The sequence below is a fragment of the Pseudomonas allii genome (assembly GCF_055380095.1).
Genome location: NZ_AP039450.1, coordinates 2,978,585 through 3,035,927, shown reverse-complemented (window position 1 = coordinate 3,035,927; position 57,343 = coordinate 2,978,585). Strand labels below are relative to the sequence as shown.

Below are 57,343 nucleotides of genomic sequence, written 5' to 3'. Positions count from 1 at the left end.
CCGGACGCCTCGTCAGAAAAACCCTGCCCGATGGCAATACCGTCGATTACACCTACGACCGCCAGGGCAACCTCCTCAGCGTCGAAGACGGCCACTGGGCCCTGGCCTACGAGTACGACAGCCAAAACCGCCTCACCGCCGAACACCAAGGCTGGGGCACCCTGCGCTACGGCTACGACGCCTGTGGTCACCTGCAAAACCTGCGCCTGCCGGACAACAACCGCCTCACCTTCACTCACGACAAAGGCGGCCAACTCGCCACCGTCGACCTGAACGGCGCTGTTCTTACCTCACACCTGTTCAAGGCTGGCCGCGAACAGCAACGCGCCCAAGGAAACCTGCTCAGCCACTACCAGCACGACCACCAGGGCCGCCTGTTCAACCAGAGCATCAACGATGCCGAAGGCCCGCTATACCGCCGTCATTACGACTACGACAACACCGGCAACCTCACCCGCCTGCTCGACACCCGCAAGGGCGAACACCGCTACCACTACGACCCACTCAACCGCCTCACCCGCGCCGACCACTCCCAAGACGCACAAGAACGCTTCGGCCACGACCCGGCTGGCAACCTGCTCATGCAAAACCGCCCCGGCCCCGACATCGTCGCTGGCAACCGCCTGATGATCCAGGGCGACCGCCATTACGACTATGACGCCTTCGGCAACCTTATCCGTGAACGGCGTGGCAAGGGCCACGCCCTCGTTACCGAATACCGCTACGACTGTCAGCATCGTCTGATCGGCGTTAAGACGCCCAACGGCCAGACCGCCAGCTACCGCTACGACCCGTTTGGGCGGCGTATCAGCAAAACCGTCGACGGTGTGACCACCGAGTTCTTCTGGCAAGGCGACAAGCTCATCGCCGAACACCACGCGGATCGGCACCGCAGCTACCTCTACGAACCGGACAGCTTCCGCCCGCTGGCGCTGCTGGAAGGCTTCGGCCCCAAGGGAGCCAAGGCCTACCACTACCAACTCGACCACCTCGGCACGCCGCAGGAACTCACCGCCCCGGATGGAGAAATCGTCTGGTCGACGCATTACCGTGCCTACGGCGAAATCAGCCGACTCGACATCGGAAAAGTCGACAATCCGCTGCGCTTCCAGGGTCAGTATTTCGATCAGGAAAGCGGGCTGCACTACAACCGCCATCGCTACTACAATCCGGATGTTGGTCGGTACCTGACGCCGGATCCGGTGAAGCTGGCGGGTGGGATTAACACGTTCCAGTACGTGCCGAACCCTACCGGGTGGGTAGATCCGCTAGGACTGAGTTGTAAAGTTGTAAATTGCCCTGGCGGCGTACTAGATGCACATGAAAATGCCGGCGGGCACTTGATTCAAAAGCATGTTGCGCAGACGAAAGCACAACTGATTACAAGGCTAAATCTGGAACCGCATATACCTGCAGCATCAACGTTCAAAAACCTAGATGAAGCAGAAGCCCTAGTATCCAGGAGCTTAAAAAAACATCGGAGCGAAATTTTAGAATTTTTAGAAGGAGAAAATAACAAACATCTAATCAAAGACAGCTCTAACCGGCCTGTAGGCGTGAGTATTATTAGAGGCACTGAAACGCCCGTACCCGTTTACAATTTCATTCTAGTTCTGAAGAGAAGAGCTAATATGCCGGATGGCTATCTATTACTGACAGGATACCCAGAAAAATGAATACTACACTGACAGCGTTGCAGCAATTTTTCGGCGCTTACTTCAATCAAGACTGGATACTAGAACACTCATCAGCTGACGAAGTCATTGACTCTTTTTTACTTGACTCATCAAGAAGCACAATAATAACGGTAAAAAATGACATCCTAGAACTAATAAGCAACTACACAGACGAGTCCACCCTTCAAAATAACTTACTACACGAGCAGCACTGTTATTACTACTATCCCAGTCAATGGGCTTCAGGACGATCATGGTTGAATCACATTATTGTAAAATTTAATGAGTACTTGGTGAAACAAGAAAATCCTGATTGAAAAGCACCCTGAGGCGAGCAGGCTTGCCCTGCGCTGGGCCGCACAGCGGCCCCAATCCAGGCGATGAGTATTTTCAGGTAAACCAGCATTGTCTGTTTTGAGGCTGCTGCGCAGCCCAACGCAGGGCAAGCCTGCTCACTACAGAAGAGCGTCAGTCAGCGCTTGCTCAGCTCCATAATCATCCGACTCAACAGATACACCCGCGGCACCACACTCTCCACCTCCGCATACTCTTCGAGCGTATGAATATTCCCGCCAACAATCCCAAACCCATCCAACGTCGGCGTCCCTACCCCGGCTGACAAGCTGGCATCCGCCGCGCCGCCACTGCCTTCGATCGTCAACGTCTTGCCCAATTCCCCATAAATCCCCTGGGCAATCGCCACCAACTTGTCCGACTCCGGCGTCTGCGGCATCGGTGGCAGCCCACGCTGCAAGGTGGTCTTCACTTCGGTCTCCGGGATCAGTTTGTTCGCCGACACCCGCGCCAGATCCTTCTCGATGCGATCAAACTCTTCCGGCAGTGCCGCGCGCACATCCGCCTTGGCAATGGCCTGGTCGGGAATGACGTTGGTGCGGTCGCCGGCCTTGATCACGGTGAAGTTGATGGTGGTTTTCTTCTCAGCATCCCCCAGCTTGCCCAGTTGCAGGATCTGGTGCGCCGCTTCCATCGCGGCGTTGCGCCCGAGTTCCGGGGCGACGCCGGCGTGGGCCGCTTTGCCTTTGACTTCGACCACCGCAGTGGCGCTGCCTTTGCGCCACACCACCAGGCCGTCGGCCGGGCGCCCAGGTTCGAGGTTGAGGGTGACGTCGTGGGCCTTGGCGGTTTGGCGGATCAGCTCGGAGGCTGCGTCGGAGCCGGTTTCTTCGCTGGCATCGAGCAGGAAGGTGATTTGCGCGTAGTCCTTGAAGCCCTGGTCCTTGAGGACTTTGAGCGCGTAGATGCCGGCGACGATGCCGCCTTTGTCATCCATCACGCCGGGCCCATAGGCGCGGCCGTCCTTGATGTGGAACGGGCGCTCGGCGGCCGAGCCTTCCTTGAACACGGTGTCCATGTGGGCCATCAGCAGGATTTTGGCTTTGCCAGTGCCCTTGAGGGTGGCGACCACGTGGCTGTTGTTGGCGGCCTTGTCCGGCACCAGTTGGATGGAAAAGCCCAACTGCTTCAGCTCATCCACGGCGATATCGCGCACTTGGGTCAGGCCCGGTTCATAACCTGAACCCGAGTCGATATTGACCAGGCGCTCCAGCAGTTTCAGGGCGTCAGCCTTGTAGTGTTCGGATTGGGCCTGGATCTGTTTATGGGGCTCGGCGCTGTAGGCCGGCACGGCGAAGGACATGGCCAGGGTGGCGGCCAGGAGGGTACGGGAGAAGGTGAAGAGCATGAACCGATCCTTGTTTTTTGTTGGAAGGTGCCGCCACACCCTACCCCACTAGACCGATCGCAACCAACCCCCCTGCACGGCACTGACACGGTTACGCCCGCTGCTTTTGGCGTCGTACAAGGCCTGGTCGGCGTCATTGAGCCAACGGGTCGAATCCGCGTGGGTCGGTTGGTAAGGCGCCAGGCCGATGCTCAGGCTGGCGCGCAGGGTCGGGTCCTGTGCGTAGGCCAAGGCGTTGAAGCGATCGCGCAAGGCGTCCATCACTTCGGTGGCGCGGTTGAGCGCCATGCCCGGCAGGATCACGCAGAACTCGTCGCCACCGTAACGCCCGGCCAGGTCGGTGGCGCGCAGGTTCTGGCGCAGCACTTTGCTGAGCTGGCGCAGGACGATATCGCCGGTGACATGGCCGTAGGTGTCATTGATGGTCTTGAAATGGTCGATGTCGATCAGCGCGATGGCGGCGCCCATGGAATCCCGGCGACAGCGTTGGAACTCGATCTCAAGGTGGTCCTGCCACGCGCCGTGGTTGAGCAGGCCGGACAGGCTGTCGGTGCGGCTCAGGGCCAACAGCTCACGCTTGTGGCGCGCCAGGGTCACCGCCTGGCGATAGCAGATCCAGCCCAGGGCCAACGGGTACAGCATCAGGATCGGCAGGCAGGCGTAGAGCTGCGCCTGGCTGGTCACGGCAATGAATGCGGGCGCGAAGATCAGCAACGCAGTGCCGATACCCAGCGTCTGCGCCACCCATCCCGCCAGCATGAAACGCGGACCGCCGATGGCCACGTTATTCATGGTCATCATCGACAGCGTGGTCACGCTGGGCAGTGGGTTGAAGTGCATGGCGCCGACCCAGAACCCACCGCAAAAGGAATCGAACAGCAGGTTGCGTCGTTCGCTGCGCAATGCGTTGGTGGTGCGCAAGGTCAGTTGGAACGCCAGGTGCGGCCAGACGAACGCGTTGATCACCATCCAGGCCCACACCCACCAGGCGGGGTCCAGGGGATACATCCCGAATACCACTGACACGAAGCCGAGCGTCAGCCCCAGGGTGCGGGATTTGTACAGCCGTGAAGCGAGCGGAAGTCCGTTTCCTTCTGCAGCAGACATGGTGGGGTGAAATCCTGAGTGAATGCCAGGAGTCTATCAGGGCACCGGCAATTCGCCACTACCACTCATAAGCTCATTGGGCAAAGCCCCGCGCCAACATCAACGCCACGCCCAGCAGCAAAACAGCCGTGATGCGTTGCAGCAGCACACGACGCCTGGGGTTTTCCAATACATGCTTGATGCGCTGCCCGAAGTAGCAATACAGGCAGCCGCTGGCGAATTGCAGCAACAGGAACGTCAGCCCGAGAATGCCAATGTCCAACGCCGAACTGTGCCCCTCCACGCCGGCGAACTGCGGGAACACCGCGCTGAACATAATGATGGCCTTGGGGTTGGAAAACCCGGTCAGCAAACCCTTGCCGAACAGGCTGCGCGCGCCCTCCACTGCACCGGCACGGTCCAGCGCCAGGCCGCTGCTGGTCCACTGTTTGTAGGCCAGGTAGAGGATGTAGGCGACGCCGACCAGCTGGATGCCCTGGGTGATCGCCAGGTTGCCCTTGATCAACGCCGAGAAGCCCACGGCAAAGATCAGGATCGAAATCAGGTACGACACACTGGCGCCGATCTGCGCCGGGATCGAGCGGCGCAGGCCGTCGCGCAGGCCCAGGCTCAAGAGCAGCAGGGTCATGGGCCCGGGGCTGAAGGTGATAGTGGCGCAAAACAGCAGGAAGTACAGAAACGAAGAAAGGCTCAACACGCTTGTCATGGTCACAGACCTGAGGAATAGAGCGCGCAGTCTAGGCAGTCGGCGTTGCGCAAGGCAGGTAAAGTGAGGCCTAATCCGCCCGAACTTCACCGGTAAAATCACCGGCAAAGATAAGGAACCTCCATGTTCGTATCGGCCATCGCCTTTGTAGAGGGCACCCCCAAAGTGCAACAGATCGTCGAGGCGTTCAGCCAGGCCATCGAAAACGGTGAATGGGCACCCGGCAGCAAGTTGCCTTCTGTGCGCGAACTGACCCAGACCCTGGGCGTGAGCAAGTTTACCCTCAACGAAGCCCTCGACCGCCTGCGCGGGCGCAACCTGCTCACCTCCAGCCAGGGCCGCGGCTATTTCGTCGCCGCAGACAGCGTCCGCCCGGCCCTAGCCGCCTGGGTCGAGTTGCTGCCCCAGGATCTATTGAGCGTCTTGCGCCGCCCCCTTGCCACGGTCTACGGCGACCTGCGCCCCGGCGGCGGCCACTTGCCCGAGCCCTGGCTGGACAGCGAAGCGATTCGCCAGGCCATGCGCAGCGTGGTGCGTGCGCCTTCGCTACGTATCGCCGGGATGGGCACGCCGGCCGGGCTGCTGCCGTTGCGCCAGGCGCTGCAACAGAAACTGCACGGCGAAGGTTTGTCGGTCTCGGTGGAACAGATCATCACCACCCCCAACACCGTGCAAGGCCTGGACATGCTCATGCGCCTGCTCGCACGCCCCGGCGACACCGTACTGCTGGACACGCCGTGCTACTTCAACTTCCACGCCAACCTGGCGCTGCACGGGGTCAAGGTGGTGACAATCCAACGCCGTCCCGACGGCTTTGACTTCACGGCCCTCGAACAACTGCTGGCCGAACATCGTCCCAGCCTGTACCTGACCACCAGCGTGCTGCAAAACCCGACCGGTCATACCTTCAGTCCCGGCCAGGCGTTTCGCCTGCTGCAACTGACCCAGCAATACGCTTGCCATATCGTCGAGGACGACCTCTACGGCGACCTGCACCCCAACCCGCCGCCGCGCCTGGCAGCCCTCGCTGGCCTGGACCAGGTCACTTACCTGTCGGGCTTCTCCAAGAGCCTGAGCGCCAACGCCCGCGTCAGCTTCGTGGTGGCGGCGCCACAATTGGCGGCGAACCTGACCAACATGAAACTGATGAGCGGCGGTGTGACCTCCGAACTGTTCGAGCAGCTCCTGTACCGCATGCTCAGCGAAGGCAGCTACGCCAGGCACCGCAAGCGCATGGTGCAGCGCTTGATGGAAGCCGGCGGAAGGGTCGAGCAATGGCTCAGGCGTTGCGGCTGCGAATTGCCGATGGGCTACGAAGGCGGGATGTTCATCTGGGCGCTCCTGCCGCCAGGGGTGAACGGCGAGCGGCTAGCGCAGGAAGGCTTGAAACAGGGCATGGTGCTGGCGCCCAGCACGCTGTTTGGCTATGACGCGACGCACCGTGACGCCATGCGTTTCAATGTGGCCCACAGCGATGACCCCCAGGTACAGCAAGTGTTTGAAGCCCTGTTGCCGGGGGCTTCACACACCCTGTAGGCGTTCACGCCGGTATTTTTGCCTCGTCATGTATCTCCTTATCGCCAGATACACTGCAATACAAAGGGCACAAGGCAAGGCCGCCGCCAGTGGCTAGACTGCGCCCCAATGAGTATTTAACGAGGAAAGCAGCATGGATCATGTCGATCACATCCTGATCGTGGATGACGACCGGGAAATCCGCGAACTGGTGGGCAACTACCTGAAAAAGAATGGCATGCGCACCACCGTGGTGGCCGACGGCCGTCAGATGCGCAGCTTCCTCGACACCACACCGGTGGACCTGATCGTGCTGGACATCATGATGCCCGGCGACGACGGTTTGCAGCTGTGCCGCGAGCTACGGGTGGGCAAGCACAAAGCCACGCCGGTGTTGATGCTGACCGCACGCAACGATGAAACCGACCGCATCATCGGCCTGGAAATGGGCGCGGACGATTACCTGGTCAAACCGTTCGCCGCCCGTGAACTGTTGGCACGCATCAACGCGGTGCTGCGCCGCACGCGGATGCTGCCGCCGAACCTGGTGGTCAGCGAGACCGGGCGGCTGATCCGCTTCGGCCGCTGGCGCCTGGACACCACCGCCCGCCACCTGCTCGACGAAGACGACACCCTGGTCGCCCTGAGCGGCGCCGAATACCGCCTGCTGCGGGTGTTCCTCGATCACCCCCAACGCGTGCTCAACCGCGACCAGTTGCTCAACCTGACCCAGGGCCGCGACGCCGATCTGTTCGATCGCTCCATCGACCTGCTGGTGAGCCGCCTGCGCCAACGCCTGCTGGACGACGCCCGCGAACCGGCCTATATCAAGACCGTGCGCAGCGAGGGCTACGTGTTCTCGCTGCCGGTGGAAATCCTCGGGGCCGAGCAATGAGCTTAAGGTTCGGCTGGCCGCGTACCCTGGCGTCACAGTTGTCGCTGATCTTCCTGATCAGCCTGGTGTGCGCCCATGGCTTGTCCTTCAGTGCGCAGTTCTATGAGCGCTACATCAGCGCGCGCACCGCCATGCTGGGCAACCTGGAAAACGACGTGGCCACCTCGGTGGCGATCCTCGACCGGCTGCCCGCCAACGAGCGCGCCAGCTGGCTGCCGCGCCTGGATCGGCAAAACTACCGCTACCTGCTCAACGCCGGCGAAACCGGCGAGCCGATGCGCAGCGACGACGTGCCCATGGCCGCCACCTCGATTGCCGATGCATTGGGCGAACACTACGCGCTGACCTTCCGCGACATCCCCGGGATGCAGAAGCACTTTCAGGCGCACCTGACCCTGGCCGATGGCAACCCGATCACCCTTGACGTGCGTCCCTCCATGCTGCCCGTCGCGTACTGGCTGCCAGTGGTGCTGGTGCTGCAACTGGCGCTGCTGCTGGGCTGCACCTGGTTCGCCGTGCGCCTGGCCATCCGCCCGCTGACCCGCCTGGCGCGCGCCGTGGAGACCCTCGACCCTAACGCCCACCCCACGCCGCTGGACGAAACAGGCCCCACCGAAGTGGCCCACGCCGCCGTTGCGTTCAACGCCATGCAACAGCGCATCGCCGAATACCTCAAGGAACGCATGCAGATCCTCGCGGCGATTTCCCATGACCTGCAAACCCCGATCACCCGCATGAAACTGCGCGCCGAATTCATGGAGGATTGCGCCGAACGCGATAAACTCTGGAGCGATCTGGGCGAGATGGAACACCTGGTGCGCGAAGGAGTGGCCTACGCACGCAGCGTCCACGGCGCCACCGAAGCCAGCCACCGCATCAACCTCGACGCCTTCCTCGACAGCCTGGTGTTCGACTACCAGGACATGCACAAACAGGTGACCCTCAGCGGCAAAAGTGCGGTCGTACTCGACACCCGCCCCCACGCCCTGCGCCGGGTACTGGTGAACCTGGTGGACAACGCCCTCAAGTTCGCCGGCGCCGCACAATTGGAAGTCGGCTCGACGGCCGAGGGTGAACTGTCAATCAAAGTCCTGGACAACGGCCCCGGGATTGCCGAGGACGAACTGGTGCAGGTCATGCAACCGTTCTACCGCGTGGAAAGCTCACGTAACCGCGGCACCGGCGGCACCGGCCTGGGCCTGGCAATTGCGCAACAACTGGCGGTGGCCATCGGAGGCTCCCTAACCTTGAGCAACCGCGCAGAAGGCGGATTGTGCGCACAGATCAAGATCAAGTTGTGACGTTGCACCGGTTAAAACTCCGCATGTAGGAGCCGCGTACCCACGATGCGAAGCGAGCCGCTCTTGATCTTGATCTTGATCTGGCTTTTGATCTTAGGCGCCCCGTCAAACACGCTGGCCGGAATTCGACAGGGATTTGGGGGGTAAACCGGCAGGGATGCCGGTTTAGCCGCCCCGCGCCATGGATGGCGCGTGGCGGCGGCCCCCCAAATCACTGTCGAATTACGGGCACACCGAGCCTAAGCGAGGTGCCGAGTGTTGGGGCAAGAGCCTTTTGCTTACTTTTGGGCTTTTCAAAAGTGAGCCGCTGTAAGAGCGGAACCATAAGCAGCCGTTACCCAAATAACGGATATGTACTCGATCACTACCAACCCCCATCAGCTAACCGCCGTAGAAGGCTCCAACTGCCGCTGCGCCAACCAGATCTCCTCCTGCAACCACTGGCTGAACACCTGCAACTGCGGCATGTCCGTCTGCTCCGGCCGGGTCACCAGCCAATAGGACTGATGCCCCTCCACATGCACATTGAGCACCTGGGTCAACTGCCCGGATGCCAGCTCCGCCGCCACCATATGCCAGTCGGCAATGGTGATGCCCAGCCCGTCGGTAGCCGCGCGTATCGCCAGGTCCAACAAATCGAATTCATACCCCCCCTGAGTGTCCACGCCATGAATACGCGCCGCGTCCAGCCAGTGCTTCCAAGTGAGGTAACGCTGGTCCTCACTGGCCAACACATGCAGCAACGTCATGCGATTGAGGTCCACCCCATCACTGCACTCACGGGCATAAAGCGACGGCGCACACACTGCGATATGCCGCTCCTGAATCAACAGCGAACTGTCCAACCCATCCCACTCACCATTGCCAAATCGAATCGCGCAATCGAGGGTGCTGGTCTGCGCCAGGCTGTCCTGCAGGCACGTGGTGATGCTCAATTCCAGCTCGGGATGGGCCTCGCGCAGACGCCCCAAGCGCGGCATCAACCAACGGCTGGTGAAGGTCGGCGGCGCGTTGACGTGCAGGCGGTTGGAGTGGGTTTTCTGCTGGATACTGCGCACCGTCAACTCGATCTTGTCGAAGGATTGGTGCAGCGCACGCAGCAGCACGCGGCCGGCGCTGGTCAGTTCGAGGTGATGGTGGCGCCGCTCCAGCAGGTGCTCGCCCAACTGTTCCTCCAACTGCCGCACCTGGCGGCTGACCGCGCTCTGGGTCACGTTCAACAGTTCCGCAGCCCGGGTAAAACTGCCGGTGCTGCCGGCCACTTCGAACGCCTTGAGGGCATTGAGACCGGGCATTTTGCGTTTCATGACAAGCACTCGAAGACGACTGACGAGATGCCAAGCATCCCACGAGGCATGGGACATTTCCTAGCCAACATGATTTTTTTGTATCACCCGGCGCGTCTATCTCGACGCCTTGAACGCACGGCGCGGACTAACATGCATTTAACGCAGGTTTAACCGCTGAATTTATCGTTTGTCGATCTTTGCGTGGATGACAAAACTGCGGGCATCTCTAATAAAAACAACATGAGAGCAGCCCCATGTCCGACTCCAACGTTCTAGCGACCCTGGACGGCAACGCGCCGCACCCCGCCGTCGACGCACTGTGCAACCAAGTGCAACGCGGCGAGATCAACCGCCGCCAATTCCTGCGCACCGCCGCCCTGCTCGGCATCACAGCAGCCAGCGCATCCAGCTTCATCGGCTCGGCCCTGCTCGGCAACGATGCCCAGGCCGCCGACGGTACGCCCGCCCGCCAAGGCGGCAGCCTGCGGTTTGCCTGCGCCATCCAGGAGATCCAGGACCCGATGCTGATCACCTGGATCGAAGCCTCGAACCTGTTGCGCAACTCTCTGGAATACCTGACCTGGGTCGACGCCGACAACATCACCCACCCGTACCTGGCCGAAAGCTGGAGCCCCTCCGACGATCTCACCACCTGGACCTTCAACCTGCGCCAGGACGTGAAATGGAGCAACGGCGACGGGTTCAACGTCGACGACGTGCAGCACAATATCCAACGCTGGATCGCCGCCGACTCCAAGTCGGTCAACCGCACCGCATTCCAGGACATCAAGGCCTTCGAAAAAGTCAGCGACTACCAGTTCCGCCTGCACCTCAAACGGCCGATCCTGGCCATCCCGGAAATGCTCAACGCCTTCACCTGCGCCATCGTGCACCGCAGCTTCAGGGCCGGCGATAACTGGGCCAAGAACCCGCTGGCCACCGGTCCGTTCAAGCTGGTGTCGTTTGCGGTGAACAAGCAGGCGACCTTCGCCAAACGCGCCGACTATTGGGGCAAACCGGCCAACCTCGACGAACTGCGCTACATCGACATGGGCACCGACGTGTCCACCCACCTCGCCGCCCTGCAAGCCGGGCAAGTCGATGTGCTGTACCGCGTGACCGTGGCCGAACTGGACCTGGCCAAGCGCCTGCCCGGCGCGCAGTTACTCAGTTGCAAATCCGCGCAGACCGTGGTGATGCGTATGGCCTGCGACCAGCAACCGTTCACCGATGTGCGCGTGCGCAAAGCCGTGGTGCTCTGCGCCGACAACGCGCAAATGCTCAAGGTCGCCTATCGCGGCATGGGCACCCTGGGCGAAGACCACCACGTGGCGCCGTCCCACCCCGAGTATTTCCCGCTGCCCAAGCGCGAACGCGACGTGGCGGCGGCGAAAAAAATCCTGGCCGAAGCTGGCTATGCCAATGGCCTGGACATCGATCTGATCGTCGGCAACACCCAGGGCCGCTATGAGCAGGACTGCGCGCAGATCCTGCAACAGAACTGCCTGGAAGCCGGTATCCGCATCAACCTCAAAGTGGTGCCCGCCGCGCAGTACTGGCCGATCTGGGACAAGGCCGCCTTCAGCCTCACCTACTGGGCGCATCGCCCACTCGGCGTGATGTCCCTGGAACTGGCCTATCGCGGCGGTGGCGCCTGGAATGAAAGCCACTACAGCGACCCGGCGTTCGACGCCGCCCTGGACAAAGCCATGGGCATCATCGACCCCAAACAACGCGCCGTGGCCATGCAAAACGTCGAGCAGATCCTGCAGGACGCGTGCGTGATCGTACAGCCGTTCTGGGGCGACAAATTCACCGCCGTGAGCAAAAAGGTGCAGGGCTTCCAGGTGCACCCTTCCGACTTCTACCCCATGGGCAATGTCTGGCTGAGCGCCTGAATCACGGGCGCAACACCCTTCCCATCCCCCGTCGGAGCATGCACCTGATGGCTCATTTTCTATTGCGCAAACTGCTGATGCTGCTGGCGACGCTGCTGTCGGTGTCGCTGATCGTGTTCCTGGCCCTGGAGCTGAACATCGAGGACGTCGCAATCAACGTCCTCGGGCCTTACTCCGCCGCCGACCAGCGCGCGGCGTGGCTGCTGGAACACGGCTACAACCAACCCTTTTTGTGGCGCTACCTGGTGTGGCTCAAGGACTTCGTCAGCGGCGATTGGGGCACCTCGGTGTACTTCCGCGAGCCGGTGCTCAAGCTGTTGCTGCCCAACCTGTGGCAAACCCTGACCCTGGCCGGGCTGGCCTTGTTGGTGATGGTGCCGGTGGCGCTGACCCTGGGCATCCTCGCCGGGATCCGCCAGGGCTCGTGGGTCGACCGAGGGGTGTCATTCCTGTCGATCGTCACCACCTCGATTCCGGACTTCGCCAGCGCGGTATTCGTCTCGGCGATCTTTGTGTTCTGGCTCAACTGGCTGCCGGGCGTGAGCAGCATGAACGACGGTTTCAGCGTGGTGGAACTGCTGCTGCCGCTGATGGTGCTGTGCCTGTTCGGCATCGGCTACCTGGCACGCATCACCCGCGCCTCGATGGTCGAGGTGATGCAGGCGCCGTACATCCGCACCGCACGGCTCAAGGGTGCGTCGACCACGCGCATCGTGTTGCGCCATGCCCTACGCAATGTGCTGATCGCGCCGGTCACGGTGATCATGCTGTACATCCCGTGGTTGCTGTCGAACGTGATCGTGGTGGAGGTGTTTTTCGCCTACAAGGGCTTCGGCTCGCTGCTCTACACCGCGTCGCTGAACCATGACGTCTACCTGATCGAAGCCTGCGCGATGATCAGCGGCGTGGTGGTGGGTGTCAGCAAGATCTTTTCTGACCTGGCCTACACCTGGCTCAACCCGCGCATCACCCTGCGCAGTCTCGGCGGAGGCAGCCAATGAACCTGCTCAAACCCTTCAAGCATCCCCTGGCCCTGCTCGGCCTGTTGCTGGTCGGCGGCTGGGTGCTGATTGCCCTCTGTGCACCATGGCTCGCGCCTCATGATCCGCTGGAAAGCTTCACCCCGCTGCTCACGCCGATGACCGCTGGCGATGATGGCGCCCGCTTTTTGCTCGGCACCGACATGATCGGCCGCGACATCCTCTCGCGCCTGATCTGGGGCACACGCACCGTGCTGTTCTGGTCGATCCTCGCCACACTCACCGCATTCGCCGTGGGCATCGCCATGGGCCTGTGCGCCGGGTACTTCAATGGCTGGGTCGACTCGGTGCTGTCGTATGTGGCCGACACCGTGCTGTCGTTCCCGGTGCTGGTGCTGTACATCGTGATCATCATCGCCCTCGGCGCCTCGGCGCTGAATATCCTGATTGCGGTGACCTTTACCAGCGCCCCGGCGATCTTCCGCATCATGCGCGCGCTGACCATCGACATCCGTTCACGCGACTACGTGCTCAGCGCCATCACCCAGGGCGAAGGCTCGCTGCGCATCATGCTGGTGGAAATCCTGCCCAACTGCGGCGGCCCGCTGATCGTCGATTTCTGCCTGCGCATCGGCTACACCGCGATCATGATCGGCGCCCTGGGCTTTCTCGGCCTCGGCCTGCCGCCACCCACGCCGGACTGGGGCGGCATGATCAACGACGGCCGCGCCATGGCCATTACCTTCCCGCACCTGGTGATTTTCCCGTGCATCGCCATCTCCACCCTGATGCTCGGCCTGAGCCTGCTCGCCGACGGGCTGGACGAACACGCGCAGCAAGGCGCAAGGAGTTGAGCATGAGCAGCCAGCAAACTGTATTGCGGGTCGACAACCTGTGTGTCGAACTGCCCAAGGGCGCCGACCGCAGCCATGCCGTGCACGGCATCAGCCTGGACGTGCGCAAGGGTGAAATCCTCTGTGTGATCGGTGAGTCGGGCTCGGGTAAATCCGTGCTGTCGGCGGCAATCATGGGCGACTATGCCAAGGGTTTGCGGCATGCCGGCGGGGTTATCGACTTTCTTGGCCACGATATCTGCACCCTCGACGAAGCCCGCTTGCGCGCCCTGCGTGGCAACCGCATCGCGATGATTTTCCAGGAGCCTATGGCGGCGCTCAACCCGGCGATCCGCATTGGCAAGCAGGTTGAAGAGATCTTCGACATCCACGCACCGCAGATGCCGGCCACCGAGCGGCGTGAACGCATGCTCGCGTTGCTGGAATCCACCCAACTGCCGGACCCGCCGCGCATCGCCAACAGCTTTCCCCATCAGTTGTCCGGCGGCCAGTGCCAACGGGTGGTCATCGCCATGGCGCTGGCGATGAACCCGGACCTGCTGATCGCCGATGAACCCACCACCGCGCTGGATGTGACCACTCAGGCCCAGGTGCTGAAACTGGTGCGCGACCTGCGCGGGCGCGGGCAGCACGGCATCCTGTTCATCACCCATGACTTTGGCGTAGTGGCGCAGATCGCCGACCGCATCGCGGTGATGGAAGGCGGTCGCCTGGTGGAAATCGGCGAGCGGGACCAAGTGCTGAATGCGCCGGTCCATGCCTATACGCGCAAATTGATCGCGGCCGTACCGGCGTTGCACCCGGAGCTGCATGCGCCGAGTGCCGACGGCGAAATGGCGCTGCGCATCGAGCACCTGGCCAAATCCTACACCGTCGGCGGCAGCTCGGTAGCGGCGCTGCGCAATGTGTCGCTGAACCTGCCACGGGGCAAGACCCTGGCGATTGTCGGCGAGTCCGGTTCGGGCAAAAGCACGTTAGTGAAGGCCGCGATCCGCCTGGTGGACAGCGACAGCGGCCACGTATGGGTCGGCGACACCGACTTCCTCGCCCTGAGCGGCTCCGCGTTGGCAACCCATCGGCGGCGCATCCAGATGATCTTCCAGGACCCGTACGGCTCGTTGAACCCGCGCCACCGCGTCGGCGACATCATTGCCCGCGCCGCGCAACTGCGTGGGTTATCGGCCAAGCACGCCTGGGCCGAGGCCGGTGACTTGCTGGAGCAGGTCGGCCTCAAGCGCGACGCCCTGCACCGCAAGCCCCGGCAGTTCTCCGGAGGGCAGCGCCAGCGCATCGGCATCGCCCGCGCCCTGGCCATGCGCCCGGAAGTGCTGATCGCCGATGAAAGCGTGTCGGCGCTGGACGTGTCGGTGCAAAAGCAGGTGCTGGAGCTGCTCGCCGAGCTGCAGAAGCAACTGAACCTGAGCATCCTGTTCATCACCCACGACCTGCGGGTGGCGGCGCAGATCAGCGATCACATCGCGGTAATGCGCCAGGGGGAGGTGGTGGAGTACGGCACCGCCGAACAGGTGCTGCTGCGCCCACAGAACAGCTACACCCAGGCGTTGCTGGCCGCCGCTCCTGGCGCTTCTGAGTTGCCCGCCGGCGGGCCGCCGCTACGGCTGATCCGCCCCGCTACTCACTGAGTTCAACCCTTTTCCCTGCGTCGCAGCGTTCGCTGCGACAACGGGCTGCTGTTGCCCAAAAAAACTAAAAACGAGAGTACAACCATGCGACCAACGATGCGCTGCTTCACCCTCATCCCCGTGCTCGGCGCCCTTGCGGCGCCGGCCATGGCCGTGCAGGTCACCGACAACCTCGACCTCGGCGGCGCCATCCGCGCGCGCTGGGACTATGACCCGGATCGCGACATCCAGAAGTTCGGCCTCGACACCGTGTTCCTCAGTGCCAAGTACAACTCCGACAGCTGGATCGGCGAGGCGCAGTACCGTTTCTACGGGCGTTCGTACCCTTACCAGTACACCAAGAACTACGGCGATATCCAATTCGCCAAGTTCGCCTGGGTCGGCTACAAATTCAACCCCGAACAGCAAGTGCAGGTGGGCTTGAACACTGTGCCGTTCGGCCTGCAGCCGTACTTCGGCAGCACGTTCTACGAAACCCTGGGCAACGTGATCGGCCTGGAAGACGTGCAGCAAGTCGGTGCCAAATACGTGCAACAAACCGGCGACTGGAATATCCAGGCGGGCTACTACCTGCGCCCCGCGTGGCAAGGCAAAGGCACCAGCAAGGGCGTGACCTATTCCAGCGTGGTGTCCGGTGCCGACAGCTATGTAGCGGACGGCAGCGACAACCAGGAGCGCAACACCGTGGTGCTGCGCGTGGCCAAGGCCCTGGACCTGGGCGACTGGAAATCCGAAGTCGGCCTCTCCGGCCTCACCTCCACCCTGGAGAACAAAGACACCGGCAACGACGGCCGTCGCAACGCCGTGGCCATTCACTACCTGGGCAAGAACGGCCCGTGGGGCCTGCAATTGCAGGCGGCGCGCCAACAGATGTCACCGCGCAACGCCGGCACCGACGAAGTGGTGACCCTGGGCGGCTATGACGGCACCTTCAACGTGGCCAGTCGCGGCAATCTGTATGTGGCAGACCTGAGCTATGACGTGGGTGGCAAGTACCTGTGGGACCAGGTCAGCGGCGTGAAGCTGTATGCCAACTACAGCGCCTTTGATAAATCCGCCGATGCGTTCAAGACGTCGCAGCGGGTGATCCTCGGTACATCGTTTTCGTTGAGCAAATTGTGGATCGCGACGGAATGGCTGATCGGCAAGAACGATCCCTACATCGGCGGCAGCAGCTATACCCAGAGCCTGGGGGCTGGGGGTAGCAACCAGTGGGAGAACCAGCTGTATATGAACATTGGGTATTACTTCTAATAGGCCACTGACGCCATCGCAGGCAAGCCAGCTCCCACATTTGTAATGCATTCCCCTGTGGGAGCGGGCTTGCCCGCGAAGAAGCCAGCACAAACACCATAAAAACAATGTGTGGAACTCGAACCATGCGCCACCTCCCCGCCCTCAACATGCTCCGCGTCTTCGAAGAAGTCGCCCGCCATCGCAGCTTCAGCCAGGCCGCCGTGGGCCTCAACGTCACCCAGGGCGCGGTCAGCCGTCAAATCAAGCAACTGGAAGACTACCTCGGCGTCGCCCTCTTCATCCGCACGCCCCAAGGGCTGTCCCTGACCGAAGCCGGCTTCGCGTTGTCGCCGCACCTGAGCGACGCCTTCGACCACATCGAGCGCGCCCTGCACTCCGTGCGCGTGCCCAACTTGCGTCAGCGCCTGCGAATCGTCGCGCCGCCCACCTGGGCCACGCGTTGGTTGTCCGCGCATTTGCGACGCTTCTGTGAGCGCTACCCGGATATCAACCTCAGCGTCACCCACCAGGCGACCCACGACAACCTCGCAGAAGTCGACTGCCAGATCCGCTTCGGCCTGGAACCTGCGGCACACTGCAGCAGTGAGCTGCTGGTGATGGAGCGACACATCGCGGTCGCCAGCCCGGAGCTGTTCAGCGACGGCCAACCGCCCGACCTGCGGCGATTTGCGCTGCTGCATATCCTGCACGACGGCAAGCGCTTGAAGGTCTGGGAAAACTGGCTGGCGGCCATGGGCAGAGAAGACGTGGATGCAGGTCAGGGCCTGGAATTCAGCACCCTCGACCAGGTGATCCATACCGCCCTGGCCGGCGGTGGCTTGGCGGTGATCGACCGGCAAATGATCGAACGCGAGTTGGCGACCGGCAGCCTGTTGCCGATCACCCCTATTGAGGTGATCGGCCCTTATGGCTATTGGTTGGATGTGGCGACGGATAAACAGGGTTTATCCAAGGTGCGGTTGTTTACGCAGTGGCTGGGGCAAGTCAGCAATCCCTTATAGCCCACCCATCAACAGGTATTTGATCTCCAGGTAATCATCCAACCCGTACTTGGAGCCTTCACGCCCCAGGCCGGACTCCTTGATGCCGCCGAACGGCGCGACCTCGGTGGAAATGATCCCTTCGTTGATCCCGACCATGCCGGCCTCCAGGCCTTCGGCCATGCGCCACACGCGGCCGATGTCGCGGCTGTAGAAGTAGGCGGACAAGCCGAACGGCGTGTCATTGGCGCGTTGCAACACGTCGGCTTCGTCCTTGAACCGCAAGCACGCGGCCACCGGGCCAAAGGTTTCTTCCTGGGCAATCAGCATGTCGCCGTGGGCCTCGGTGAGGATGGTCGGCTCAAAGAACGTTCCACCCAACGCATGGCGACGGCCGCCGCACAACAACGTGGCGCCCTTCTCCAACGCGTCACCGACATGGGCCTCGACCTTGGCCAGGGCCGCCGCGTTGATCAGCGGGCCCTGCTCGGTTTCGCCCTCCAAGGCACTGCCAACACGCATGGCGCTGACCGCCTCTGCCAGTTTGCGGGTGAAGGCATCGTACACGCCGTCCTGAATGAAGAAACGGTTGACGCACACGCAGGTCTGCCCGGTATTGCGAAACTTGGAGGCCATGGCGCCTTTGACGGCCGCGTCGAGGTTGGCGTCGTCAAACACGATAAACGGCGCGTTGCCACCCAGTTCCAGCGAGACCTTTTTCAAGGTGTCCGCCGCCTGGCGCATCAGCAGTTTGCCGGTGCGGGTGGAACCGGTAAACGACAGTTTGCGCACCACGCTGGAGGCTTGCAGTGCACCGCCAATCGCCACGGCATCGCCGGAGACGATGTTGAACACGCCGGCCGGAATGCCTGCCTGCTCGGCCAATACCGCCAGGGCAAACGCCGACAATGGGGTTTCTTCCGAAGGCTTGAGGATCATCGTGCAACCGGCCGCCAGCGCCGGACCGACCTTGCGGGTGACCATCGCCAGCGGAAAGTTCCACGGCGTGATCGCCGCGACCACACCAATGGCCTCCTTGACCACGATGATGCGCGCATCGGCCTTGTGGCTGGGGATCACGTCACCGTAGGCGCGTTTTGCTTCCTCACCGAACCATTCCAGGAAACTCGCGGCATAGACCACTTCACCCATGGCTTCGGCCAGCGGCTTGCCCTGTTCCAGGCTGAGCAAGTGGGCCAGGTCTTTCTGGTTGCTCAGCATCAGCTCGCTCCAGCGCTTGAGGCGCTGGCTGCGCTCCTTGGCAGTGAGCTTGCGCCAGGCCGGCAAGGCACGGTTGGCGGCGTCGATGGCCAGGTGGGTTTCTTCGGCAGCGGCGCGCTGTACATCGGTAATCAGCGCACCATTGGCCGGGTTGAACACCGGGTATGTCGGACCACCGCTGGACCATTGGCCGTCAATGTAGTTGCCAGTACGGATCAACGGGTTCATGCCACGGCCTCGGTCAGGTTGAAACGGGCCAGGCCCGGGCGGGCCTCGCGCAGGATGCGCTTGCCGGCGGTGTAGTCGTTGATCACATCGCACGGGGTGTAATTGCGTTCCAGCTCGTGCAGTTCCTCGGCATCCAGTTGGGTGTCCAAGGCCGCCAGCGCGCTGTCGAATTGCTCGGTGGTGTCGGCGCCCACCAGCATGACGTCGACGCCCGGGTGGTTGGCGACCCAGGCCTGGGCGATCTGCGCGTTGGACACGCCACGGGCGCGCGCCACGCGTTGCACCGAATGGGCGATGTCGAACGACGCCTGATCGCTGTACATCTGCTGCGTGAAGAAGTCCGTCTGGTTGCGGGTCGACTGCACCTCGCCGGTGAGCAAGCCGCGAGCCAGCGGGCTGAACACCGAGACGCCCAGGCCCTGATCGCGGCAGAACGGGATCATTTCGCGTTCTTCCTCGCGGTAGGCGCAGTTCAATTGCAGTTGCATGTTGATCGGCTTGACCCAGCCGTTGCGCTCGCAGGCCATGAGGATCTTCGCCAACTGGCCGGTGAGCATGGTGGATACGCCGATGTAGCGCGCCTTGCCGGCCCCCACGATGTCGTTCAGTGCGCTCATGGTTTCTTCCACTGGGGTGTTCACGTCGAAGTAATGCAGCATGAACACGTCGACGTAATCCATGCCCAGGCGGCTCAATGATAGGTCGATGCTGTCCAGGATGTGCTTGCGCGAATGGCCGCTGGCGTTGATGCCGCTACGGGTGCCGTAGCCGACCTTGGTGGTGACCACAATGTCGTCACGCCGCGCCACGCGCTTGAGGATGCGCCCCACCACTTCTTCGCCGACGCCGGCGGAGTAGAAGTCGGCCAGGTCGATGAAGTTGACGCCGTTGGCCAGGGCGTGGGCGACGATGGGCTCGCTTTGCTTTTCGTCGAAGATCCACGGTTTCCAGTCCGGGGTGCCCATGTTCATGGTGCCCAGGCACAGGCGCGAGACTTGCAGGCCGGAGTTGCCCAAACGGGTGTATTGCATGGCAGTCTCCTCAGGCCTTGGGCGTGTAGAAAGGGTTGCTGATCTGGTTGACCACATCCGCCAGTTGCGCAGTGAACGGCGTGCCGGTCAACGCGGCGCGAATCGCGGTGCGGCAGGCGTGATAGTTGTTCAGGTAGACCGCGTCGAGGTCATCGCAGGCCGGGTTGACCCAGTTGGCGGTGACGATGGCCCACTCGTCTTCGGCTTCCGGCGGCAGGGTGCCGTCGAGCAAGGCCTCCAGGACCGCCTTGGCGATGCCGGCCTGGGACGCGCCCCAGGTGGCGTTGCCGTGCAAGTCGCTGCCAATGGCGGCCTTGTTGACGTAGAGGGTCATGGGCTTGACCGGGATATTCGGCTGGGCGATCACCATGAACGGGCAATGGCCCTGGCTTGGGGACGCGAGGCTGTTGGCGAACGCCTGGCCGGCCGGGCCATTGCGTGGGCCGATCAGGATGTTGATGTGGGCCGCGTTGACGCCCGGGCCTTCGAAACCCTCGCCGATGTACAGATCCAGTGTTTTCATTGCGCAAACGCTCTGTGTTGTTATGGGGAGCTGGTTGGCGAATTTTTAGCACTGGCGGGGAAAACGGCCGTAACCATTAAAAGTCATGGGGCGGTGAGTTTTGCTCATACCCCTGCGACGATGGGTGCCGTCTTGTGCGTTGACCAAGTGTGTGACACACCATATAGTGTGCCCACAAACAGAACAGACCACTACATAGTGTGCGGCCTCGGTATTTATCGACCACACTATGCGCAGTATTTCAATGCCTTGAAGCCTGCAAAAACACTTATTTTTCGAATACCAGGAAGGAGCATTTCCATGCTGAGTTGGGATGAAGTCGACAACGAAGACACCGGTGCAGCGGTGATCAAGGGCGCCAACGCCGGCCACGCCAGCGAAGCCAACATGGACCGCCTCGACGGTGCCGGCGCTGCTGCTGCGCTGGAAGCCCGTAACGTGACCGCCAACGACTCCGCCGCCATCGTCCGCGCCAAGGCCGCCCTCGACAAACTCGACGTCGCCGAAGGCCTCGCCGAACTCGAAGGCGCCTCCGCCCGTGTCGCCGTTGACGAAAAACGCATGATCAACTGCCGCGCCGACCTCAACCAACTCGTGCCCTTCAAGTATGACTGGGCCTGGCAGAAGTACCTCGACGGCTGCGCCAACCACTGGATGCCGCAAGAGGTCAACATGACCGCCGACATCGCCCTGTGGAAAAACCCCGAAGGCCTGACCGACGACGAACGCCGCATCGTCATGCGCAACCTCGGCTTCTTCTCCACCGCCGACTCCCTGGTTGCCAACAACCTGGTGCTGGCCGTGTACCGCCTGATCACCAACCCGGAGTGCCGCCAGTACATCCTGCGCCAGGCCTTCGAAGAAGCGATCCACACCCACGCCTACCAGTACTGCATCGAATCGTTGGCCATGGATGAAGGCGAGATCTTCAACATGTACCACGAGATTCCATCGGTGGCTAAAAAAGCCGCCTGGGGCCTGAAGTACACCCGCTCGATCTCCGATCCGAAGTTCGAAACCGGCACCGTCGACACCGACAAGGAACTGCTGCGCAACCTGGTCGCCTACTACTGCGTACTGGAAGGCATCTTCTTCTACTGCGGCTTCACCCAGATCCTGTCCATGGGCCGTCGCAACAAAATGACCGGCGTGGCCGAGCAGTTCCAGTACATCCTGCGTGACGAATCGATGCACCTGAACTTCGGTATCGATGTGATCAACCAGATCAAAATCGAAAACCCGCACTTGTGGGATGCCGAGATGAAGGAAGAAGCGACCCAGATGATCCTGCAGGGGACGCAGCTGGAGATCGAATACGCGCGCGACACTATGCCTCGCGGTGTATTGGGCATGAACGCAGCGATGATGGAGGACTACTTGAAGTTCATCGCTAACCGTCGCCTGTCGCAGATTGGCTTGAAGGAAGAGTATCCAGGCACGACCAACCCATTCCCGTGGATGAGCGAGATCATGGACTTGAAGAAAGAGAAGAATTTCTTCGAGACCCGTGTGATCGAGTACCAGACTGGCGGCGCGCTGAGCTGGGACTAATTCCACGACGCTGGCCCAAAAATGTGGGAGGGGGCTTGCCCCCGATGACGGTCTTTCAGTTAAAGACTCTGTGACTGATGCGCCGTTATCGGGGGCAAGCCCCCTCCCACATTGGGTCTGCGGTGTTTTACAGACTTTGCAAATTGCGACTTATGCCCAATCAAACCATCAAAACGCCCTGCGTCGGCCTGTGCTCCACCGTCTACGGAGACCTGGTCTGCCGAGGTTGCAAGCGTTACCACCACGAAGTGATCCAGTGGAATGGCTACAACGCCGAGGAAAAACAGGCGGTGTGGCTGCGCTTGGAGCAACTGCTGGTGCAGGTGATGGCCAGCAAGCTGGAGGTGTTCGACGCGCACCTGCTGCGCCAGCAACTGGAAAATCGCAAGATCCGCTTTATGCCGCACCAATCGCCGTATTGCTGGGCGTACCAGCTGATTGCGCGGGGCGCGCGGGTGATTTCCAAGCTGGAGGCGTATGGGTTGGGGTTGCTGCCGGAATTTCGTGAGCGCCCGCTGGCCGACCTGCGGGATGCCATCGACCGCGAGTTTTTCCTGCTGTCCGAAGCGCACTACGAGCGCTATATCGCCCCAGGTTTCCTCAAGGAAGCGTTTGGGCCGGCCCTGATAGCGACCCTCTAAAGACCAGCACAAAACCCATGTGGGAGCGGGCTTGCTCGCGAAGGCGGCGTGTCAGAACACACCTCTGCTGGCTGATCCACCGCCTTCGCGAGCAAGCCCCACATTTTGATTTGCGCCTGTCAGGAGTTCCAGGACGCCGCACGCTCCGTCTGCAAGCCGTACTTCTCAATCGCCAGCTGACACATCCGCGCATCCAACACCGTCAGTACCGCCAGCACGATGTGATACCGATCCACCTCAAAAAAATCGCGCAACGCCGCCCGTGTATCACTGCGCCCGAACCCGTCAGTACCGAGCACGGTGTAGCTGGAATCCAGATACGAACCGATCATCTGCGGCACAGCCCGCACGTAATCGGACACGGCCACCACCGGCGCGCCTTTAGGCAAGCACTCAGCCAAGTGGCTGACACGTGCCACCGCCTGCGGATGCAAGCGGTTCCAGCGTTCCACCTCCCGTGCTTCCCGCGCCAGTTCGCTGAAACTGGTCACGCTGTAAACCTCGCTCGCCACCCGCCAATCCTCCGCCAGCAACTGCGCCGCCGCTTGCGCCTCGCGCACCAGCGTGCCGGAACCCAACAGGCGCACCTTGGCATCGGCCGTAGCTTGCAAGCGATACATGCCCTTGATGATCGCCATCTCCACGCCTTCCGGCAGGCTCGGCTGCGGGTAGTTTTCGTTCATCAGGGTCACGTAGTAGAACTCGTCCACATCGTGCTCCAGCATCTGACGCATGCCGTGGTCGAGGATCACCGCGAATTCACCGGCAAACGCCGGGTCGTAGGCGCGGCAGTTGGGCACGGTGGCAGCGGTGAGGTGGCTGCTGCCGTCCTGGTGCTGCAAGCCTTCACCACCCAGGGTGGTGCGCCCGGCCGTGGCGCCGAGCAGGAAGCCACGGGCGCGCTGGTCGGCAGCGGCCCAGATCAGGTCGCCGACGCGCTGGAAGCCGAACATCGAGTAATAGATGTAGAACGGCAACATGCGCAGGCCGTGGACTGAATAACTGGTGGCTGCCGCAACCCAGGAGCTGATGGCGCTGGCTTCGCTGATGCCCTCCTCCAGGATCTGCCCGTCGGTGGCTTCGCGGTAGCTGAGGATCGAGCCGATGTCTTCCGGCTCGTAGCGCTGGCCAACACTGGAATAAATGCCGATCTGCTTGAACAGGTTGGCCATGCCGAAGGTGCGTGCTTCATCGGCGACAATGGGCACGATGCGCGGGCCCAGGGCTTTGTCCTTGAGCAGGTTGGTGAGCATGCGCACGAATGCCATAGTGGTGGACATTTCCTTGCCGTCGGCGGCCGTGGCAAAACCGGCGTAGCCCGATACCGCCGGCACGGCGACAGGCGCGGCGGCCTGGCTGCGACTCGGCACGTAGCCGCCCAACGCATTGCGCCGCTGGTGCAGGTAGCGCAGTTCGACGCTGTCGTCTGCCGGTTTGAAAAAGCTCAGGGACTCGGTCTGCTCATCGGTCAGCGGCAACTGGAAGCGGTTGCGGAAGGCGATCAGCGCATCGCGGTCGAGTTTCTTCTGCTGGTGGGTGGTCATCTTGCCCTGCCCGGCTTCGCCCATGCCGAAACCCTTTTTGGTCTGGGCCAGGATCACCGTGGGCTTGCCCTTGACCTGCCGCGCCGCGTGGTAGGCCGCGTGGATCTTGACCATGTCATGGCCGCCGCGCTTGAGGCGGTCGATCTGTTCATCGCTCAGGCCCTCGACCAGCCGGGCCAGGGAGTCACTCTGGCCAAAGAAGTGTTCGCGGTTGTAGGCGCCGTCCTTGGCGGCGAAGGTCTGGAACTGGCCGTCGACGGTGTTGGACAGGGTATTGACCAACGAACCGTCGGCATCCTTGGCCAGCAACGCATCCCAGTCAGAGCCCCAGACCAGTTTGATCACGTTCCAGCCGGCACCGGCAAACAAGGCTTCCAGTTCATCGATGATGCGCCCGTTGCCGCGCACCGGGCCGTCCAGGCGTTGCAGGTTGCAATTGACCACCCAGGTGAGGTTGTCCAGGCCTTCGCGGGCGGCCAGGGTCAGGGCGGACATGCTTTCCGGCTCGTCCATCTCGCCGTCGCCAAACACGCCCCAGACGTGGCGGTCAGTGGTGTCCTGCAAGCCGCGATGCTGCAAGTAGCGCATGAAACGCGCCTGGAAAATCGAACTGATGGGGCCGATCCCCATGGAACCGGTGGGGAACTGCCAGAAATCCGGCATCAGCCAGGGGTGGGGATAGCTGGACAGGCCGCGCGCGCCTCCCTTGGGCCCGCCGATTTCCTGGCGATAGTGGGCCAGGTCGGCTTCAGTCAAGCGGCCTTCAAGGAACGCCCGTGCATAAATGCCGGGCGCGGAATGCGGCTGGTAGAACACCAGGTCACCACCAAAGCCGTCGCTGCGGGCGCGGAAGAAATGGTTGAAACCCACCTCGAACAAGTCTGCCGCGCTGGCGTAACTGGCGATATGCCCGCCGAGCTCGCCATAGGCCTGGTTGGCGCGCACCACCATGGCCAGGGCGTTCCAGCGCACCAGTGAAGCCAGGCGTTCTTCGGTGGCGAGGTCGCCCGGAAACGCCGGCTGCTGCTCGACACTGATGCTATTGATGTAGGGCGTGCCGTGGCGCGGTTTCCAGTCGATGTGCGGGGCACTGGCATCCTGGGCCAGCACATCGAGGATCTGCCGCGCCCGTGCCGGGCCGGCGTTGGCTACCAGCGAGGCCAGGGCGTCGCGCCATTCATCCAGCTCCTGCTGGTCAATCAGCGCTTTCGTGAAACCGTTCATGGGCACCTCCGGGCTTTTTTTCCAGTTTATGTCGGCGCCGGAGGATGTTTTGCCTGTTATCAGGCGCTTTTTTCAGCATTTTGAGCATGAATCCCTACGCATTGTCTTTTTCGCAGCACGTTGTGCTCAAGCCACCCACGACCCCGCAACTGTGTTTAAAATGCCGCCCGCTCAATGAATGACGTTTAACGATGAACCCAGACGCACTCGCCACCCTGCACGCTCATTTGCTCGCAGCCCTGCAAACGCCGCCGAGCGAAACCCGCCGCCTGTTCCATGGCCGTGGTCGCTGCTGGCCGGGCCTTGAGCAACTGACGGTGGACTGGTTGCAAGGCGTGCTGCTGGTGGCCTTGTTCAAGGAGCCCGACGCGGCACAGTTGGACGCCTTGAAACAGCTGCTGCACAGCCAGTTCGGCCGTTATACCGTTGCCCTGCAACACCGCTACCTGCCGCAAAGCACCACCGAATGGCTGGCGGGCGAGCCCGTCGATGAGCGAGTCATCACCGAAGGCGGCCTGCGCTACCTGATCGACCTGGGCAAGAAACAGAATAGCGGGCTGTTCCTCGACATGCGCCATGGCCGTAATTGGGTGCGCGAACAGGCCAGTGGCCAACGCGTACTCAACCTGTTTGCCTACACCTGCGGGTTTTCCGTGGCGGCCATCGAAGGCGGCGCCGAGCATGTGGTGAACCTGGACATGGCACGCGGCGCCTTGAGCCGTGGCCGCGATAACCATCGACTTAACGGTCATGACTTGAGCAAGGTGAGTTTCCTCGGCCATGACCTGTTCAAGTCCTGGGCCAAAGTGACCAACAGCGGCCCCTACGACCTGGTGATCATCGACCCGCCGTCGTTCCAGAAAGGCAGCTTTCTGCTGACCAAGGACTACCAACGCGTGCTGCGCCGCCTGCCGGATTTGCTCACGGCACAGGGCACGGTGCTGGCGTGCATGAACGACCCGGCCTTCGGCGAAGATTTCCTGATCGACGGCGTCACCCGCGAAGCACCGGCCCTGCGCTTCGTTGAACGTCTGGCAAACCCAGCGGAGTTTCCCGACATCGACCCGCAAAGTGGCTTGAAGGCACTGGTGTTCCGCCAGGGCTGATGCCGAAACGTCTTACGCTTGCTACGCTAAGTGATACGCCGGGGTGGTGAACCTTCTTACCCCCTTCCCGGTCGATACCTGCATTCCCCGGCCAGACTCGACGGCGTCACGTTGTCGGCTGCCCCGTTTCACCTTTTGGAGAACCGCCCGTGATATCGACCCTGCATGTAGCCAGACTCAAAGCCTGGGGCGCCCACGGCTTTACCGCCACCGGTGTGGTATTGGCCTTCCTGGCCACCCTGGCGCTGCTGGAAAACTCGCCGAAGGCCTGCCTGCTGTGGCTGGGCCTGGCATTGGTGGTGGACGGGGTCGACGGTTCACTGGCACGCCGGGTGAATGTCAGCACGGTACTGCCGAGCTTTGACGGCTCGGTGCTGGACCTGGTGATTGATTACCTCACCTATGTGTTCATTCCCGCGCTGTTTATCTACCGCTATATCGACCTGCCAGACTTCACCCACCTGTTTACAGTGTCGGTGATCCTGGTGTCGTCGCTGTTCTGCTTCTGCAATGTGAACATGAAGAGCAAGGACAACTACTTCGTCGGCTTTCCCGCCGCCTGGAACGTGGTGGCGCTGTGCGTCTATATCATCCAGCCGGAAGCCTGGGTCACCTTGCTCACGGTGATCGGCCTGGCCCTGCTGACCGTGACACCGATGAAGTTTTTGCACCCGTTCCGGGTAAAGCGGTTCATGCCGATCAATATCGCGGTGACCACGATCTGGTTGCTGTGCAGCTTCCTGATGGTGGTGGATTACCCGAACACCAACCCCTGGACGTTTGGGTTGTGGTCGGTGATGTCGGCGTATTTCCTCGGGATTTGTATCTGGCGTACGGCGCTGGAGTGGATCGAAACCCATCGATCGTAAGTCGACGCAGTAACAATGTGGGAGGGGGCTTGCCCCCGATAGCGGTGGATCAGCTACAGATGAGTTAGCTGGAACACCGCAATCGGGGGCAACCCCCCTCCCACATTTGGATTTGCAGACTCCCCGCGAGTAAGATGGCGGCCTTTCGCATAGCGCCCTGCCAAGAATAAGCCCTGCCCATGCCCTTCGAACTCAGCGTAGACCTCGCCACCCTCGCCATTCTGGCGGTGGTCGCCTTCATTGCCGGATTCATCGACGCCATCGCCGGCGGTGGCGGCCTGCTGACCACCCCCGCCCTGCTCACCGCCGGCATGCCGCCGCATTTGGTACTGGGTACCAACAAGCTCAGTTCCACCTTCGGCTCGGCCACCGCGAGCTTTACCTTCTATCGCCGCAAACTGTTCCACCCGCGCCAATGGGTGCACGCCATCGTAGGCACGCTGATCGGCGCACTGACCGGCGCCGTGGTCGCCCACTACCTGCCGGCCGAGACCCTGAACAAGATGCTGCCGGTGATTGTGTTCGCCTGTGGCGTGTACCTGCTGTTCGGCGGCACACCCAAGGCGCCGCTGGATGCCGACGCGCCGATCAAGAAGAAATGGCAGGCCACCCAGGGCTTCGGCCTGGGCTTCTACGATGGCGTTGCAGGTCCGGGCACCGGGGCGTTCTGGACCGTGAGCACGATGCTGTTGCACCCCATCGACCTGGTCAAAGCCAGCGGCGTGGCGCGCAGCATGAACTTCGTCAGCAACGCGGCGGCGCTGACGGTGTTCATCATCAATGGTTCGGTGGACTGGATCGTCGGCCTGGCCATGGGCCTTTCGGTGATGTGCGGCGCGTTTTTTGGCGCCCGCAGCGCGATCAGCGGTGGCGCCAAATTCATTCGCCCGGTGTTCATCACCGTGGTCCTCGGCCTGACCGTGCGCCTAGCCTGGCAGCACTGGTTCAGCGTGGCCTAGACGCCGGGCCAGGTAGAGGTCGATCAGGTAACGCGCAATCGAACGTGACGCCGGCAACGGCGGCAGCTCGTGGATGTTGAACCACTGCGCGTCCTCGATCTCATCGGCCTGGGGCACGATGTCGCCACCGGCGTACTCGGCATGGAAGCCGAGCATCATCGAATGGGGGAACGGCCAGCACTGGCTACCCATGTACTGGATATTCTTGACCTCCACCTGCACTTCCTCGCGAACCTCGCGGATCAGACAGTCCTCGGCCGACTCTCCCGGCTCGGCGAACCCCGCCAACGTGCTGTACACCCCTGTCACAAAGCGTGGCGAACGCGCCAGCAGGATCTCGTCGCCGCGGGTCACCAGCACGATCATGCTCGGCGAGATCCGTGGGTAGCTGCGCAAGTCGCAGGCCTGGCAATGCATCGCGCGTTCCCGCGGCACCTGGACCATGGCCTGACCGCAACTGCCACAAAACCTGTGCTCCCGTGCCCAGGTACCGATCTGCGCTGCGTAGCCCAGCACCTTGTAAAGGGTGTGATCGCCTTGCAGCATGAAACCGCGCAACCCCTGCCAACTGCAACCCGGCACTTGCGCAGAAGCATTGAGTTCCAGCAGGTACACCGGTTCGCCGTCGAGGTGGCCGATGCCGTGTTCGGCAAACACCGACAGGTCCTGGCGCTTGAGCCATTCCCGGGGGAACAACGGGCCATTGGTGTCATGCAAAAAGCCATCGCGGCTGCGGGCGACGGCCCAGCCGCCAGGGGTGTCGTTGTCCAGCAGCGTTGTGGTAATCCAGCCTGGGGTCATGTCAGTCAATCCACGAATTCGGGTTTCTGCTTGCTCATATGGGCCGCGATGGCCACGCGCAGGTCGTTGGATTGCAACATAGCCGAGTTCCAGGTGGCAACGTATTCCAAGCCGTCATTGACCGTGTGGTCACGCATGTAGCTGATCATGGCCTTGGTGCCGGTGACCGCAATCGGCGATTTGGCGGCGATTTCATGGGCAATCTCCATCACACCGGCCAACAGGCTGTCCTGATCGGCATAGACGCGATTGACCAGGCCGATGCTGCGCGCTTCCTCGGCGCCGAACTGGCGACCGGTGTAGGCCAGCTCGCGCAGCATGCCGTCGCCGATGATGCGCGGCAGGCGCTGCAGGGTGCCGACGTCGGCGGCCATGCCGATGTCGATTTCCTTGATCGAGAATTGCGCGCCTTCGGCGGCGTAGCGCATATCGCAGGCGCTGATCAGGTCGATGGCGCCACCGATGCAATAGCCCTGGATCGCCGCCAGCACCGGCTTGCGGCAGTTGTCGACGGCATTGAACGAGGCTTGCAACTCAAGGATCTTGCGGCGCAGCAGGCGTGCGTTGCGGCCGACATCCTTGCCAAAGTCATTGGCCACCGAGGCCAGCATCATCAGGTCGATGCCGGAGGAAAAATGCTTGCCGGCACCGCTGAGCACCACGGCGCGCACGGCGTCGGTGTCTTCGACCCATTGGAAAATGTCGATGATTTCGGTCCAGAACGCGGCGTTCATCGCGTTGATCTTTTCCGGGCGGTTGATCTGCACATGGGCAACGTTGCCGGTGAGTTCGACGACGAAAGCTTGGTATTCGGACATGGCAGTGATCCCTGACTGGCGAGTGATAAGGCCCGAACTATAACAAGTGTGTGTGACGGCACATCGGCCAAAAACGGGACGGGCAAACGTAATGGAATGTTGTGGGCGCAAGGTTCATGCAGCGCCGATACATTTCATCCTGGAGTCCCGGTTTATCGGCTATACAATCAGGGCCCTTGCCTGGAGCCGTCTATGCCGTCCACGTTGCGTTCATCGCTGATTCTGGCCCTGGTGGTCGTGCTCACCGGTATTGGCGCGGGCCTGGGCGGCATGCTCCTGGCCCTGCTGCTGCACGGTATTCAGCACCTGGCGTACGGTTACAGCCTCGACAGCCTGGTCAGCCATGAAACCTTTTTGTGGGGTGTGACCGCCGCCGCACCAGAGCGCCGTTTGCTGGTGCTGGTGGTGTGCGGCCTGGTCGCCGGGTTGGGCTGGTGGACGCTCTATCGCTACGGGCGCACGCTGGTGAGCATCAAGCAGGCGGTGTCGGAACAGATGCCGATCATGCCGCCCAAGACCACCCTCGCCCACGCGCTTTTGCAGATCATCACCGTGGCTCTCGGCTCGCCGCTGGGGCGTGAAGTGGCGCCCCGTGAGGTTGGTGCACTGGCCGCCACCTGGCTGTCCCAGCGCGCCCGACTCCAACCGCCCATGCACCGCCTGATCGTGGCCTGCGGTGCGGGTGCCGGGCTGGCGGCGGTGTACAACGTGCCGTTGGGCGGCGCGGTGTTTGTACTGGAAGTGCTGGTGGGCGCCTTCAGTTGGCCGGCGGCGCTGATTGCGCTGGCGACCTCGGCGATTGGCGCAGCGGTGGCGTGGACTGGGCTGGGAGCGGAGTCGCAATACGTCGTGCCGCACTTCGTGTTGAGCCCGGCACTGATCGCCTGGGCCGTGGTGTGTGGGCCGGTATTCGGCGTGGCGGCCTATGCCTTCACCCGGCTGACCGGCGCAGCAAGGGCGAACGCCGCCAGAGGCTGGCGCCTGCCGGTACTGGCGCTGATCAACTTCACCGTTGTCGGCGGCCTGGCGATGCTGCTGCCGCAAATCCTCGGCAATGGCAAAGGCCCAGCGCAGTTGGGTTTCGACAATGAACTGGCCATCGGTCTGGCCGCACTGTTGCTGGTGGTCAAGGTGCTGATCACCACCAGCAGCCTGCGCGCCGGGGCCGAAGGGGGATTACTCACCCCCGGCCTGGCCAATGGTGCGTTACTGGCGATCATCCTCGGCGGCGCCTGGAGCCTGGCATGGCCCGGCGTGCCCCTGGGCGCATTTGCGCTCATCGGCGCGGCGGCATTCCTCGCTGCCAGTATGAGCATGCCACTGACCGCGATTGTGCTGGTGGCGGAATTCACCCGCATCGACCATGACTTCCTGGTGCCGATCATCCTCGCAGTTGTCGGCGCGGTGTGCGTGAGCAAGCTGTGCCAACGCATGGAAACTGCTGGAAAAAAGCCGGCCATATCTGACTGACGCCCTCCCATTAAGGGTGAACACGGCAATTGTGGCGAGCGGGCTTGCCACAGGGTACTTATCGCCTGTTCTACCTAAAGACCTTGAAAGGGCTGGGCCCAAGCGCCATCCTTCGCGCTTTAAGCCGCCCCATTCGCGGCGCTCGACGTTGAAAGGATATGCCCATGCACGCCCAACCCCTCACCGCCGCCGAATTCGAGTTCATCGAAGACACTTTGCTTAAATACGGCGACGACCATTCGGTGCTGAACCTGGCCGAACTCGACGGCTACTTCACCGCACTGGTGTCCAGCCCGGCCCAGGTGGATGTGGCCGAGTGGTTCCCGGCGATCTGGGGCGGCCAGAACCCGGAATGGGACAACATGGACGAAGCGCAACGCTTCCTCGAACTGTGCGTACGCCATATCAACACCCTGGCCGGGCAATTGGCCACCGACGCCACGGGCTTCAAGGCGCGCTTCGACGAAACCGAACACCAGGGCCACACCGTGACCCTCGCTGAGGAGTGGTGCTTTGGCTACATCCGTGGCGCCGCCATCGGTAACTGGCCAGAACTGCCAGCCGCCCAAGCCGCCGAGCTGGAAAAAATCTCCTGGTGCGCCGAGCAAGACAACTTCGAACTGCCGGCCGACCTGGATGTACAGGCGCACCAGCAGCGCATCAGTGAAATCGAACCGGCTGCGCGGGCGCTGCATGATTATTGGTTGGCACAGCGATAGGTGTATCTGGAGGACCGAAGCGCCTGCATCGCCGGTAAGCCGGCTCCTACATTGCTTTACACCACTCAAGCCGGCTGTCAGGCCACCGTGCTCTGGCTTTTGATTTTGATCTTAGGCGCCCCGTCAAACACGCTGGCCGGAATTCGGCAGGGATTTGGGGGGTAAACCGGCAGGGATGCCGGTTTAGCCGCCCCGCGCCATGGATGGCGCGTGGTGGCGGCCCCCCAAATCCCTGTCGGATTACGGGCACACCGAGCCTGGGCGAGGTGCCGAGTGTTGGGGCAAGAGCGTTTTGCTTACTTTTGCGCTCTATCAAAAGTGAGCCGCTGTAAGAGCGGAACCCATAGCCGCCGTAACCAAAGAAACGGATATGTACACCGTAAGGACGCCATCGCCGGCAAGCCAGCTCCTACAATTGGAATTGATGTACACCGCCCAGTAAATTTCAGCGTCTGCGACCGCGCGCTCGACAAGCACCGCCGCTTTGGCCGATTATTCGGGTCCGCCCGCCGACCTTGCCTTGATCAGGAGCCCTGTACCTTGAGTTCGCAGAAAACCGTGACCGTTACACCGCCCAACTTCCCCCTCGATGGCAAGGTCGCGCCCCCCGGCTCCAAATCCATTACCAACCGCGCCCTGTTGCTGGCGGCCCTGGCCAAGGGCACCAGCCGTCTCAGCGGCGCGCTGAAGAGTGACGACACGCGCCATATGTCGGTGGCCCTGCGCCAGATGGGCGTGACCATCGACGAGCCGGACGACACCACCTTCGTGGTCACCGGCCACGGCAAACTGCAGCTGCCGGCACAACCGCTGTTCCTCGGCAACGCCGGCACCGCCATGCGTTTTCTCACCGCTGCCGTGGCCACGGTCGAAGGCACCGTGGTGCTGACCGGCGACGACTACATGCAAAAACGCCCGATCGGCCCGCTGCTGGAAACGCTCGGCCAGAACGGTATCCAGGTCGACAGCCCGACCGGTTGCCCGCCGGTCACCGTGCACGGCGTGGGCAAGATCAAGGCCAAGCGCTTCAAGATCGACGGCGGTCTGTCCAGCCAGTATGTGTCGGCCCTGCTGATGCTCGCGGCCTGCGGCGAAGCGCCGATTGAAGTGGCGCTGACCGGCAAGGACATCGGTGCCCGTGGCTATGTCGACCTGACCCTGGACTGCATGCGCGCCTTCGGTGCCCAGGTTGAAGCCGTCGACGACACCACCTGGCGCGTGGCCCCGACCGGCTACACCGCCCACGACTACCTGATCGAACCGGACGCCTCCGCCGCCACGTACCTGTGGGCCGCTGAAGTGTTGACCGGGGGCCGCATCGACATCGGCGTGGCGGCGCAGGACTTCACCCAGCCAGACGCCAAGGCCCAGGCCGTGATCGCGCAGTTCCCGGACATGCAGGCCACGGTGGTCGGCTCGCAGATGCAGGATGCGATCCCGACCCTCGCGGTGCTCGCGGCGTTCAACAACACGCCGGTGCGTTTCACCGAGCTGGCCAACCTGCGGGTCAAGGAGTGCGACCGTGTGCAGGCTCTGCATGACGGCCTCAACGAAATCCGTCCGGGCCTGGCGACCATCGAAGGCGATGACTTGTTGGTAGCCAGTGATCCTGCGCTGGCCGGCACCTCGTGCACCGCGCTGATCGACACCCACGCCGACCACCGCATCGCCATGTGCTTTGCCCTGGCCGGGCTGAAGGTTTCGGGTATCCGCATTCAGGACCCGGACTGCGTGGCCAAGACCTATCCTGAATACTGGACGGCCTTGGGCAGTCTTGGGGTCCAACTGAGCTATTAAAGCGTCAGCGTCGGAATGGGGAGGCTCTGCACATGAACATTCGCCAACCCTGCCCACCCGGCGCCTGCGTCTGCGACCGCGAACAGCTGCTGGAGACGCCGGGCGCCGACCAGCGCATCCTCCAGCTCACGCGCCAGGAAGAGAAGAAGCTGCTTGACCGTCTTGAAGACCTCAAGAGCCTGCAAGACCTGGAGCGCATGCAACAGCTGATGTACCAGCAACTGGGCATCCGCGTGCATATCGCCCCCGGTCATACCGAGGTCAAGAGCATGCGTGGGATTCAGATCGTCATCGACGATTTACCGGGGATGTGCCGCAAGACCCGCCAATCGATCCCGGCCGCGATCCGCCGAGGCCTGGAAAAACGCCCGGAAATCGCCTACCGCCTGCTGGACGCCCACGACCTGTTTCGCGAAGGTTGAATCAACCGGCAACTGCCTCGGCTTCGAACAGTCCCCGCCCAACAGTCCTGGCCATGTCCAGGTGCGCCTGCGCCCCGCCGCTTTCCGACTCCAGCAACAATTCGGACGTCACCACCTGCGCGCCACAGTAATCAAAAATCCCGTAGTCGATCTGCGTGCGCATCGCCTTGGCATAGCCATGCCGTTCAAAGGCATCGTCATCCGCTGCGCCCAGGGCCAGCAGGTGCACTTTCAGGTGTCGCAGTTTTTTCACCACCGGGGTAGCCGGGCCGTACTCGATGGCCCAGCCGTTGACGAACACGCGGTCGATCCAACCCTTGAGCAAGCCCGGCAGCGACCACCAATAGATCGGGAACGCCAGTACCAGGGCGTCGGCGCGGTCAACACGGGCCTGCTCGGCCAGTACGTCGACTGGGGGCCTGGCATGGCTGCGGTGGACCGCATGGTCAGCCGCGTTGTAGCGCGGGTCAAACCCTTCGGCGGCGAGGTCGGCGATCTCGAACGTGTGGCCGGATGCGCCGAGGCCGGCGGCCACCTGCGCGGCAACGCTGTGGGTGAGGGATTGCGGGTCGTGATGGGCAACAACAATCAACGCATGCATGACAAAAACTCCCGTTTAGGGTTAGGCTGGGCTTAAGTTACGATTGGTAAGTTACTTTTGGTATATAAGCATGTCAAGCCCTGCATCCCCTGCCCCACGCCGTCGCCTGTCCCGTGAAGATCGCCTGCGCCAATTACTCGAAGTGGCCTGGCAACTGGTGCGTAATGAAGGCACCGACGCCCTGACCCTCGGCCGCCTGGCCGAACTGGCAGGCGTGACCAAACCGGTGGTCTACGACCATTTCGTCACTCGTGCCGGGTTGTTGACCGCGCTGTATGAGGACTTCGACGCACGCCAGAACCAGGTGTTTGTCGACGCCATCGAGGCCAGCAGCGCCACGCTTGAGGATCGTGCCTGGGTGATCGCCGCGTCCTATGTGGACTGCGTGCTGTTGCAGGGTCGGGAAATTCCAGGAGTGATTGCCGCGCTCAGCAGCTCGCCGGAGCTTGAGACGCTCAAGCGCCAGTACGAAGCGATCTTTCTCGATAAATGCCGCGATGCACTGTCGCCCTTCGGACGGATTTCTCAGGCGGGTCTAAGGGCGATGCTGGGGGCTGCGGAGGCGTTGTCCCAAGCGGCGGCCAGTGGTGAGATCAGCCGTGAAGAGGCGCAGCAGGAGTTGCTGGCGACCATCCTGGCGATGGTCAATCGTGGGCGTGTCTAGATAGTTTTTCGTGACGATGCAACAACCGACACAGCGGCGGCAACTGACAGCTCACATTGCCACATTGTAACCGGGGGGCTGCTACGCAGCCCAACGCGGGGCAAGCCCGCTCGCCACAAGAAACCGGTTCACTCAACGTCCGGCAACAAACAACTGCACCTTGCGCTGCAGTTGATCGAGGTGCCGATCACGCTGCTTCTCCGCGTCCACCATGGCGCGCTTGCCATGCTTTTGCAGCAGGTACGTGTGAATCTGCCGTACCTCCAGCGAGCTGTAGATCGCTGCCACATCCAGCACGCCCATCAGGCCATCGGTGCCGTAGTCCCGCGTGTTCATCAATACCTGGGTGCCCCGTGCACCACGCACTTGAAAGCCCATGCCCTCGAATGCGGGCACCTTCTCCACTGAGCACGCCAGTTCCGCATGGGGGTACCGGCTCAGCACGTCACGCATCATTGCGCGGGCCACACCCTGGCGGCGATAGCCAACTTGCACCGCCATGAACGCCACACCGCAGGCCTCTGGATCATCCTTCACGGGCAGGTACAGGCAAAAGCCGATGAGCTTTTCGTCTTCCATTGCCACCACCAACTCGACCGCAATGCCTTTGGCACCGTTGAGCGCTTCGAGGTACAGGTGCACTTCAAAGCCCGTGGCGTATTGGTAGATGTTGTACAGCAGGTTGCTCGGGGGCAGCGCTACGCTGCTGATGTCGGTGAGGTTATCCACCACCAGTTGCAGGATCTGGCTGTTGATCGGCTCGGGGCATGGTGTGGTGTAGCGGGTAAGGCTGTACATGCAAATTCCTGGGGTTCAGCGTCAAGGCAGCACGGATTGTACCTGTTCGGCACATACCTCACGCAAACACCGGCGCAACCAGCGATGGGCCAGGTCGGCATCCAGCCGGGGGTGCCAGAGCATCGCCACGGTAAAGCCCGGCAGTGTCAGCGGCAGCGCAAAGCTGTAGAGGCCTGCACGTTGATGGGTGGTGTAGCGCTCGGGCACGCTGGCGATCAGGTCGGTGTCGCGGGCCAGGGCGATGGCGGTGGCAAAACCGGCGACGATTGTGCTGATCTGTCGCGTGAGGCCTCGGACTTCCAGCGCATCGTCTATCTGGCCACGGTCCTGCCCGCGCCGGGACACGTAGACGTGTTGGCCCGCAGCATAACGCTCGGCGCTGACCGTGCCCTGGCTGAGGGGATGGCCATCGCGCACCACGCCCACCACGCGGTCGCGGAATAATGCCTGGGTCAGCAGTTCCGGGCTGGCGGTAGGGTCGACCACGCCGGTTTCCAGGTCGACACGGCCTTCGCGCAGCATCGCACTGTCCTTGTCGGTCTTGTTGATGAAGCGCAGGCGCACGCCGGGCGCCTCCAGGGCGATGCGCGCCAACAGGGCCGGGCCGACATTCTCGACGAACTCTTCGCTGGTGCGCAGGGTAAAGGTGCGCTTTACCTGGGCCAGGTCCAACGATTGCACGGGACGTAGCACGGCGTGGGCGTCCTGCACCAGGCGACTGACCTGTTCACGCAATTCCATGGCCCTTGGCGTGGGCACCAGGCCACGCCCGGCGCGCACCAGCAATGGGTCGCCGGTGGTCTCGCGCAGACGCGCCAGGGCGCGACTCATGGCCGATGGGCTCAGGCGCAGGCGTTTGGCCGCCGCGGCGACGCTGCCTTCGGCGAGTAATACATCCAGGGTGATCAGCAGGTTGAGATCGGGCATCGATACTCCTCATAAGGCGTCACATGCAGGTATTAACTGCAATCCATGCGTCTTCCGCCATGTTAGGCCACCCCGTAGATTTGTGACAGTTGCGTTCATTCAAGGAATCACCCATGCACACGTCTTCCCCTGGCAGCCTTGTCAGCCTGTCCCTGTCCATGCTGCTGGCCTCCCTCGGCACCAGCATCGCCAACGTCGGCTTGCCCAGCCTGGCACGTGCGTTCGATGCGTCGTTTCATGCCGTGCAGTGGGTGGTGTTGGCCTACTTGCTGGCAATCACCGCGGTGATTGTGAGTGCCGGGCGCCTGGGTGATCGCCTGGGGCGCCGGCGATTGTTGCTCGCCGGGTTGCTGCTGTTCACCGTGGCGTGTGGACTGTGTGGGATGGCGACGTCACTGGCGGGGCTAGTTGGCGCGCGCATCCTGCAAGGACTCGGTGCAGCCGTGATGATGGCCATGGCCCTGGGCATGGTTGGCGATACGGTGACCAAGGAGCGTACCGGTCGGGTCATGGGCTTGCTCGGCACAATGTCCGCCGTGGGTACCGCCATGGGGCCAAGCATGGGGGGCTTGTTGCTCAGTGTGTGGGGCTGGCGCGCTATCTTCCTCGTCGGCATACCAATGGGATCGGTGGCCGCCGCCATCGCCTACCAGTATTTGCCGGTTGATCGGCCCTGGGCGTCATCGTCCACAAGCCCAGGCTCCGGGTCCTTCCTGAAAGAGCCAAGATTACGCGCCGGCCTGGCCATGAGTGCCTTGGTCGCCGCCGTGATCATGGCCACCTTTGTGGTCGGGCCGTTCTATCTGTCCCGCGGCCTGGGTCTCGACCCTGAGTGGATGGGACTGGCGATGGCGCTCGGCCCCTGTGTCGCGGCCTTCACCGGCGTACCCGCCGGACGCCTCACCGATCGCTTCGGCAGCCAACGCGTGACACTCGCCGGGCTGGGAGTGCTGGCCTGTGGTGCACTGCTGTTGTCGCTGGGGTCCGGACTGATCGCCTACCTTGCCTCGCTGGTTGTTTTGACGACCGGCTACAGCCTGTTCCAGGCGGCCAACAACACGGCGGTCATGAGCGATGTGGACAGCTCGCAGCGAGGCACTGTATCGGGGCTGCTGAACCTGTCACGCAATCTCGGGTTGATCGTCGGCACGTCCGTACTGGGTGCAGTGTTTGCCTGGGCCAGCCCGGACGTGACCCGCGCCCTGCCCCAATCAGTGGCCTATGGTCTGCATACCACGTTCAGCGTGGCGCTGGGTTTGATCCTGCTGGCCAGTGTGATGGCATGGCGCCGCTTCAGCGCTTGTAACAGCCTTCAGAACACCCATTGAGGCAAAAAAACAAAAAAGGCGTTGCGCCAGACCGGGTTACATCGCGCATCATGGGCACTTTCAAGCTCAAGGGTAACGTCCATGCGCGTTCTGTCATTGATGATGGGTCTCACGACGCTGGCCGCCACTACGGTGTTCTGCGCCAGCGCGATGGCGAATGAAGAAAGTCAGTTGGTACAACAGATCAACCAATACCGCAGCCAGGTGCAGCGCTGCGGCGACCAGGGTTCCCAGGAACTGCCACCGCTGGCCAGCGACACACGGCTGGTGCTGCCCGCCACCAATGTCGGCGATTTGCAGCAAGCGCTGGCACGCGCCGCGTACCCGATGGTCAACGTGCAGGCCATCAGCCTGTCCGGGCCCAAGGATGCCCAGGCGGCCATGAAGGCTGTGCGCGAGAGCTTCTGCCGCGTGGTGCTGGACCCGCAATTCGTCGATATCGGCGTGAGCAATAGCGGCCAGGACTGGCGCATCGTGCTCGCCCGCCCGCTGCTGACCAGTGGCCTGGGCGACTGGCAGACCGAGGGCAAGCAACTGCTCAACCTGATCAACACCGCTCGATCGCAGCCGCGGCAATGCGGCCCCCAGGCGTTTACTGCCACCACGCCGTTGTCATGGAATGACGACCTGGCCGGCGCCGCCAACAGCCACACGCGCAACATGGCCAACGGCAACTTCTTCGACCACCTCGACCACGACGGCCGCACACCGGGCGACCGTGCGGAGTTGGCCGGGTACATCGCGAAGAACATCGGCGAAAACATCGCCGCCGGCCTGGACACGCCACGCAAGGTGGTCGACGGTTGGCTCGCCAGCCCGGGCCATTGCGCCAACCTGATGAACCCGCAGTTTCGCGAGCTGGGCGCGGCCTATGCGATGGACCCGAAGAGTGACGCAGGGATTTATTGGACGGCGGTTTTCGGCGCGCAATAAGCAGGTTTGCAGATCTATCCATACGGATAGTGCATCAAATTGATATCACCGCGATAATCCCGCTGAACTGCCAGCGGGCTTTCCGGTCTGTTGCTTGTCAGGCCCTCCCTTCCAGGCATTAAACAGACCGCGGTAAACAAGGTGTTCTTGCAATGATGAATTGGCTGCAAAGCAGCAGCGAGATGGCTGAGCGGGTGCGACAGCATGATTGGGCGAGTACGCCCCTGGGTCCGCTGGAACAGTGGCCGGATGTGCTCAAGACCACGGCCGCACTGTGCTTTGCCTCAAGCTTCCCCCAGGCCATCATCTGGGGGCCACAGTTGATCACGCTCTACAACGACGCGTTTATTCCGATCCTGGGCGATAAACCCGACGCATTGGGCCGCCCTTTCAGCGAAACCTGGCACGAAGTCTGGGACCAGATCAGCCCGATCGCCGACGCGGCCTTCGAAGGGCGCGCGACCTATATCGAGAACTTCCCCTTGGTGATCGAACGGGGCGCCGGGCCGGAGCAGGCGTACTTCACGTTCTGCTACAGCCCGATCCGTGACCCCAATGGCAAGATCGTCGGCATGCTCGACACGGTCACCGAAACCACCACCACCGTGTTTCTCACCCAGCGCCTGGCGGCCCTGGACACCATCGGCAATGCGGTCGCCACCGCCACCGATGCCGAACACATCATGGCCACCACCACCCGCCTGCTGGCCGAGCACCTGCAAGTCTCCAACTGCGCCTATGCCGACATGGATGCCGACGAAGACGGTTTTACCATTCGCGGCAACTGGGCAGCGCCGGGCTCGCCGAGCATCGTCGGTCATTACAGCCTGGCCTCGTTCGGCGCATTGGCGGTGCAACGTCTGCGCGCCGGCGAGCCGCTGGTGGTGCAGGACAATCGCCTCGAGTTCACCCTTGAAGACGCGGCCAGCTATCAGGCCTTGGGCGCATTGGCCACCGTGTGTTTCCCGCTGATCAAGCACGGCCGCCTCACCGCCTTGATGGCCGTGCATGACAAAGTGGCCCGGGTCTGGTCGCCTTATGACCTGGCCTTGGTGGGGGAAGTTACCGAGCGCTCCTGGGCGCATATCGAACGTGTACGCGCAGACGCCGCCGTGCGCGAAGGCTTGGCAGCCTTCACCGAACTGAATGCGACCCTGGAACAACGGGTGCAGGAACGCACCGCTGCCCTCACCCAGGCCGAAGCGGCACTGCACCAGTCGCAGAAACTCGAAGCCATCGGCCAATTGACCGGCGGCGTGGCCCACGACTTCAACAACCTGTTGACCATCATTCGTTCCTCGGTGGACTTCCTGCGCCAGCCGGGGTTGTCCGAAGAACGCCGCCAACGCTACATGGGCGCGGTGTCCGACACGGTGGAGCGGGCCAGCAAGCTCACCAGCCAGTTGCTCGCCTTCGCCCGTCGCCAACCGCTGAACCCGGAAGTCTTCGATGCGGGCCAGCGGGTCAAGAACATCGCCGAGATGCTCGAAAGCGTCACCGGCGCACGCATCCGCGTACACGTGCAATTGCCAGAGCGCCCCTGCCATGTGCGGGTCGACTCCAGCCAGTTTGAAACCGCACTGATCAACATCGCCCTCAACGCCCGGGATGCCATGGACGGCCAGGGCACCCTGACCCTGCGGGTCGCCACGCTCGACGCACTGCCGTGCATCCGCGGCGATGCGCAGGCGCTCCAGCCATTTGTCAGCGTCTCCCTGACCGACACCGGCAGTGGTATTGCGGGCGATACCTTCGAGCGCATTTTCGAGCCGTTCTTTACCACCAAGGCGGTCGGCAAAGGCACTGGCCTGGGCTTGTCCCAGGTGTTCGGGTTTGCCAAGCAGTCCGGTGGAAACGTCGACGTGGCCAGTCGCGTGGGCCAGGGCACGGTGTTTACCTTGTACCTGCCGGAAGTGGCCCCGCAAGCAGTGCCCAACGTGCAGCAGCAAGAAGATCTTGCGCCGGTCCACACCGCAGCGCAGCGACATATCCTCATCGTGGAGGACAACCTGGAAGTGGGCCGCTTCGCCAACCAGATCCTCCAGGACCTGGGCTACCGCACCACCTGGGCCACCGATGCCGAACAGGCACTGACCCTGGCCGGCGCCGATGCCCTGGCCTTCGATGGGGTGTTTTCGGATGTGGTGATGCCCGGCATGACCGGCGTGGCCATGGCCAAGGTACTGCGTCAGCGGCGCCCGGACTTGCCGGTGGTGCTGACTTCCGGCTACAGCGAAGAGCTGGCCGACAGCGGCTACGAAGGGTTCGAGTTCCTGGCCAAGCCCTACTCGGCCGATCAGGTGGCGCGGGCACTGACCAAGGCGATGCCCTAGCGAACATCCGTGGTGAACGCGGGCGCCTGTGGTGAGCGGGCTTGCCCCGCGCTGGGGCGCGAAGCGGCTCCCTCTCTCAGGGCCACATCGCTGTTTCAGGTAGACCGAGGTGTTGGGATTGGGGCTGCTGCGCAGCCCAACGTGGGGCAAGCCCGCTCACCACAAAAAGCCTGTTCACCACAGCAAGCCCGCTCACCGCAGCAAGCCTGTTCACCACACAGGCCTGGTTGCCAAGGAAGCCGGCCGGCCACAATTTGAAGTCTTACTCCGCCACCGCCACCTGATTGCGGCCCTGGGCCTTGGCGCGATACAGCGCCTTGTCAGCCGTATTCATCAGGCCGTGCAGGTCTTGAACCTCGGGATGGGTGGACGCCACACCGAGGCTGGCGGTCAACCCATGCACCGGCGCGGAGGACAGGCCGGAGATCGCCTTGATCAACTGCTCGGCGATGACCCGGGCGGTTTCCAGTGAAGTGTTAGGCAGCAACACCGCAAACTCCTCGCCCCCCAAGCGGCCGTATACATCGGCCTGGCGGAACGAAGCGCTGATCACCCCGCCAATCTGGCGCAACACCTGGTCACCGGCCTGGTGGCCGTAGGTGTCGTTGATTTCCTTGAAGTGGTCCATGTCCATCATCAGCGCACACAGCGGCTGACGATTGTGCCGGCATTGTTCGTACAACACCTGGGCATGCTCGAAGAAGGCGCGGCGATTCATCAGACCGGTGAGTTCATCGGTCTGTGCGGCGCGGGTGGAAATGTTGTGGGCACGCTCCATTTGCCGGGTCAGGCGAAAGGCTTTTTCCAGGGCATCGGACAACTTGCGCGTGGCGCTCACCACAAAGGTGGAAAACACCAGTACCGCAACGGCCACACCCACCTGCATCGAGGAAGGCTGGAACAGTAACCATAGGGTGCAAGGCAATAAAACCAGACCCATGGACCCCAGCGTCATATAGCGATACGCCGAGTAACACGACACTGCGCTCACCGACATGCCCACGGTGAACAGCATCACCAGGGCCTGGGAGAGCCGGTCATCGGTGGGCATCACCGCCAACGCGCCAAAGCCCCAGATACCGGCCGACAGCATCAGCGTGGTCCAGTAGCGGCGCTCCCAGCGATCCGGAGTGCGTTCGGCGTTGGGGCAACGAAACCACTCCATGAACATCTGCAGTCGCAGCAGCGTCGAGGCTGCCAGCGTCAATAGCCAGATCAGCATGACTTGATGATCAAACCGCTCCCAACACAGCCAGCAGAGCATCATGGCGCCCAGGTAGCTGCCGAAGATGGCGGCAAATGACTGCCGGAACAGCTGGTGCAAACGATCAGTCCGCACCTGCTCCTCTATAAAGCAATCCTGGTCCTGCCCACGCCCAAGGCCATTCATGAAATTCGCCTGATTCGACTGCTACGACAAAGGCGCCATTGTGGCACCCTGCCAGTAGCGTGGACAACAGAATCCAGCACAGTAGAGCCTTTAAAGCGCTTCCGGACGCAGAATCAACACGCCAAGGGGCGGCAGATTCAGCGACAGCGACACCGCTTGACCATGACGGGGTTCATCCTGGGTGAACACCTCGCCCCCATTACCGTAATTGGAACCTGCGTACATATCGGCGTCACTGTTGATCACTTCGCTCCAGCGCCCAGCAAAAGGTACGCCGACCGCGTAACCCTCACGCGGCACCGGGGTGAAGTTGGCCACCACCAGCACCGGCTTGCCGTCCTTGCTCCAGCGCAGCCAGGCATAGACGCTGTTGATCGCGTCATCGCCGATCAGCCACTGGAAGCCCTGGGGTGCGTCGTCCTGCTCATGCAAGGCCGGCTCTTCGCGGTACAGCCGGTTCAAGTCGCCCACCAGCTTTTGCACGCCTTTGTGCTCGGCGTATTGCAACAAATACCAGTCCAGTTGCTGGTCATGGTTCCACTCGCGCCATTGGCCGAACTCGCAGCCCATGAACAGCAGTTTCTTGCCAGGATGCATCCACATGAACGCCAGGTAGGCGCGCAGGTTGGCGAATTTCTGCCAGCGGTCGCCGGGCATCTTGTCGATCAGCGAGTGCTTGCCGTGCACCACTTCGTCGTGGGAGATCGGCAGGATGAACCGCTCGGACCAGGCATACACCAGGCCGAAACTCAGTTCGTTGTGATGATGGGCACGGTACACCGGGTCCTGCTGGATGTAGTGCAGGGAGTCGTGCATCCAGCCCATGTTCCATTTGTAGTTGAAGCCCAGCCCGCCCTGTTGGGTCGGCTGGCTCACGCCCGGCCAGGCGGTGGATTCCTCGGCAATCACCAGCGCACCCGGTGCTTCCTGGGTCACCACGTCGTTCAGATGGCGCAGGAAGTCGATGGCTTCGAGATTTTCACGGCCGCCATGTCGGTTCGGCACCCATTCGCCGGCCTTGCGCGAATAGTCGCGGTAGAGCATCGATGCCACGGCATCCACGCGCAGGCCGTCGATGTGGAAATGCTTGAGCCAGTGCAGCGCCGAAGCCAGCATGAAGCCGTGCACCTCGGTGCGGCCCAGGTTGTAGATCAGCGTGTCCCAATCCTGGTGGAAGCCTTCCAACGGGTTGGCATATTCGTACAGCGCGGTGCCATCGAATTGCGCCAGTCCGTGGGTATCGGTAGGAAAATGCGCCGGCACCCAGTCGAGGATGACGCCGATATCCGCTCGGTGCAGTGCATCGACAAAGTAGGCAAAATCCTGCGGCGAACCGAACCGCGCTGTGGGAGCAAATTGTGACAACGCCTGGTAACCCCAGGAGCCGCCGAACGGATGTTCCATGATCGGCATCAGCTCGACGTGGGTGAAACCCAGTTGCTGCACGTAGGGGATCAGGCGCTCAGCCAGCTCACGCCAGTTGTATTGACGGGCCACTTCGCCCGCCTCGTCCAGCTCGCACTGCCAGGAGCCCACGTGCAGTTCATAGATCGACAGCGGCGCGGTGGCCTTCTGCTTGTCGACCCGCGACTGCATCCATTCATGATCCTGCCAGTCCACCTGCAACGGTTCGGCCACCTTGGAGGCAGTGTCCGGCGGCAACTGGGTGGCCAGCGCCACTGGGTCGGCCTTGAGCGGCAGGATCCCATGGGCACCGAGAATCTCGTACTTGTAGGCCGCCCCCGGTTGCAGGCGTGGGATAAAGATCTCCCACACGCCGGAAGGATGGCGCAAGCGCATCGGATGACGCCGACCGTCCCAGATATTGAAGTCGCCCACCACCGACACCCGCCGCGCATTCGGCGCCCACACAGCAAAGCGCACGCCCGCCACGCCATCGACGCTGGTCACTTGGGCGCCCAGGCAACTGCCGAGGTCGCGGTGATTACCTTCGGCGAACAGGTACAGGTCCATTTCACCCAGCAGCAATTGCTGGAAGCTGTACGGGTCTTCGGTGATCTGCTCACCACCGGCCCATTGGATCTTCAACAGATACGGCTGACGGGTCTTGAACTGAGCGACAAACAAGCCCGGCACCTGGCTCGCGTCCAGGCTGCCCAGCGTCTCGCCGCCGTCGCGTGCCAGCACCTGCACGCTCAAGGCCTCGGGCAGGAACGCGCGGATAAACTGACCGCCGTGTTCATCATCGTGCGGCCCCAGTACCGAGAACGGATCGTGGTGTTCAGCGCGTACCAGCGCTTCGACGTCCTTGGACGCCGGCAATGCAGTCAGTTTTGGTTGCAGCGGTTCTTTATGTGTAAAGCTCATGACGTCTCCCCACCGCGTGCAGTGTTCGATATAGGTGCAATAGCGCTCAACAGTCCGTGCAACCCTTGCAGGGGCACCGGCAACCAGGTCGGGCGATTTTCCGCTTCGTAAGCCACTTCGTACGCGGCCTTCTCCAGGCTGAACAACGTCAGCGCGGCGTCCTGGCCTTTGGCATCCTGCCAGTCATGCGCCAGTGTAGACGTCGCCGTCTGATAAGCCTGGATAAAGGCTTGGCGTGCTTCCTTGAGGTAGCGCTCTGTCACGCGTCTGCGCGCCTGGTCCGCCTCGGGCGAGTGATCCACCCCTTGAACATTCAAAGCCATCGCCGCCGCGTAGTCGAAGGAGCGCAACACGCCGCTCACATCTTTGTACGGGCTGTGCTTACCGCGACGTTCGTGCAGCGGCCGCGCCGGTTCTCCCTCGAAGTCGATCAGGTAAGCATCGCCCTTCACCACCAGCACTTGACCCAGGTGCAAGTCACCATGCACGCGGATGCGCAACCCGCCCGCCGTGGCTTTCGCCAAGGCCTGCACATGGCTGGCGATGGCTTTTTTCCGCGCCAGCAAATCACTGACCAGCGCTTGATCCGCCGGGTTCAACTGGCTTTGATGAAGTTTGAGCAAGTGCAGCGCACGCTCCAGTTGCGCGCCGACATCCTTGGCCCAGGCCTGGGTGTCCTTGGCAGTGGTGACTTCGGGTTTGAAGGCCTTGTCGGTGGTTTTGGCGCCGAGCACCTGGTGCATTTCGCCGAGACGCTGGCCGAGCAACCCGGCAAAATCCGCCAGCTCGCCCAGGGCGTTGTAGTGTTGTTCCTGCTCGGAAATGGCCTCGGCCAGTTCGTCGCGGATCGCCCGCTCCAGGTTGTTCTGGGTCCAGCTCCAGGCGTCGCCCTGGTTGCTCAGGTAGCCCTGGGCAATCATCAGCAGATTATCCTGGCCCTCGGCGTCGTGGCGCACCATCGACCCCAGCAGTGGCGAAATGTTCGGGTAACCCGCGGCCGTCAGATAAGCGCTCATTTCCAGTTCCGGATGCACGCCGGAGGCGACTTTGCGGATCAGCTTGAGCACCAGGCTCTCACCGACCACCACCGAGCTGTTGGACTGTTCGGCCGACAAATAGCGCACCTCGGACTCATCCGTCAGTTGCAACTTGGCCAAGTGCGCAGTAGCCGCAAACCGCAGCTCACCGTCGCCGGTCTCCAGCACGGTGCCCGCCTGCAAGCCCTGGATCACCGCGCGGATAAAGTGTTCAAGGCTGAAGGCATCGGTCACCAATCCCACCTGGCGCACCCGGCGTACACGGGCCAGTGCCAATTGCTGGGGCAAGGCGCTGGTGAACTGGTCTTCACCGAGGAAACCGAATGGCAACTGATAACGGCTGACCTGGCCTGCCGCCGTCACCTCAACCTCGCTGAGCAACACGGGATGCTGCGGGTCGCCGAATCGCACGCCGTAGGCAATGCGCACGCTGTCGATGGCCGTGTCCTTGCCAGCGAACCAGCGGCGCTTGGGCAACCACGCCGGCAGAGCGGTCTGCTCCAGGGACGCTCGGCAAGGCTCTTCCAACAATTCTTCCATGCGTTTTTTCAATACCAATGTGGTGAAGTCCGGCATGCTCTGGGCCGGTTCCACATGCCAGCTGGGCATCTGGTTTTCCGGCGCCAGGACAAACCAATAGAAGCCGTAGGGCGCCAGGGTCAGCAGGAAATTCAGCTGGCCGATGGGCGGGAACGCATTACCGCCAAGCATCTCCACCGGCACCATGCCGGCAAACGCCGACAGGTCCAGTTCCGCCGCCTGGGCACTGCGCGACACGTTGGCCACGCACAAGATGATCTCGTTGCGCCCGTCCTCACCGGTGAATTCGCGGGTATAGGCCAGGATGCGCCGGTTGCTCGGCGAGAGCATCTTCAGGCTACCCCGGCCAAAGGCCTTGGACTGCTTGCGCACCGCCAACATGCGCCGGGTCCAGTTCAGCAGCGAATGCGGGTCCTGGGCCTGGGTCTCCACATTGACCGACTGGTAGCCATATTGCGGGTCCATGATCGGCGGCAGCACCAAGCTGGCCGGGTCGGCGCGGGAGAAGCCGCCGTTGCGGTCGATGGACCATTGCATCGGCGTGCGCACGCCATCGCGGTCACCCAGGTAGATGTTGTCGCCCATGCCGATTTCATCGCCGTAATACAGGGTCGGAGTCCCTGGCATGGACAGCAGCAGGCTGTTCAGCAACTCGACACGGCGGCGGTCGCGCTCCATCAGCGGTGCGAGCCGGCGGCGAATCCCCAGGTTGATCCGCGCACGCCGGTCGGCGGCGTAGTAGTTCCACAGGTAGTCGCGCTCTTTGTCGGTGACCATTTCCAGGGTCAGTTCATCATGGTTGCGCAGGAAGATCGCCCACTGGCAATTGGCGGGAATCTCCGGGGTCTGGCGCAGAATGTCGGTGATCGGGAAGCGGTCTTCCTGGGCCAGGGCCATGTACATGCGCGGCATCAGCGGAAAGTGGAAAGCCATGTGGCATTCGTCGCCGTCATCGCCTTTTTTGTCACCGAAGTAGAGCTGGGTGTCTTCCGGCCATTGATTGGCTTCGGCAAGCAGCATGCGGTCGGGGTAATGGGCGTCGATCTCGGCGCGGATCTGCTTGAGCACATTGTGAGTCTCAGGCAGGTTTTCGTTGTTGGTGCCATCGCGCTCGATCAAATAGGGGATCGCGTCCAGGCGCAGACCGTCGATGCCCATGTCCAGCCAGTAACGCATCACCGACAGCACGGCTTTCATGACCTGCGGGTTGTCGAAGTTGAGGTCGGGCTGGTGCGAGTAGAAACGGTGCCAGAAGTACTGACCGGCGACAGGGTCCCAGGTCCAGTTGGACTTCTCGGTATCGAGGAAGATGATGCGCGTGCCGTCGTATTTCTGGTCGTCATCCGACCACACGTAGAAGTCCCGCGCAGCCGAACCGGGCTTGGCCTTGCGCGCACGCTGGAACCAGGGGTGCTGGTCGGAGGTGTGGTTGATCACCAGTTCGGTGATCACCCGCAGGCCGCGCTTGTGCGCCTCGGCGATGAAGCGCTTGGCGTCGGCCATGGTGCCGTAGTCACTGTGTACGCCTCGGTATTCAGCGATGTCGTAGCCATCGTCGCGGCGTGGCGAGGGGTAGAACGGCAGCAGCCAAATGGTGTTGACGCCGAGGTCGGCGATGTAATCGAGCTTGGCGATCAGGCCGGGAAAATCGCCGATACCGTCATTGTTGGAGTCGAAATAGGATTTGACGTGAACTTGGTAGATCACCGCGTCCTTGTACCAGAGCGGGTCCTTGATGAAAGTGGCAGCGTTGGGTTTCTTCGCCATTGGAAACTCCTGAAATACTTGAACCACTCGGTCAATGTTGGAGGTGCAGTGCGACGACTCGACCTGCACCCGATGATGGTGTGTCAGTTGATGAAGCTGTGGCTGACACACCGCAATCGGGGGCAAGTCGAATCGTCGCACCGCCCCTCCCACATTGACCGCGCGGGCTTAAGAGGTGGTGATACGCCAGATCCCGAACGGCATCTGCGGCTCCAGGCGTGTCCACTGGTGCTTGCCATACCAGGTCCAGCGGTGGCCATTCATCAAGTCTTCGCCCTGGGTCTGGGCATCGTCCGGCAACCCCAACTCCCACAGCGGCAACTCGAAATTGGCTTCCTGGGCGTTGTAAGGGTCCAGGTTGACCGCCACCAGAATGAAGTTGCTGCCATCCTCGCTACGCTTGCCGAAATACAGGATGTTGTCGTTCCAGGCGTTGTAGAGCTTCAGCCCCAAGTGTGTCTGCAGTGCCGGGTTCTGCCGACGAATGCGGTTGAGCTGGGCGATCTCGGCGATGATGTTGCCGGGGGCAGTGAAATCCCGTGGGCGAATTTCGTATTTCTCCGAATCCAGGTATTCCTCTTTGCCGGGCACCGGGGCCGCTTCGCACAGCTCGAAACCCGAATACATCCCCCACAGGCCCGAGCCCATGGTTGCCAGCGCGGCACGGATCAAAAAGCCCGGGCGCCCTGACTCATGCAGGAAGCCAGGGTTGATGTCCGGCGTGTTGACGAAGAAATTCGGCCGGTAGCATTCACGCCACGGCGATTCATTCAACTGGGTCAGGTACTCGCTCAACTCGGCCTTGGTATTGCGCCAGGTGAAGTAGGTGTAACTCTGGGAGTAGCCGACCTTGCCCAGGCGCGCCATCATCGCCGGCGTGGTGAACGCCTCGGCGAGGAAGATCACCTCGGGGTACCGGGCGCGCACATCGCTGATCAGCCATTGCCAGAACGGCAGCGGCTTGGTGTGGGGGTTGTCAACGCGAAAAGTCTTCACACCCTCTTCCACCCAGCCCACCACGATATCGCGCAGCTCGACCCACAGGCTCGGGATTGCATCCGCCGCATAGAAGTCGACGTTGACGATGTCCTGGTATTTTTTCGGCGGGTTTTCCGCGTACTTGATCGTGCCGTCCGGGCGCCAGTTGAACCAGCCCGGATGCTCTTTGAGCCATGGGTGGTCCTGGGAACACTGGATGGCGAAGTCCAGGGCGATTTCCAGGCCGTGCTCGGCGGCGGCCTGAACCAGGCGGCGGAAGTCGTCGCGGCTGCCCAGTTGCGGGTGAATGGCTTCATGGCCGCCCTCTTCGCTGCCGATCGCATACGGGCTGCCCGGATCATCGGGGCCGGCGGTCAGCGAGTTGTTCTTGCCTTTGCGGTGGCTGCGCCCAATGGGGTGGATCGGCGGAAAGTACAGCACGTCGAAGCCCATGTCATGGATCATCGACAGCCGTGAATGCACGTCATTAAAGGTGCCGTGGCGTGCAGGATCGTCAGTGATCGAGCGCGGGAACAGCTCGTACCAGCTGGCAAACAATGCCGCTTCGCGCTCCACATCGATCGGGTACACCGTGCTGATGCTCAGGTAGGCGCGGTGATCGGCCTGGGTCATCAAATGTGCACTGTCTTCGTGCAGGAACTGCGCAACCTGCTCGGTTTCCAGCAGCCCGGAGAGTTCGTGGTGCAGCAGCATCAGGCGGTCGCGCAGTTCGTTGTCACTGCGTTCAGCGGCCTGCAGCACCAGGCTGCGGCCTTCCTGCAGCTCCAGGCTGACGGGCACACCGGCCTCGTGCTTCTTGCGCAGTTCGTAGCAAAAGCTGGCGAAGGTGTCGATCCAGGCTTCGATGCAGTATTCGTGGGGGCCTTGCTGGGTCACGGTAAACGCGCCTTCCCAACCGTTGTTGCCCACGTCGGTCATGACCACGCTGTGCCAGCTTTCGTCCTGCAGCGGGCGCCAGCGGATCAGCACGGCCAGCTTGTCATGGCCGTCGGCAAACACCTTGCTGGTGACATTGACCCGCTGGCCGACCACGGCCTTGACGGCAAATTCGCCGCCATCGATCACGGGGGTGGTGCTTTCGATCGCGATCCGCGGCAGCAACAGCGCCTGGGACAGCGGCAATGAGGATGGGTCTGGAACCTGTGTTTCAGCAGTCATCGAGCATCTTCCCCTTACGCCCTGTGGACGCTCTTTGCTTGATCCGGAATTCTGATACGGCCGCGCTCTCCCTGAGCAGAGCCGTCATAGGTCCGAGCCTGCGCGCCGGTTAAAAGTTCAGCTGGATGTGCCGCCATTGGGCGGGGAATCAATTCGCCCTGGCGGCTGTCCACCGATAGAGCAAAGCACAAAGGAGGCCACACCGATGAATATCCCGATCCCGGCTGAAACCCCGGACCCGAATATCGATAACCCGACCTTGCCACCGACCGAGCCAGAGCCGATTCCGGAAAAAGAGCCACCGGAAAACATCCCGCCACCGGTGGAGGAACCGCCAACAACCATGCCTCCGGTGATTGTCAGTCCCTCTCAAAGCGCTTGACGATCTTCGGCATCACGCTGAACACCGCCAAGGCGAGGAGTGTACTCAGTACCGCTGTCGATTCCCGGCCCAACCCGGCTGAGACCCCAATCGCAGCGGTCATCCACAGGCCGGCGGCGGTGGTCAGGCCTTTGACATGCCCGTCTTCATAATCCTTGCCCTTGATGATGGTGCCCGCGCCCAGGAAACCGATCCCGGCAATCACCCCCTGTACCACCCGGCTCATGGCATCCGCCTGATTACCGGACATCTGCGGCACCATCACAAACAACGCGGCGCCCAGCGCCACCAGCATATGGGTGCGCACCCCGGCGGCCATGCCCTTGCTCTCGCGTTCAAAACCGAGGATACCGCCCAGCACTGCGGCGATCAGCAGGCGCACGGTGATCTGGGTGAGCTGCCTGGCGTCGCCGATATCAGCGAATTCAGCCTGCAGGGTTTGCCACACTTCATGCCACCAGGCGTCCATGGATGCTGTCCTTTATCGTTATTGGTAAAGGATGGACAGCGGCGACCGCCAGTCAGTTGCCTGGAACCCTTGCACATCGCCGGCCCCTAACCTTGCATAGCCCATGAGAAAGGAGATCGGCATGCCCATTCGTATCGAAAACCAACTGTGCTACTTCATGCTCGACGACAACGGCCAAGAACAGAGCGTGCCAGCGACGCGGGTCAATATCGTGACCGACACCGACAAATCCATGTCCTACGTGGAGTTGGCCGCCGAGCGGATCTATATCACCGAAGCCGAGGCCGACGCGCTGACGGTCGCCGGGGCCCACGATGGGCGTCAGCATGTGAAAGCCGAAGAACCGGGTTCGCTGATTTGATTGATCTGTATCAACACATACGTTGCAGCGCTGCACCCTAGGTGGCACGGGGTGCAGCACATTGTCGCAGCACACCGCACGCAGCCCATCTGATCCGCTTTTTATCGCCCTACCTGAGTCTGTTATGCAAACAGTGTCCCGCGCATAGTTCATCGGCCTGATGGAGGCTGATGAGCGAACGACCATGAGCGAAAGAATCCCAACCGTGGAAACCTTTGAGCCCATACACCCAAAGAAGGTGAAGGCCAAATCCAGCGACAACCTGATTCATACCCGCAGTTTCACCGGCCTGTTCCGCACCTTGCGGGTGAGCGGCGCAGGCTTGCTGTTCCTGGCGTTTTTCGGCACGGTCTGGTTGAACTGGGAGGGTCGGCAGGCGGTGCTGTGGGATCTGGCTGAAAGCAAATTCCACATCTTTGGCGCGACCTTTTGGCCCCAGGACTTCATCCTGCTGTCGGCCTTGCTGATCATCTGCGCTTTCGGCCTGTTTGCGATCACTGTATTCGCCGGCCGTGTCTGGTGCGGCTACACCTGCCCGCAAAGTTCATTCACCTGGCTGTTCATGTGGTGCGAGAAAGTCACCGAAGGCGAACGCAACCAGCGCATCAAGCTGCACGCCGCGCCCTGGAGCCTGAACAAACTGGCGCGGCGCTCGGCCAAGCACACCTTGTGGCTGGGCATCAGTGTGCTGACCGGGCTGACCTTTGTCGGCTATTTCACCCCGATCCGCCCCCTGGCCAGCGAACTGCTGAGCTGGCAGATGGGCGGCGTCAGCCTGTTCTGGGTGTTGTTCTTTACCGGCGCCACTTACATCAACGCCGGCTGGTTGCGCGAAGCGGTGTGCATGCACATGTGCCCGTATGCGCGGTTCCAGAGCGTGATGTTCGACAAGGACACCCTGACCATTTCCTACGACGCGGCTCGCGGCGAACACCGCGGCCCGCGCAAACGTGAAGCGAAACCCGCCGATGTCGGCCTGGGCGATTGCATCGACTGCCAACTGTGCGTGCAGGTTTGCCCTACCGGTATCGACATCCGCGATGGCCTGCAAATGGAGTGCATCGGTTGTGCGGCGTGCATCGACGCCTGCGATTCGATCATGGACAAGATGGGTTACGCGCGCGGCCTGGTGAGCTACACCAGCGAACATCAACTGCAAGGCGGCAAGACCCACCTGCTACGCCCGCGCCTGATCGGCTACAGTGCGGTGCTGCTGCTGATGATCGCAGCCCTGGTGGTGGCCTTGGTAGAACGGCCCATGGTGTCGCTGGACGTGACCAAGGACCGTGGCATGTTCCGCGAGAACGCCCAGGGCCTGATCGAAAATATCTACAGCCTCAAGGTGATCAACAAGACCCAACAACACCAGGACTACCGCCTGGAGTTGGTGGACGCCGAGGGCTTCCAGTTGCAGGGCAAGACTGAGATCAGCCTGGCACCGGGGGAAATCGTCGACGTGCCGGTGTCGGTGGCATTGCTGGCGGACAAACCGGCGAGCAGCTCGCAGACCTTGCGCTTCAAGGTCTCGGATGTGGATGAGCCGTGGATCCATAACGCCGCCGACAGCCGCTTTGTGGCACCACTGAACCGCTGAAAAACACATTTGAAAAGCTAATTGAGCCCCCATGAAACGCTACGAAAAATTCGCCGACGACATCGCAGAACTGATCCGCTCCGGCGTGCTTGGCCCCGGCCAGCGGGTGCCCTCGGTGCGTTATGCCAGCCAGACGTATGGCGTCAGCCCGTCCACAGTGTTCCAGGCCTACTACCTGCTGGAGCGCCGTGGCCTGATTCGCGCACGGCCGCGCTCCGGCTACTTCGTCAATACCCATGCGCCCAGCCCGTTTTCCGAGCCGGTGGTGAGCGAGCAGGTGCATGAGTCCACCGAAGTGGATGTGAGCGAATTGGTGTTCTCGGTGCTCGACTCGATCAAGGACCCCAACACCGTCCCCTTCGGCTCGGCGTTCCCCAGCCCGATGCTGTTCCCGTTGCCGCGCCTGGCGCGCTCCCTGGCCAGTGCCAGCCGGGAAATGGACCCGCGCCTGGTGGTCACCGACATGTCGCCGGGCAACCCGCAGCTGCGCCGCCAAATCGCCCTGCGCTACATGGTCGGCGGCCTGATGCTGCCCATGGAAGAGTTGCTGATCACCAACGGCGCCCTGGAAGCCCTCAACCTGTGCCTGCAAGCTGTCACTGAACCGGGTGACCTGGTCGCCATCGAAGCGCCGGCGTTCTACGCCTGCCTGCAAGTGCTGGAGCGTTTGAAACTCAAGGCCGTGGAAATCCCGGTGCACCCGCGCGACGGCATCGACCTCAACGCCCTGGCGCAATCCCTGCAGCGCTACCCGATCAAGGCCTGCTGGACCATGACCAGCTTCCAGAACCCCATGGGCGCGACGCTGCCGGAAGCAAAAAAGCAGGCGCTGGTGGAACTGCTACGCGAGCATCAGGTGCCACTGATCGAAGACGATGTTTATGCCGAGCTGTATTACGGCCAACAGGCACCCAAACCCGCGAAGGCCTTCGACACTGAGGGCCTGGTGATGCATTGCGGCTCCTTCGCCAAGAGCCTGGCCCCCGGCTATCGCGTGGGCTGGGTGGCGGCCGGGCGTTTTGCGCAGAAGGTTGAACGTTTGAAACTGATGACGTCGCTGTGCCCCTCAATGCCGGCCCAGGCAGCAATTGCCGATTACCTGCAACACGGTGGCTACGACCGCCACCTGCGCAAATTGCGCTATGCCCTGGAAGAACAGCAAAGCGCCATGCTCGCCGCCATCGCGCGCTACTTTCCGGCACAGACGCGGGTCAGCCAGCCGGCCGGTGGGTACTTCCTGTGGCTGGAACTGCCGGAGCAGACGGACTCGCTGAAGCTGTTCCAGATGGCCCTGGCGCAGGGCATCAGCATTGCGCCGGGGCCGATCTTCTCGGCGACCCGACGCTTCAGGAATTGCATCCGCCTGAACTACGGCAGCCCGTGGACGGAGGCGTCGGAAAAGGCGATGGAGACGCTGGGGCGGATTGTGCGGTCGTTTTAGTCATGACCGAGTCAATGGAACCGAACCCGGCATGACACCACACAGTGACTTCTTCCTGATGCCGAGCCCCTCATGTACATCAACAATCACCCTGCAAGGGCCATACACCTCCCGGAACAGAACTGGCTCAAAACTCCCAGCCACCTCGAAGGTCGACCAGCCGGCGACCAACGCAGCGCCAAACAAATCATCAACGCCAACCCGGCAGTGAAACATCTGTTACGGCGCAGGGACAGCTACCCCACTACCGACCGACTCAAACGCCAGCTGGGAGACTGGACCTGCGCCAATCCCCGCGCCAATTCACGCGCAGATGCAGCCTACAACCTGGCGCAGGTGGTCAACTTCCTGGACAACGTGAATGACCGCACAGTGGGCAACAGCGAACCCCGCGATGGCAAAATCAACGGTTTTCACAATGCGGGCTATTCCACCCGCAAGAACTCGGAGGCACGCTTGCTGGTGGCCTTTGCGGAACAGGGCTACGAGGTGCTAAGAAACCTGGGCGCATGAATGCCCGGACTTCAGCGGCCGCCGCCCAAATCTAGAAAAGTCCCGGTGGCATACGAAGCCTTGTCCGACAGCAGCCAGATAATCGCTTCCGCCACCTCATCCGGACGCCCGCCACGGGCCATGGGGATACCGGATTCGAGTTTGCTGACCCGGTCCGGGTCGCCGCTCAGGGCATGGAAGTCGGTGTAGATATAGCCAGGGCGCACCGCGTTGACACGAATGCCCTCACCCGCCACTTCCTTCGACAGGCCAATGGTGAAAGTGTCGAGCGCGCCCTTGGACGCGGCATAGTCGACATACTCACCGGGCGAACCCAGGCGCGCCGCCACCGACGACACGTTGACGATGCTGCCACCCTGCCCGCCATGCTTGGGCGACATGCGCAGCACCGCGTGCTTGGCACACAGGATCGGCCCCAGCACATTGGTCTTGATGATTTTCAGGATGCGGAACTCGGACATTTCATCAACGCGGGACTTATGCCCCACGGTGCCGGCATTGTTGACCAATGCGGTGACACGGCCCAGTTCGGTGTCGACGCGGTGGAACAATGCAATCACTTCATCTTCGATGCTCACGTCGGCGCGCACGGTAATCGCCTGGGCGCCCAGGGCGCGGACTTGTTCGAGCACACGGTGGGCAGCCTCTTCGTCAGACTGGTAGTTGATACAGATACGGTAACCCTGGCGAGCGGCCAGCAATGCCGTCTCGGCGCCGATCCCACGACTGCCCCCGGTGATGATGACGACTTTGTCCATGCGTGCGGTCTCCTGATTCAACCTGATGTTTAGGGTTGGATCCAAGAATACCCGTCACGCGCGGCTTTTGTCAGGCGCAAGCGCGTCTTCGGCACGCTGGATGTCGGCCATGAACCCGTCCGCCGGCAACGGATGACCCAGCAGGTAACCTTGCAGCGAATTACACCCCAGGCGCGTGAGAAAGCTCTGTTGCACATCGGTCTCCACCCCTTCGGCAACAATACGCAGGCCCAGGGCCTGGCCGAGGGCGACAATGGCCGAGACGATGGCGGCGTCGTCGCTGTCGTGCTCCAGG

49 protein-coding genes (2 of these 49 cut by a window edge) are annotated in these 57,343 nt (G+C 62.1%); 29 read left to right on the top strand and 20 right to left on the bottom strand.

The window, feature by feature from the left end:
* Positions 1–1,676: the 3' end of an RHS repeat-associated core domain-containing protein gene (locus tag ACZ445_RS13570; RefSeq protein WP_464708608.1), read on the top strand. 2,965 nt of this gene lie to the left of the window's left edge; 1,676 of the gene's 4,641 nt are visible here — the last part of the coding sequence; the start codon falls outside the window, past its left edge; the stop codon is at positions 1,674–1,676.
* Positions 1,673–1,993 (top strand): contact-dependent growth inhibition system immunity protein, encoded by a 321-nt coding sequence (locus ACZ445_RS13565; RefSeq protein WP_081049367.1) that lies wholly within the window; start codon positions 1,673–1,675, stop codon positions 1,991–1,993. The genes ACZ445_RS13570 and ACZ445_RS13565 overlap by 4 nt, the downstream gene beginning before the upstream one ends.
* A 155-nt stretch (positions 1,994–2,148) precedes the next feature.
* Here the strand turns inward: ACZ445_RS13565 and ACZ445_RS13560 are convergent, their stop codons facing one another.
* The 3 genes from ACZ445_RS13560 to ACZ445_RS13550 form a co-directional block, all read right to left on the bottom strand.
* Complete coding sequence (locus ACZ445_RS13560; RefSeq protein ID WP_464708446.1) at positions 2,149–3,378, bottom strand: M20/M25/M40 family metallo-hydrolase; 1,230 nt, start codon at positions 3,376–3,378, stop codon at positions 2,149–2,151.
* A gap of 48 nt (positions 3,379–3,426) precedes the next feature.
* Positions 3,427–4,485, bottom strand: a complete 1,059-nt coding sequence (locus ACZ445_RS13555; protein ID WP_464708445.1) for a diguanylate cyclase — start codon at positions 4,483–4,485, stop codon at positions 3,427–3,429.
* A gap of 73 nt (positions 4,486–4,558) precedes the next feature.
* Positions 4,559–5,191: a LysE family translocator gene (locus ACZ445_RS13550; protein WP_179029614.1), complete on the bottom strand. Its 633-nt coding sequence runs from the start codon at positions 5,189–5,191 to the stop codon at positions 4,559–4,561.
* A 123-nt stretch (positions 5,192–5,314) separates the two neighbouring features.
* Between ACZ445_RS13550 and ACZ445_RS13545 the strand changes: the two genes are divergently transcribed.
* The 3 genes from ACZ445_RS13545 (at position 5,315) to ACZ445_RS13535 (ending at position 8,902) form a co-directional block, all read left to right on the top strand.
* Complete coding sequence (locus tag ACZ445_RS13545) at positions 5,315–6,727, top strand: aminotransferase-like domain-containing protein (RefSeq protein ID WP_464705411.1); 1,413 nt, start codon at positions 5,315–5,317, stop codon at positions 6,725–6,727.
* Between the two features lie 133 nt (positions 6,728–6,860).
* Positions 6,861–7,601 carry a response regulator gene (locus tag ACZ445_RS13540; protein ID WP_028616631.1) on the top strand — a complete coding sequence of 247 codons (741 nt, stop codon included), beginning with the start codon at positions 6,861–6,863 and terminating at the stop codon, positions 7,599–7,601.
* The gene (locus ACZ445_RS13535) at positions 7,598–8,902 is read left to right on the top strand and encodes an ATP-binding protein (RefSeq protein ID WP_058427799.1); all 1,305 of its coding nucleotides are present in this window, start codon (positions 7,598–7,600) and stop codon (positions 8,900–8,902) included. The genes ACZ445_RS13540 and ACZ445_RS13535 overlap by 4 nt, the downstream gene beginning before the upstream one ends.
* A 377-nt stretch (positions 8,903–9,279) precedes the next feature.
* Here ACZ445_RS13535 and ACZ445_RS13530 read toward each other — a convergent pair whose 3' ends face one another.
* Positions 9,280–10,209: a LysR substrate-binding domain-containing protein gene (locus ACZ445_RS13530; RefSeq protein WP_058427576.1), complete on the bottom strand. Its 930-nt coding sequence runs from the start codon at positions 10,207–10,209 to the stop codon at positions 9,280–9,282.
* A gap of 236 nt (positions 10,210–10,445) precedes the next feature.
* On the opposite strand from ACZ445_RS13530, the gene ACZ445_RS13525 reads away from it, so the two are divergent.
* From ACZ445_RS13525 to ACZ445_RS13500, 6 genes are all read left to right on the top strand, one after another.
* Positions 10,446–12,089: an ABC transporter substrate-binding protein gene (locus tag ACZ445_RS13525; protein ID WP_058427575.1), complete on the top strand. Its 1,644-nt coding sequence runs from the start codon at positions 10,446–10,448 to the stop codon at positions 12,087–12,089.
* 47 nt (positions 12,090–12,136) lie between these two features.
* Entirely contained in the window at positions 12,137–13,090 is a 954-nt protein-coding gene (locus tag ACZ445_RS13520; protein ID WP_058427577.1) for an ABC transporter permease, read from the top strand.
* Complete coding sequence (locus tag ACZ445_RS13515) at positions 13,087–13,923, top strand: ABC transporter permease (RefSeq protein WP_058427574.1); 837 nt, start codon at positions 13,087–13,089, stop codon at positions 13,921–13,923. The genes ACZ445_RS13520 and ACZ445_RS13515 overlap by 4 nt, the downstream gene beginning before the upstream one ends.
* 2 nt (positions 13,924–13,925) lie before the next feature.
* Entirely contained in the window at positions 13,926–15,566 is a 1,641-nt protein-coding gene (locus tag ACZ445_RS13510) for a dipeptide ABC transporter ATP-binding protein (RefSeq protein ID WP_058427573.1), read from the top strand.
* Between the two features lie 84 nt (positions 15,567–15,650).
* Positions 15,651–16,820, top strand: coding sequence for a hypothetical protein (locus ACZ445_RS13505; protein ID WP_058427572.1), 1,170 nt, complete (start codon positions 15,651–15,653; stop codon positions 16,818–16,820).
* Between the two features lie 125 nt (positions 16,821–16,945).
* The gene (locus ACZ445_RS13500) at positions 16,946–17,824 is read left to right on the top strand and encodes a LysR substrate-binding domain-containing protein (RefSeq protein WP_058427571.1); all 879 of its coding nucleotides are present in this window, start codon (positions 16,946–16,948) and stop codon (positions 17,822–17,824) included.
* Here the strand turns inward: ACZ445_RS13500 and ACZ445_RS13495 are convergent.
* Genes ACZ445_RS13495 through fae form a run of 3 tightly spaced genes read right to left on the bottom strand, consistent with a single transcriptional unit; the run spans position 17,819 to position 20,806 of the window.
* Entirely contained in the window at positions 17,819–19,252 is a 1,434-nt protein-coding gene (locus ACZ445_RS13495) for an NAD-dependent succinate-semialdehyde dehydrogenase (RefSeq protein ID WP_058427570.1), read from the bottom strand. The two genes, ACZ445_RS13500 and ACZ445_RS13495, sit on opposite strands and share 6 nt — an antisense overlap.
* Positions 19,249–20,283 carry an aldo/keto reductase gene (locus ACZ445_RS13490; protein WP_058427569.1) on the bottom strand — a complete coding sequence of 345 codons (1,035 nt, stop codon included), beginning with the start codon at positions 20,281–20,283 and terminating at the stop codon, positions 19,249–19,251. Before ACZ445_RS13490 ends, ACZ445_RS13495 begins: the two co-directional genes overlap by 4 nt.
* Positions 20,284–20,293: 10 nt before the next feature.
* Positions 20,294–20,806 carry a formaldehyde-activating enzyme gene (fae, locus tag ACZ445_RS13485; RefSeq protein ID WP_058427568.1) on the bottom strand — a complete coding sequence of 171 codons (513 nt, stop codon included), beginning with the start codon at positions 20,804–20,806 and terminating at the stop codon, positions 20,294–20,296.
* 300 nt (positions 20,807–21,106) lie between these two features.
* Here fae and ACZ445_RS13480 point away from each other — a divergent pair, with 300 nt between their 5' ends.
* A complete protein-coding gene (locus tag ACZ445_RS13480; protein ID WP_053135327.1) occupies positions 21,107–22,357 on the top strand; it encodes a ribonucleotide-diphosphate reductase subunit beta in 1,251 nt (416 codons plus the stop codon).
* A 152-nt stretch (positions 22,358–22,509) separates the two neighbouring features.
* A complete protein-coding gene (locus ACZ445_RS13475; RefSeq protein ID WP_058427600.1) occupies positions 22,510–22,998 on the top strand; it encodes a DUF1289 domain-containing protein in 489 nt (162 codons plus the stop codon).
* Between the two features lie 119 nt (positions 22,999–23,117).
* On the opposite strand, the gene mdeB is transcribed toward ACZ445_RS13475, so the two are convergent.
* Positions 23,118–25,766, bottom strand: a complete 2,649-nt coding sequence (mdeB, locus tag ACZ445_RS13470) for an alpha-ketoglutarate dehydrogenase (protein WP_058427601.1) — start codon at positions 25,764–25,766, stop codon at positions 23,118–23,120.
* 191 nt (positions 25,767–25,957) lie between these two features.
* Here mdeB and ACZ445_RS13465 point away from each other — a divergent pair, with 191 nt between their 5' ends.
* The 3 genes from ACZ445_RS13465 to ACZ445_RS13455 all read left to right on the top strand — a co-directional run bounded on the left by ACZ445_RS13465 (position 25,958) and on the right by ACZ445_RS13455 (position 28,700).
* Positions 25,958–26,872, top strand: coding sequence for a class I SAM-dependent methyltransferase (locus ACZ445_RS13465; protein ID WP_058427602.1), 915 nt, complete (start codon positions 25,958–25,960; stop codon positions 26,870–26,872).
* 149 nt (positions 26,873–27,021) lie between these two features.
* The gene (pcsA, locus tag ACZ445_RS13460) at positions 27,022–27,741 is read left to right on the top strand and encodes a phosphatidylcholine synthase (protein ID WP_058427603.1); all 720 of its coding nucleotides are present in this window, start codon (positions 27,022–27,024) and stop codon (positions 27,739–27,741) included.
* Between the two features lie 179 nt (positions 27,742–27,920).
* Positions 27,921–28,700, top strand: a complete 780-nt coding sequence (locus ACZ445_RS13455; protein WP_179030364.1) for a TSUP family transporter — start codon at positions 27,921–27,923, stop codon at positions 28,698–28,700.
* Here the strand turns inward: ACZ445_RS13455 and nudC are convergent.
* Both nudC and ACZ445_RS13445 read right to left on the bottom strand, forming a co-directional pair.
* Positions 28,668–29,501 carry an NAD(+) diphosphatase gene (gene nudC, locus ACZ445_RS13450; protein WP_058427605.1) on the bottom strand — a complete coding sequence of 278 codons (834 nt, stop codon included), beginning with the start codon at positions 29,499–29,501 and terminating at the stop codon, positions 28,668–28,670. The two genes, ACZ445_RS13455 and nudC, sit on opposite strands and share 33 nt — an antisense overlap.
* Positions 29,502–29,506: 5 nt before the next feature.
* Positions 29,507–30,319, bottom strand: a complete 813-nt coding sequence (locus tag ACZ445_RS13445) for a crotonase/enoyl-CoA hydratase family protein (RefSeq protein ID WP_058427606.1) — start codon at positions 30,317–30,319, stop codon at positions 29,507–29,509.
* Positions 30,320–30,511: 192 nt separating this feature from the next.
* Between ACZ445_RS13445 and ACZ445_RS13440 the strand changes: the two genes are divergently transcribed.
* The 4 genes from ACZ445_RS13440 (at position 30,512) to ACZ445_RS13425 (ending at position 34,727) form a co-directional block, all read left to right on the top strand.
* The gene (locus tag ACZ445_RS13440) at positions 30,512–31,789 is read left to right on the top strand and encodes a chloride channel protein (protein WP_464708444.1); all 1,278 of its coding nucleotides are present in this window, start codon (positions 30,512–30,514) and stop codon (positions 31,787–31,789) included.
* A 164-nt stretch (positions 31,790–31,953) separates the two neighbouring features.
* Positions 31,954–32,508, top strand: coding sequence for a UPF0149 family protein (locus tag ACZ445_RS13435; protein ID WP_464708443.1), 555 nt, complete (start codon positions 31,954–31,956; stop codon positions 32,506–32,508).
* Positions 32,509–33,048: 540 nt separating this feature from the next.
* Complete coding sequence (locus ACZ445_RS13430; protein ID WP_058425462.1) at positions 33,049–34,305, top strand: 3-phosphoshikimate 1-carboxyvinyltransferase; 1,257 nt, start codon at positions 33,049–33,051, stop codon at positions 34,303–34,305.
* 32 nt (positions 34,306–34,337) lie between these two features.
* Positions 34,338–34,727, top strand: a complete 390-nt coding sequence (locus tag ACZ445_RS13425) for a hypothetical protein (RefSeq protein WP_071492567.1) — start codon at positions 34,338–34,340, stop codon at positions 34,725–34,727.
* Between the two features lies 1 nt (position 34,728).
* Here the strand turns inward: ACZ445_RS13425 and ACZ445_RS13420 are convergent, their stop codons facing one another.
* Entirely contained in the window at positions 34,729–35,328 is a 600-nt protein-coding gene (locus ACZ445_RS13420; RefSeq protein WP_058425464.1) for an NAD(P)H-dependent oxidoreductase, read from the bottom strand.
* 70 nt (positions 35,329–35,398) lie between these two features.
* Between ACZ445_RS13420 and ACZ445_RS13415 the strand changes: the two genes are divergently transcribed.
* Positions 35,399–35,992: a TetR/AcrR family transcriptional regulator gene (locus tag ACZ445_RS13415; RefSeq protein ID WP_058425465.1), complete on the top strand. Its 594-nt coding sequence runs from the start codon at positions 35,399–35,401 to the stop codon at positions 35,990–35,992.
* 132 nt (positions 35,993–36,124) lie between these two features.
* Here the strand turns inward: ACZ445_RS13415 and ACZ445_RS13410 are convergent, their stop codons facing one another.
* Positions 36,125–36,790 (bottom strand): GNAT family N-acetyltransferase, encoded by a 666-nt coding sequence (locus ACZ445_RS13410; protein WP_058425466.1) that lies wholly within the window; start codon positions 36,788–36,790, stop codon positions 36,125–36,127.
* 21 nt (positions 36,791–36,811) lie between these two features.
* Positions 36,812–37,717 carry a LysR family transcriptional regulator gene (locus tag ACZ445_RS13405; RefSeq protein WP_464708442.1) on the bottom strand — a complete coding sequence of 302 codons (906 nt, stop codon included), beginning with the start codon at positions 37,715–37,717 and terminating at the stop codon, positions 36,812–36,814.
* 113 nt (positions 37,718–37,830) lie between these two features.
* On the opposite strand from ACZ445_RS13405, the gene ACZ445_RS13400 reads away from it, so the two are divergent.
* From ACZ445_RS13400 to ACZ445_RS13390, 3 genes are all read left to right on the top strand, one after another.
* A complete protein-coding gene (locus ACZ445_RS13400; RefSeq protein WP_464708441.1) occupies positions 37,831–39,045 on the top strand; it encodes an MFS transporter in 1,215 nt (404 codons plus the stop codon).
* Between the two features lie 81 nt (positions 39,046–39,126).
* Complete coding sequence (locus ACZ445_RS13395) at positions 39,127–39,978, top strand: CAP domain-containing protein (RefSeq protein ID WP_464705398.1); 852 nt, start codon at positions 39,127–39,129, stop codon at positions 39,976–39,978.
* Positions 39,979–40,130: 152 nt separating this feature from the next.
* Positions 40,131–42,311 carry a GAF domain-containing protein gene (locus ACZ445_RS13390; RefSeq protein ID WP_058425470.1) on the top strand — a complete coding sequence of 727 codons (2,181 nt, stop codon included), beginning with the start codon at positions 40,131–40,133 and terminating at the stop codon, positions 42,309–42,311.
* A gap of 262 nt (positions 42,312–42,573) precedes the next feature.
* Here the strand turns inward: ACZ445_RS13390 and ACZ445_RS13385 are convergent, their stop codons facing one another.
* From ACZ445_RS13385 to ACZ445_RS13370, 4 genes are all read right to left on the bottom strand, one after another.
* Positions 42,574–43,701 (bottom strand): GGDEF domain-containing protein, encoded by a 1,128-nt coding sequence (locus ACZ445_RS13385; protein ID WP_058425471.1) that lies wholly within the window; start codon positions 43,699–43,701, stop codon positions 42,574–42,576.
* A gap of 90 nt (positions 43,702–43,791) precedes the next feature.
* Entirely contained in the window at positions 43,792–46,029 is a 2,238-nt protein-coding gene (gene glgB, locus ACZ445_RS13380) for a 1,4-alpha-glucan branching protein GlgB (RefSeq protein WP_058425472.1), read from the bottom strand.
* Positions 46,026–49,373: a maltose alpha-D-glucosyltransferase gene (gene treS, locus ACZ445_RS13375; RefSeq protein WP_464708439.1), complete on the bottom strand. Its 3,348-nt coding sequence runs from the start codon at positions 49,371–49,373 to the stop codon at positions 46,026–46,028. The genes glgB and treS overlap by 4 nt, the downstream gene beginning before the upstream one ends.
* Positions 49,374–49,541: 168 nt before the next feature.
* Positions 49,542–51,530: an alpha-1,4-glucan--maltose-1-phosphate maltosyltransferase gene (locus ACZ445_RS13370; protein ID WP_464708438.1), complete on the bottom strand. Its 1,989-nt coding sequence runs from the start codon at positions 51,528–51,530 to the stop codon at positions 49,542–49,544.
* A 205-nt stretch (positions 51,531–51,735) separates the two neighbouring features.
* Between ACZ445_RS13370 and ACZ445_RS13365 the strand changes: the two genes are divergently transcribed.
* On the top strand, positions 51,736–51,912 hold the full coding sequence (locus ACZ445_RS13365; protein WP_179028410.1) for a hypothetical protein: 177 nt from the start codon (positions 51,736–51,738) through the stop codon (positions 51,910–51,912).
* Here ACZ445_RS13365 and ACZ445_RS13360 read toward each other — a convergent pair.
* Positions 51,890–52,381 (bottom strand): MgtC/SapB family protein, encoded by a 492-nt coding sequence (locus tag ACZ445_RS13360; RefSeq protein WP_464708437.1) that lies wholly within the window; start codon positions 52,379–52,381, stop codon positions 51,890–51,892. The genes ACZ445_RS13365 and ACZ445_RS13360 overlap by 23 nt on opposite strands.
* A gap of 121 nt (positions 52,382–52,502) precedes the next feature.
* Here ACZ445_RS13360 and ACZ445_RS13355 point away from each other — a divergent pair, with 121 nt between their 5' ends.
* From ACZ445_RS13355 to ACZ445_RS13340, 4 genes are all read left to right on the top strand, one after another.
* On the top strand, positions 52,503–52,742 hold the full coding sequence (locus tag ACZ445_RS13355) for a DUF3203 family protein (RefSeq protein WP_058425476.1): 240 nt from the start codon (positions 52,503–52,505) through the stop codon (positions 52,740–52,742).
* Between the two features lie 184 nt (positions 52,743–52,926).
* Positions 52,927–54,336 carry a cytochrome c oxidase accessory protein CcoG gene (ccoG, locus tag ACZ445_RS13350; RefSeq protein ID WP_464708436.1) on the top strand — a complete coding sequence of 470 codons (1,410 nt, stop codon included), beginning with the start codon at positions 52,927–52,929 and terminating at the stop codon, positions 54,334–54,336.
* 31 nt (positions 54,337–54,367) lie between these two features.
* A complete protein-coding gene (gene mapR, locus ACZ445_RS13345) occupies positions 54,368–55,777 on the top strand; it encodes a GntR family transcriptional regulator MpaR (RefSeq protein ID WP_058425478.1) in 1,410 nt (469 codons plus the stop codon).
* Positions 55,778–55,849: 72 nt separating this feature from the next.
* On the top strand, positions 55,850–56,290 hold the full coding sequence (locus ACZ445_RS13340) for a hypothetical protein (protein WP_058425479.1): 441 nt from the start codon (positions 55,850–55,852) through the stop codon (positions 56,288–56,290).
* Between the two features lie 11 nt (positions 56,291–56,301).
* Here ACZ445_RS13340 and ACZ445_RS13335 read toward each other — a convergent pair whose 3' ends face one another.
* Positions 56,302–57,048, bottom strand: coding sequence for an SDR family oxidoreductase (locus tag ACZ445_RS13335; RefSeq protein ID WP_179028408.1), 747 nt, complete (start codon positions 57,046–57,048; stop codon positions 56,302–56,304).
* A gap of 54 nt (positions 57,049–57,102) precedes the next feature.
* Positions 57,103–57,343 carry the final stretch of a putative bifunctional diguanylate cyclase/phosphodiesterase gene (locus ACZ445_RS13330; protein WP_310863124.1) on the bottom strand. Its footprint extends 1,856 nt past the window's final position, so the window shows 241 of its 2,097 coding nt (coding positions 1,857–2,097); its start codon lies beyond the right edge, outside the window; its stop codon occupies positions 57,103–57,105.

Excerpts from the sequence above, each read along its gene's own strand:
- ACZ445_RS13565 (WP_081049367.1), top strand. The coding sequence starts at position 1,673 with ATGAATACTACACTGACAGCGTTGCAGCAATTTTTCGGCGCTTACTTC.
- ACZ445_RS13560 (WP_464708446.1), bottom strand. The coding sequence starts at position 3,378 with ATGCTCTTCACCTTCTCCCGTACCCTCCTGGCCGCCACCCTGGCCATG.
- ACZ445_RS13555 (WP_464708445.1), bottom strand. The coding sequence starts at position 4,485 with ATGTCTGCTGCAGAAGGAAACGGACTTCCGCTCGCTTCACGGCTGTAC.
- ACZ445_RS13550 (WP_179029614.1), bottom strand. The coding sequence starts at position 5,191 with ATGACAAGCGTGTTGAGCCTTTCTTCGTTTCTGTACTTCCTGCTGTTT.
- ACZ445_RS13545 (WP_464705411.1), top strand. The coding sequence starts at position 5,315 with ATGTTCGTATCGGCCATCGCCTTTGTAGAGGGCACCCCCAAAGTGCAA.
- ACZ445_RS13540 (WP_028616631.1), top strand. The coding sequence starts at position 6,861 with ATGGATCATGTCGATCACATCCTGATCGTGGATGACGACCGGGAAATC.
- ACZ445_RS13535 (WP_058427799.1), top strand. The coding sequence starts at position 7,598 with ATGAGCTTAAGGTTCGGCTGGCCGCGTACCCTGGCGTCACAGTTGTCG.
- ACZ445_RS13530 (WP_058427576.1), bottom strand. The coding sequence starts at position 10,209 with ATGAAACGCAAAATGCCCGGTCTCAATGCCCTCAAGGCGTTCGAAGTG.
- ACZ445_RS13525 (WP_058427575.1), top strand. The coding sequence starts at position 10,446 with ATGTCCGACTCCAACGTTCTAGCGACCCTGGACGGCAACGCGCCGCAC.
- ACZ445_RS13520 (WP_058427577.1), top strand. The coding sequence starts at position 12,137 with ATGGCTCATTTTCTATTGCGCAAACTGCTGATGCTGCTGGCGACGCTG.
- ACZ445_RS13515 (WP_058427574.1), top strand. The coding sequence starts at position 13,087 with ATGAACCTGCTCAAACCCTTCAAGCATCCCCTGGCCCTGCTCGGCCTG.
- ACZ445_RS13510 (WP_058427573.1), top strand. The coding sequence starts at position 13,926 with ATGAGCAGCCAGCAAACTGTATTGCGGGTCGACAACCTGTGTGTCGAA.
- ACZ445_RS13505 (WP_058427572.1), top strand. The coding sequence starts at position 15,651 with ATGCGACCAACGATGCGCTGCTTCACCCTCATCCCCGTGCTCGGCGCC.
- ACZ445_RS13500 (WP_058427571.1), top strand. The coding sequence starts at position 16,946 with ATGCGCCACCTCCCCGCCCTCAACATGCTCCGCGTCTTCGAAGAAGTC.
- ACZ445_RS13495 (WP_058427570.1), bottom strand. The coding sequence starts at position 19,252 with ATGAACCCGTTGATCCGTACTGGCAACTACATTGACGGCCAATGGTCC.
- ACZ445_RS13490 (WP_058427569.1), bottom strand. The coding sequence starts at position 20,283 with ATGCAATACACCCGTTTGGGCAACTCCGGCCTGCAAGTCTCGCGCCTG.
- fae (WP_058427568.1), bottom strand. The coding sequence starts at position 20,806 with ATGAAAACACTGGATCTGTACATCGGCGAGGGTTTCGAAGGCCCGGGC.
- ACZ445_RS13480 (WP_053135327.1), top strand. The coding sequence starts at position 21,107 with ATGCTGAGTTGGGATGAAGTCGACAACGAAGACACCGGTGCAGCGGTG.
- ACZ445_RS13475 (WP_058427600.1), top strand. The coding sequence starts at position 22,510 with ATGCCCAATCAAACCATCAAAACGCCCTGCGTCGGCCTGTGCTCCACC.
- mdeB (WP_058427601.1), bottom strand. The coding sequence starts at position 25,766 with ATGAACGGTTTCACGAAAGCGCTGATTGACCAGCAGGAGCTGGATGAA.
- ACZ445_RS13465 (WP_058427602.1), top strand. The coding sequence starts at position 25,958 with ATGAACCCAGACGCACTCGCCACCCTGCACGCTCATTTGCTCGCAGCC.
- ACZ445_RS13455 (WP_179030364.1), top strand. The coding sequence starts at position 27,921 with ATGCCCTTCGAACTCAGCGTAGACCTCGCCACCCTCGCCATTCTGGCG.
- nudC (WP_058427605.1), bottom strand. The coding sequence starts at position 29,501 with ATGACCCCAGGCTGGATTACCACAACGCTGCTGGACAACGACACCCCT.
- ACZ445_RS13445 (WP_058427606.1), bottom strand. The coding sequence starts at position 30,319 with ATGTCCGAATACCAAGCTTTCGTCGTCGAACTCACCGGCAACGTTGCC.
- ACZ445_RS13440 (WP_464708444.1), top strand. The coding sequence starts at position 30,512 with ATGCCGTCCACGTTGCGTTCATCGCTGATTCTGGCCCTGGTGGTCGTG.
- ACZ445_RS13435 (WP_464708443.1), top strand. The coding sequence starts at position 31,954 with ATGCACGCCCAACCCCTCACCGCCGCCGAATTCGAGTTCATCGAAGAC.
- ACZ445_RS13425 (WP_071492567.1), top strand. The coding sequence starts at position 34,338 with ATGAACATTCGCCAACCCTGCCCACCCGGCGCCTGCGTCTGCGACCGC.
- ACZ445_RS13420 (WP_058425464.1), bottom strand. The coding sequence starts at position 35,328 with ATGCATGCGTTGATTGTTGTTGCCCATCACGACCCGCAATCCCTCACC.
- ACZ445_RS13415 (WP_058425465.1), top strand. The coding sequence starts at position 35,399 with ATGTCAAGCCCTGCATCCCCTGCCCCACGCCGTCGCCTGTCCCGTGAA.
- ACZ445_RS13410 (WP_058425466.1), bottom strand. The coding sequence starts at position 36,790 with ATGTACAGCCTTACCCGCTACACCACACCATGCCCCGAGCCGATCAAC.
- ACZ445_RS13405 (WP_464708442.1), bottom strand. The coding sequence starts at position 37,717 with ATGCCCGATCTCAACCTGCTGATCACCCTGGATGTATTACTCGCCGAA.
- ACZ445_RS13400 (WP_464708441.1), top strand. The coding sequence starts at position 37,831 with ATGCACACGTCTTCCCCTGGCAGCCTTGTCAGCCTGTCCCTGTCCATG.
- ACZ445_RS13395 (WP_464705398.1), top strand. The coding sequence starts at position 39,127 with ATGCGCGTTCTGTCATTGATGATGGGTCTCACGACGCTGGCCGCCACT.
- ACZ445_RS13390 (WP_058425470.1), top strand. The coding sequence starts at position 40,131 with ATGATGAATTGGCTGCAAAGCAGCAGCGAGATGGCTGAGCGGGTGCGA.
- ACZ445_RS13385 (WP_058425471.1), bottom strand. The coding sequence starts at position 43,701 with ATGAATGGCCTTGGGCGTGGGCAGGACCAGGATTGCTTTATAGAGGAG.
- glgB (WP_058425472.1), bottom strand. The coding sequence starts at position 46,029 with ATGAGCTTTACACATAAAGAACCGCTGCAACCAAAACTGACTGCATTG.
- treS (WP_464708439.1), bottom strand. The coding sequence starts at position 49,373 with ATGGCGAAGAAACCCAACGCTGCCACTTTCATCAAGGACCCGCTCTGG.
- ACZ445_RS13370 (WP_464708438.1), bottom strand. The coding sequence starts at position 51,530 with ATGACTGCTGAAACACAGGTTCCAGACCCATCCTCATTGCCGCTGTCC.
- ACZ445_RS13365 (WP_179028410.1), top strand. The coding sequence starts at position 51,736 with ATGAATATCCCGATCCCGGCTGAAACCCCGGACCCGAATATCGATAAC.
- ACZ445_RS13360 (WP_464708437.1), bottom strand. The coding sequence starts at position 52,381 with ATGGACGCCTGGTGGCATGAAGTGTGGCAAACCCTGCAGGCTGAATTC.
- ACZ445_RS13355 (WP_058425476.1), top strand. The coding sequence starts at position 52,503 with ATGCCCATTCGTATCGAAAACCAACTGTGCTACTTCATGCTCGACGAC.
- ccoG (WP_464708436.1), top strand. The coding sequence starts at position 52,927 with ATGAGCGAAAGAATCCCAACCGTGGAAACCTTTGAGCCCATACACCCA.
- mapR (WP_058425478.1), top strand. The coding sequence starts at position 54,368 with ATGAAACGCTACGAAAAATTCGCCGACGACATCGCAGAACTGATCCGC.
- ACZ445_RS13340 (WP_058425479.1), top strand. The coding sequence starts at position 55,850 with ATGTACATCAACAATCACCCTGCAAGGGCCATACACCTCCCGGAACAG.
- ACZ445_RS13335 (WP_179028408.1), bottom strand. The coding sequence starts at position 57,048 with ATGGACAAAGTCGTCATCATCACCGGGGGCAGTCGTGGGATCGGCGCC.